Source organism: Rugosimonospora africana, from assembly GCF_016862975.1.
Taxonomy (GTDB): domain Bacteria; phylum Actinomycetota; class Actinomycetes; order Mycobacteriales; family Micromonosporaceae; genus Rugosimonospora; species Rugosimonospora africana.
Window position 1 is genome coordinate 1 of the sequence record NZ_BONZ01000033.1, and the last position, 57,671, is coordinate 57,671.

Below are 57,671 nucleotides of genomic sequence, written 5' to 3' on the forward strand. Positions count from 1 at the left end.
CGGCGGTTGGACTGGTCAAGTTCGACCTGCTCGGGCTGGGCATGCTGTCGGCACTGCACTACGCGTTCGACATGATCGACTCCGAGCTGGACCTGTCCACGATGCCGCTGGACGACTCCGAGGTGTACCAGATGCTGTGCCGCGCGGACTCGGTCGGCGTGTTCCAGGTCGAGTCCCGGGCGCAGATGGCCACCTTGCCCCGGCTGAAGCCGACGACGTTCTACGACCTCGTCGTGGAGGTCGCGCTGATCCGGCCCGGACCGATCCAGGGCAACTCGGTCCACCCGTACATCCGTCGGGCCAACGGCCGGGAGGCGGTCACCTACCCGCACGACCTGATGCGCCCGGCGCTGGAGAAGACCCTGGGCGTCCCGCTGTTCCAGGAGCAGCTGATGCAGCTGGCCATCGACGTCGCCGGGTTCAGCCCGTCCGAGGCCGACCAACTGCGCCGGGCGATGGGGTCCAAGCGGTCCACGGAGCGGATGGCCCGGCTGCGTGACCGCCTGTACGACGGGATGGCGCAACGGGGCATCACCGGGGCGCTCGCCGACGACCTCTACCACAAGCTGGCCGCGTTCGCCTCGTACGGGTTCCCGGAGTCGCACGCGATGAGCTTCGCGTACCTGGTGTACGCGTCCGCCTGGCTCAAGCGGTACCACCCGGCCGCGTTCTGCGCAGCCCTGCTCAACGCCCAGCCGATGGGCTTCTACTCGACCCAGTCGCTGGTCGACGACGCCCGCCGGCACGGGGTCACCGTCCTGCGTCCGGACATCAACGCAAGCGGCGCCGACGCCGTGCTCGAGACCACCCCGGCCACGAGGAGCAGCGCCGAACCCGGCGAGCCGCCGGGCGCCTGGGGCCGGGGCGGCCCGGTCGTGCGGCTGGGCCTGTCCAGCGTGCGTACCCTCGGCGACGACGTGGCCCAGCGCGTCGAGGACGAGCGGCGCGACCACGGCCCGTACCGCGACATGGCCGACCTCGCCCGGCGGGCCCGGCTGTCCACCGCGCACCTGGAGGCGCTGGCCACCGCGGACGCGTTCGCCTGCTTCGGCCTGTCCCGCCGCGAGGCGCTGTGGGCGGCCGGCGCCGCCGCGCAGGAGCGCGAGGGGCGGCTGCCCGGCACGGTCACCGGCGTGCACGCGCCCACGCTGCCCGGGATGGACGCCATCGACGAACTCGTCGCCGACGTGTGGGCGACCGGCCTGTCGCCGGACACGCACCCGGTCGCGTTCGCCCGCGCGCACCTCGACCGGGTCGGTGCCGTCGCGGTCACCGCGCTACCCGACGTGCCGGACCGCACCCGGGTCCTGGTCGGCGGCCTGGTCACCCACAAGCAACGGCCGGGTACGGCGTCCGGCGTCACGTTCCTCAACCTGGAGGACGAGACCGGCATGGTGAACGTGGTCTGCTCGCAGGGCCTGTACCAGCGCAGCAGGAAGGTGGTGCGGACCAGTTCGGCGCTGCTGGTGCGCGGGATGCTGGAAAAGGGCGACGGCGTGGTCAACCTCGTCGCGGACAAGTTCACGCCGCTGCGGCTGCCGGTACGGCCGCCGTCGCGCGACTGGCAGTGACCGTACGGCGGACGCACAGGCTTGTGCTCACGATCGCGCCGGGTAACATCATCGACACAATTCGACTAGCTCGACCAAACCCAAACACCGTCCCCGGAGGTTGTGGTGGTCCACGAGCAGGTCTGTGCGATGCCGGCGCGATCTCGCCGTCCCCGCCTTCTTCTCATCCTCGGCGCAGTCCTCGCCCTCGTGCTCGGGATGAGCACCGGCGTCCGCACCGCGTCCGCCGCCCCGGCCGCCCAGCACGGCCACGCGCACACCGTCACGTACGACGGGTACTCGTTCCTCGTCGACGGCCGGCGCACCTACCTGTGGTCCGGCGAGTTCCACTACTTCCGGCTGCCCAGCCAGGGCCTGTGGCTCGACGTGCTGCAGAAGATGAAGGCGGCCGGCTTCAACGCGGTGTCGCTGTACTTCGACTGGGGGTACCACTCCCCGGCGCCCGGCGTGTACGACTTCACCGGCGTGCGCGACGTCGACAAGCTGCTCGACCAGGCCGACGCGCTGGGCATCTACGTCATCGCGCGGCCCGGCCCGTACATCAACGCCGAGGTCGACGGCGGCGGCTTCCCCGGCTGGCTGTCCACCAAGGCCGGCAACACCCGCAGCGACAACCCCGACTACCTGAGGTACTCCGACGAGTGGCAGACGCAGATCGACCGGATCCTCGCGCGCCACCAACTGACCGACGGCCGCGGCACGGTCATCGAGTACCAGGTGGAGAACGAGTACTACAACGGCGACGCGGCCGGCCGGTCGTACCTGAAACACCTGGAGGACAAGGCAAAGGCCGACGGCATCACCGTCCCGCTGGTGGGCAACAACAACGGCACGTTCAACTCCGGCGACGCCGCCCTCGACGTGGACGCCGCCGACTCGTACCCGCAGGGCTTCAACTGCTCCAATCCGACCAGGTGGAGCGGCGTACCCGACATCAGCTACGACCACGTCGCCGGCAAGCCGCTGGCGACCGCCGAGTTCCAGGGCGGCGCGTTCGACCCGTGGGGCGGCCCCGGCTACGACAAGTGCGCGCAGCTGATCAACGACCAGTTCGCCGACGTGTTCTACAAGCAGAACATCGCGGTCGGCGCGACGTCGCAGAGCTTCTACATGACCTACGGCGGCACCAACTGGGGCTGGCTCGGCGAGCCGGAGAACTACACCTCCTACGACTACGGCGCGGCCATCCGGGAGACCCGGCAGCTGGACCCGAAGTACGACGAGGACAAGCTCATCGGGTACTTCACCCACGCCGTCGCGCCGCTGACCAAGACCGACGCGATCCCGGCCGCCGGCACCGACAACGCCAGGATCGTCGACACCGCGCGGCGCAACCCGGACACCGGTACCCAGTTCCACGTGCTGCGGCACACCGACTCCACGTCGACCGCCGCGGACACCACGCACGTCACCATCGACTTCGGCGCCAAGCCCGGCTACACCTACGACGACACCGACCCGGCGCTGTCCTACACGGGCACCTGGTCGCATGTCGCCAACCAGAACTACACCGGCGGCGACTACGACAAGACCGAGTCGTTCTCGGCCGTGGCCGGCGACAGCGTCTCCGTCCCGTTCACCGGTACCGGCGTCACCTGGGTCACCTCCACCGACCCGAGTCACGGGTACGCCGACGTGTACCTCGACGGGGTCAAGGTGAAGACCGTCGACCTGTACGCCTCCGGCAAGCAGTTCCAGTACGTCGGGTACCGGGCCACCGGGCTGGCCGCCGGGCCGCACATGCTGTCGGTCGTCGTGGACGGCACCAGGGACGCCGCGGCCACCGGCGCCTACGTCCCGATCGACGCGATCGACGTCGCCACCGGGTCGGGGCCGACCGCGCCGGTCTACACCGTGCCGCAGCAGCCGGGTACCGCCATCTCGCTGAACGGCCGCGAGTCGAAGATCATCGTGGCCGGGTACGACCTGGGCGGCAACCAGCTGCGGTACAGCACCTCGGAGATCATGACCGATGCGACGATCAAGGGCAGCGAGGTCGCGGTGCTCTACGGCGACCACGGCACCGACGGGGAGACCGTGCTGCGGTACCCGACCCGGCCGGCGGTCACCGCCACCGGCGGCACCGTCGCGAGCACCTGGGACCCGGCGACCGGCGACCTGCGGCTGAACTACAGCCACACCGGCCTGACCCGGGTACAGATCGACGGCGGCTCCCGCCCGCTGCTGTTGCTGCTGGCCGACACCGACACCGCGAAGACGTTCTGGCGGCAGGACACCGCCCAAGGCCCCGTCCTCGTCCGGGGCACCCACCTGCTGCGCGGCGCCACGGCGCACGGCTCGACGCTCGCGCTCACCGGCGATGTCGGCACGGACGGGTCGGTCGAGGTGTTCAGCGCCGCGAAGACCATCACCTGGAACGGCCGGCCGGTGACGACCGCGGCGAGCGCGACCGGCAGCCGAACCGGGACCCTGCCCGTGGCTGCGCCGGTCACCCTGCCGGCACTGACCGGCTGGCGGCACACAGAGGACTCGCCCGAGGCCCAGCCCGGCTTCGACGACTCCACCTGGCAGGTCGCTGACAAGACCACCACGAACAGCGCGACCACGCCGGGTACGCTGCCGGTGCTGTTCGCCGACGACTACGGCTTCCACACCGGCAGCACCTGGTACCGGGGCCGGTTCGCGGCCACCGGTGCGGAGACCGGCATCACGCTGTCGGCCGCCAGCGGCGGGCGGGCCGCCGCCTCGTCGGTCTGGCTCAACGGCACCTTCCTCGGCAGCTCCACGTCGGACGGCCCGCACACCTACCCGTTCCCGCCGGGCACGGTGAAGGACAGCGGCGACAACGTGCTGTCCGTCCTGACCGTGAACATGGGCCACGAAGAGGACTACAACGCGTCCAACGGCAACAAGGCCGCCCGCGGGCTGACCGGAGCCTCGCTGGCCGGCGCGCCGCTGAACACGGTCACCTGGCGGCTGCAGGGCGTGCGGGACGGTGAGGACCCCCTCGACCCGGTGCGCGGCCCGCTGAACGTGGGCGGCCTGCACGGCGAGCGGGCCGGCTGGTACCTGCCCGGGTACCCGACCGCCGGCTGGGCGCCGGTGACGCTGCCGGCCAGCGATCCGACCCCCGGCGTGTCCTGGTACTCCACCGACGTGACCCTGAAACTGCCGAAGGGCCAGGACACGTCGCTGGGCCTGACCGTCACCGACGACCCGTCCCGCCGGTACCGGGCGGAGATCTTCGTCAACGGCTGGGATCTGGGCAACTACGTCAACTACCTCGGACCGCAGCACAGCTTCCCGATTCCGAACGGGGTGCTGAACCCGGACGGCCGCGACACCGTCACCATCGCGGTGTGGAACCTCGACGCGTCCACCGGCGGCCTGGGTACCGTGGCGCTGACGGACTACGGCAGCTACGCGTCCTCGCTGTCGGTCGGGCAGAACCCGGCACCGGGGTACGACCGGGCGCGGTACGCGACGCCGCCCGCCCCGCAGTCGGGCGTCACCTTGCGGGTACCCGGCTCGGTCAGCGCCGGGCAGCGGTTCACCGCGACGGCGGCGGTCGCCGTACCGGCCGGTGCGCCGGCGGCCCGGCAGGTCACCGCCACCCTGGACGTACCCGACGGGTGGACGCTCAGCTCGCGCTCCACGCCCCGGTCGGTCGACGAGATCCCGGGCGGCCGGTCGGCGACGTTCACCTGGACGGTCACCGCCCCGGCCGGCACGGTACCCGCGGCCAACGCGCTGACCGCCACCGCCCGGCTCACCCAACGGGGGCACACCGCGAAGCCACGCGACGAACGGATCGTCGGCGCGGTCCCGGCCCCGCCGCCGGCCGGCCGGGATCCGGTGAGCGACCTGCCGTTCCTGTCCGCGACCAACGGCTGGGGTCCGGTGGAGCGCGACACCAGCGTGGGCGAGAACTCCCCCGGCGACGGCAGGCCGCTGACCATCGGCACCACCGTGTACCCGAAGGGCCTGGGCACCAACTCCCCCAGCGACGTCCAGGTCTACCTCGCCGGCACGTGCACCGAGTTCACCGCGACCGTGGGCGTGGACCACGAGACCGGTGGGGCCGGCACGGTCACGTTCAGCGTGGTCCTCGACGGCCGGGTACTGGTCACCACACCGGTACTGCGCGGGTCGTCGGCGGCCGTGGCCCTGGACGTCCCGGTGGCCGGCGGGCAGGTGCTCGACCTGGTCGTCGGCGACGGGGGTGACGGCAACGGCAACGACCACGGCGACTGGGCCGACCCGGTGCTGACCTGCGGATAGCGGGCCGCCTCCCGGTTCCTCCGGCCGGCTTGCGCGCGGCGCGCGGAAGGCCGGCCGGAGGAAGCGCTCAGCGGTAGTCCGCGACGTCGGCGTCGGGCTTGTCGCCGAAGTACGCGTCGGCGAAGAAGCGGCCGCACTCCGGCCGCGAGCCGTCCCGGTCGGTGAAGCCGTAGTGCCGGGCCAACTGGCCGGACGACAGCGCCTTGCCGGACCACCGGGACACGTCCGGGTCGCAGGCCAGCGCGACCACCGCCCGGCCGATGTACGACGGCGTCTCCGAGATGGCGAACCACTTGTCCTGCGCGATGCCGTCCCGCCAGTTCTGCTCGGTCACGCCGAAGTGCTCCAGCATCTCCTCCGAGCGCAGGAACCCGGGCGTCAGCGACACCGAGGTGATGCCGTGCGGCGAGACCTCGTCGTGCAGCATCTTGCCCAGCCGGGTGATGGCCACCTTGACCAGGTCGAAGAACATGGTGCCGCGGTAGCGGTCGTTGAACATGTCGTCGCCGTCGGTGATCTCGCAGACCAGGCCCGAGCCACGCCGCACCAGCAGGGGCAGCACCGTGTGCAGCGTGATGAGGTGCGTCTCCAGCCCGTTGCGCACCGCACGCAGCCCGCGATCGAGGTCGTGCTCCCAGATCGGCTTCCACTCGATCCACTGGTCGCCGCCCCAGGTGTCGTCGACCAGGGTGTCGAGCCGGCCGCCCTGCTCCGCCTCGATCCGGTCGACCAGCGCGCGGACATCCGCCGGTACCGTGTGGTCGCAGCGAACCGCAATGCCCTCGCCACCGGCGGCCGTGACCAGTTCCGCGGTGTCCTCGATGGTCTCCGGCCGGCTCAACTCGCTGCGCCCGGCGCGGGTGCTGCGCCCGGTGACATACACCGTCGCCCCGGCCGCGCCCAACTCCACCGCCATGCCCCGACCGGCTCCCCGGGTCGCGCCGGTGACCAGCGCGACGTGCCCGCGCAGGGCGTCCGGCCCCGGCGCGACCGGTGGTGTGTCTGCCATTTCCTGTTCTCCCCCTCAGTCGTCGGTGGGCCGGCGCCGCCAGCCCGCCAGGATCGCGTCGAGATCGGCGGCCAGCCGGTGGCGCAGGCTGCCGCGCGGATCGGTGGACCAGTGGATGGCCGCGCCGTCGGCGACCGCGGTGAGGATGCGGGCCGCCACCGGAACCGGTGGTGCCCCGGGCAGCGCCCCGGCGTCCACCGCCCGGCGCAGCAGCGCGCGGGTGCCCGCCCGTACCGCGTCGTAGAACTCCGCCATCCCGGCCCGCAGCCGCTCGTCGGACAGGTCGGCCGCGAGCTGTGCCAGGTTGTTGGCCGCGGACCCGGGATCGTCGAGCGGCCGGTAGCGCTCGACGAGCGCGTCCCGGACCGCCGCGACCGGGTCGGCGACGGGTGCCCCGGCCGGCGCCGCCCGGGCGTCCGCGGTCGCGGCACGCAGCATGGCCAGCAGCAGGCCGTGCTTGGACCCGAAGCGGTGCACCAGCGTGCCGGCGCTGACCTGCGCCTCGGCGGCGACGTCGGCGAGCGTGAAGCCGGGGCCGAGCCGGCCGATCGCCGTGCCGGCCGCCGCCACCAACCGCTCGTCGCTGACCTTCCTCGGGCGTGCCACACGATTATTGAATAGCCATGCAATAACCGCTGTCAAGCCGGCACCGTCGGCACGGTCGGCGCACCCCGCGGCTTCCCGCCAAGCGCCGGGCTGCCCACCCCGCCGTGCGCGGCTAAGCTGCGTTCCCGCTGGGACGTGAGGAGACGTGGTGACGAAGGCATCGGGGTGCTTGTTCGGGCTGGCGTACGGCGACGCGCTGGGGAAGCCGACGGAGTTTCTGCGGTACGCGGACATCGAGCAGCGGTACGGGCGTGGCGGGCCGCGCGAGTTGACGGGCGATCCCGCCCTGGTCACTGATGACACTCAGATGACGCTGGCGGTCGCCGCCGCGCTGCGCGACGTGCCCGAGCCGGAGCCCGGCGCGCTCGCCGAGGCGCTGCGCCAGCGTTTCCTGGAGTGGGCGGCCAGCCCGGACAACAACCGCGCGCCCGGCAACACCTGCCTGCGGGCCTGCGCCGAGCTGTCCCGGGACGTGCCGTGGCAGCGGGCGTCGGTGACCGGGTCGAAGGGCTGCGGCGCGAACATGCGGGTCGCGCCGGTGGGGTTGGTCGCCGGGTACGACCTGGACACCTTCGCCGGCGTGGCCCAGTTGCAGGCGGGGCTGACCCACGGGCACCCGACCGCGCTGGCGGCCAGCGAACTGACCGGGTACGCGGTGCGGGTACTGCGCGAGGGAGCCGCGCTGAGCGACGTTCCCGGGTTGCTCCGGGCCCGCTGCCACGAGCAGCGGACGGTCTACCGGCACGAGTGGCTGGGGTCGCTGTGGCAGTTGCCGGGGATCGACTCCGAGTCCGGGTTCATCGCCCGGGGCTGGGACGAGTGCCTGGCCGCGCTGGACCGGCTGGACGCCGCCCTGGCCACGCCGGACGACGGCGGGGACCCGTGCCAGGGCACCGGCGAGGGCTGGATCGCCGAGGAGGCGCTGGCGACCGGCCTGTGGTGTGCCGTGCGGTACGCGTCGGACCCGGTCGGCGGCGTGGCCAGGGGCGCGGCCACCTCCGGCGACTCGGACTCCATCGCGTGCCTGGCCGGCGCGTTCCTCGGCGCCGCGCACGGGATGGCCGCATGGCCCGCCGAGTGGGCGTCGCGGATCGAGTACGCCGACCGGCTGGCCGCGTTCGGGACGCTGTGGGACTGACCGGCGCTGTCGGACCGGCCGGTGTCGCGGGGCCGGCCGGTGTTACGCGGTTGACCGGTGCTGCGGGGCCGGCCGGTGCTGCGGGGCCGGCCGGTCAGGAGCGGTCCAGCCGGGGGAAGGCGACCTCGCGCAGCAGGATGCCGATGGCGGCCGCGACCGGGATGGCGATCAGCGCGCCGACGAACCCGAGCACCGCGCCGCCGATGAGCACGGCGAGGACGGTCGTGGTGGCCGGCACCTGCACGGTACGACCGATGATCCTCGGCACGATCAGGTAGTCCTCGACCAGCCGGTACACCACGTAGAAGGCGAGCGTGGCCACCGTCACCGGTACCGAGACGGTCAGCGCCACGAGACTCACCACGATCCCGCCGACGGTGGAGCCGACGACCGGTACGAGGTCGAGGATGGCCACCGCGAGCGCCAGCAGGATCGGGTACGGCACGTGGAAGATGACCAGCCAGACGAACGTGCCCGCGCCGGCGATCAGCGATGTCAGCAGGTTGCCGAGGACGAACCCGCCGACCCTGGTGAACATCTCGTCGCCGAGCAGGATGGCGCGCGGACGCCGGCTGGCCGGGATCAGCCGGTACATCAGCCGCCGGATCCGCGGCAGGTCGGCGAGCAGGTACACGGTGAGCACCAGCACGGTGAACGTGGACGCGGTGGTGGACAGGACGACCTTGCCCGCGCCCAGCAGCCCGCCGAACACGTCGCCCGCGTTGAGCGACGAGACCGCCTTGTTGAGCCGGTCCTGCAGATGGAACCGGGCATCCAGCCGGCCCAGGGTGGTGCTGTGGTCGCGCAGCTGGGCCGCGTACCCGGGCAGCTCGTGGGCGAACTGGCTGGCCTGCGAGACCAGTGGCGGGATGGCCGCGGCGAGGAACCCGCCGACCAGGCCGATGGTGACCAGGGCCACCACGAGCACCGCGGCCCACCGGGGCAGCCGGGCACGCATCAGCCACTGCACCGCCGGATCGAGGCCGATCGCCAGGAACAGGGACAGCCCGATCAGTACGAGTACCGAGCTGGCGTCGATCAGGATCCGGCCGAACACGTACGCGACGCCGACCCCGACCGCTCCGAGCAACCCGACGGTGAACGGTGAGCGCCGGTTGATCGGCCGGCCCGGGGCGCCGAGGACCGGCTGCTGCTCGGTCAGCTCTTCGGCCTCGTGGATCGCGGCCCGCACCGCTTCCCGGGCCGGCTCGGCGACCGGTGGTTCCCCCGGCTCCGGCTCGCGTCCCGGCCCGTCCGGCGCCGGCCGGACGTCATCGCCCCGGTCGGCCTCCTCGCCCCGGTCGGCCTCCTCGCCCGGGCCCGTCTTGGCCGCGAGAGTCCCCTCATCGCCCGGCCCGGCCGCAGGACCCGCCTCATCACCCGGACCCGTCTCGACGCCCGCACCCGCCCCCGCGGCCCGGGCCGCCTCGGCGCGGCGGTGCGCGCCCTTGCGCCGGCCCGGGACCGACCGGTCCTGCTGGCTCGGCACCGGCTGATCCGGCAGCTGCAGCTCATCCGGCAGCGGTGACTCATCCGGCGCCTGTGGCTGCCCGCGTTCCATACCCCACCCACCCCACTCGCCATCGGCAGGCACCACCGTGCCCCCTGGTGTGAGCTACCAAACCATGACCCGGCCACGCTGAAGCACCCGACTCGCCCCGAGCTATCGTCCAATCATTGGACGTCTGTGGTGGATGGTCGTCCGGGGAGGAGCCGGGAGATGCCCGTCATCAGCCGTGATTCGCTGGTCGACCAGGCCATCGACTGGATCCGCGGCGAGATCGCCAGCGGCCGCTGGGCGGTGGGCTCCCGGCTGCCGGCCGAACCTGTGCTGGCCGTCACTCTGGGTGTCAGCCGCAACACGGTTCGGGAGGCGGTCCGGTCGCTCGCCCACACCGGGCTGCTGCAGGTGCGGCAGGGCGACGGTACCTTCGTCAAAGCCCCGACCGAGGTCGAGGCCGTGCTCCGGCAGCACCTGAAGACCGCCGAGCTGATCCACGTCTTCGAGGCCCGCCGCCCCCTGGAGGCCGAGCTGGCCCGACTGGCCGCGCGCCGGCGCACCCCCGACGACCTGACACAGTTGGCCGAGGCGCTGGCGCGTCGCGACACCGCCGAGCGGGAACACGACCGGGAGGCGTTCGTCCCCGCCGACGTCGCGTTCCACCAGGCCATCGCCGTCGCCGCGCACAACCCCGTGCTGGAGACGCTCTACCGCGGCTTCGCCGGCAGCCTCGGCGCGAGCATCGAGGGCGTCCTGGACGACGAGCACCTGTTCCACCGGCCGTCGGTGTGGCACCACCGGCTGTACGACACGATCGCGGCCGGCGACGAGAAGGGCGCGGCCCGCGCCGCGACCGCACACCTCACCGAGACGCTGCGAACGCTGTCCGGAAACCGGGACCCGGAGGTACCCGAGGCATGACGACCCGCTTCACCCAGCCGACCCCGGCCGCGGGCCGAAGCCGGCTCGCCCACACCGGCTGGCTCGTCGCCGGCATCCTGCTGCTCGCCTTCAACCTGCGACCGGCGGTCACCAGCCTGCCCCCGCTGTTCCCGGAGCTGTCGTCGCACCAGCACCTGTCCTCGGCCGAGGTGTCGCTGCTGGCCACGATCCCGGTGCTGTCGTTCGGGGTGTTCTCCGCCGTGGCCGCGCCGCTGGCCCGGCGCTTCGGCGAGGAGCGCGTACTGGCCGGCGCCCTGGTGCTGCTGGCCTGCGGGCTGGCCGGGCGCGCCGCGCTGCCCGGCGCCCTGTTGTTTCCCGCGACGGTCGCCGGCGCCGCCGCCATCGCGGTGATGAACGTGCTGCTGTCCGGGCTCATCAAGCGGCGCCTGCCCCGGCACGCGGGGCTGCTCATGGGCCTGTACCTGCTGTCGCTGTACGTCGGCGCGACGCTCGGCTCGGCGACCAGCGTTCCGCTGTACCGGGCGGCGGGCGGCTCGTGGTTCGTCGTCCTGGGCCTGTGGTGCCTGCCCGCGCTGATCGCCCTGGTGTTCTGGCTGCCACAGACGCGCCGCGGTCCGGCCGCCCGCCCGGCGCCCGGCGGGGGCACCACCCGCCCGTCCCGATCCGCCCTCGCGTGGCAGGTGGCGGCGTTCATGGGCCTGCAGAGCCTGACTTACTACTCGACACTGTCCTGGCTGCCCACCCTGTTCCGGGACCGGGGCAGCAGCGCCGCCCAGGCCGGCCTGCTGGTGTCCATGCTCAGCATCACCGGGCTGGTCACCGCGATGCTGGCCCCGGTCCTCGCCCACCGGCGTGCCGACCACCGGGTCCTCGTGGCGCCCGCGGTCGGCGTGTGCGCCGTCGGCATCCTGGGCGCGTGGCTGGCCCCGCTCGGCACGGCGGTGATCTGGACCGGACTGCTCGGCCTCGGCCAGGGTGCGGCGCTGGGCCTGGCGCTGTACTTCACGATCGCGCGGGCGGCCACGCCGCCGACGGCGGTGCGCCTGTCCGCGCTGGCCCAGTGCGCCGGATACCTGTTCGCCGCCACCGGCCCGGTCACCGTCGGGCTGCTGCACGACGCGACCGGTGGCTGGTCCGTACCGTTCGGGCTGCTGCTCGTGGTCACCGCCGCCGAACTGGTGGTGGGGCTGCTCGCCGCGCGCGACCGGATACTGCCCGAGGCGCCGGCCGAACCGCCGGCCGCGGTCCTCGCCGGTGCGCCGGCTCAGGCCGGAACCTAAGGCATCTCCATCGTCTCGGCCCGGGCGATCTCCGCGAATGCCGCGTCCAGGTACCCGTCGAGCCGCCGCCGGGCCGCCGCCAGCAGGTCGGCGATGAGCAGCGGTGCGTGCCCCGCGTACCCGGCGGCGGTCGGTACCCGGCTCGGTACGAGCTGGTCCGCGGGCTGATTTCCGGCGCCGCCGTACACGTGGCCGCCGGTCGGGTCTCCCACCCAGTCGTCGGCCGCGGCGGCCGGTGGCCCGGTGACGTCCTCGTACGTGACGCCGGGCTCGTGGATGCCCAGCGCGCTGGCCAGTACAGCGACGAGCGTGGTGACGTCGAGGCGGTCGGCGGGCAGCCACGCTGCCGCGGCCCGGTAGCAGCGGCCCAACACGAGCTGGATGTCGTCGCTGTCCAGGCCGTCCGGGTGCTGCTCCTCCAGCAGGGTGCGGACGAGGGCGGCGAGCACCTGCCCGGAGTACTCCGGCAGGGACGCGGCCAGCTCTTCCGTGGCGGCGTCGTAGGCGTCCCGGTCCCGGTCGCCGGCCGCCGTGACGGCCTCGCCGATCGCCAGCCCGATGCCCCGCGCCGGCCCGGGCAACTGCTTCCACGACGTACCCGATCGCGCCATCCTTGACCCCCCGCCGCTGCCCTGGTGCGATCCGCGAGACCGCTACGCCCGCGATCGCGAGAGCGCTACGCCGACACTACCGGCGCGCGCCGGGCGGCCGGTTCGGGGCTCGCGGACATGCCCTACGCGGGATCGGACCGTCCAGCCCGCTCCAGGTCGCGCTGATACCACGTGCCTGGCTTACCGCCGATGTGGGCCGGGTCGGCCGGCCCGATCGGGACGAACCCGGCTTTCGTCAGCACCCTCTGCGACGCGGCATTCTGGTGGGTGGTGGCCGCCCGCAGCGTGTGCAGCCCGTACTGGGCCGCCGCCAGCCGGCACAGCTCCCGGACCGTCGCGGTCGCCACGCCACGGCCGGCAACCCGCTGCGCGACCCGGTAGCCGAGTTCCGCGGTGTGGTCTTCGATGTCGACCAGATTGAACCTGCCGAGCACCGATCCGTCCTCGGCGACGAGCACGTGGAAGGCGCAGATGCCGGCTTCCTGCTCAGCCAGCAAGGCGTTGTACCGATCGGTGAACTGGTCGAAGTAGTCGTCGCCACGGTCGGAGATCGAGGCGGCGAAGTAGGCGCGGTTGGCCAGTTCGAAGGCCAGGACCGCCGGGGCGTGATCGGCGGTCAGCCGCTTCAGCTCGAGCATTGCCCGACCCTACCCAGGAGGTACGCCGCAGCCACCTGGTTTTCACCGGCGGCAGGCGGCCCCAAGTCCCCGACACCTCGTGCGAGCGTTCAGTCGAAGTCGTAGACCGTGACCGCGATCCCGCGGGCGCACAACGCCTCGCTGATCAGCGGCTCGATCCGCTCCCACTTGCCGCCGGCGAGGCCACAGCCGATGCGTGGCAGGTGAACGGACGCGCGCAGCCGCAGCGCGTGCTCGCCGAGCGCGGACAGGCATTGCCGGACGGCCTCGTACCGGATCGGCGGGCCGGCGCTGCCGCGTTTCATGCCATGCTGACCGATCATGTTGGCGACCCAGATGTCGGGCCTGACCTGCACCAGCCGGACCGCACCGAGGCCGAACTCGTTTCCGGCACGACCCCGGTGCCACTCGCGGTAGTCGCGCTCGGGCTCCGGCCACCGACGCGAGACGGCCAGGACGAAACCCTTGCCCCACCCGCCGAGGTCGTTGCAGATGTGACCGATGATCTTCGGTCCGCTCGCCTGCGGGCTGCTCGCGTCGCCGGTCAGGTATCGCAGTGGCGTCACTCGTGCAGGGTGCCAGCCGTCACCGGTACCGGCAACTCCGATTCGCTCGGTCCCGACCCGGCCGGTCCCGACTCGCGCGGACCCGACCCGGCCGATCGCGGCGCAGTCTGGACGGGCGTGCCCGACGCGCCGGTCGCCTGCCCGCGCTCGAAGTCGAGCAGGTATCGCTTGCGCTCGATGCCGCCGCCGTAGCCGGTCAGGTCGCCCGTCGAGCCGACGACGCGGTGGCACGGCACGATAATGCTCACCGGGTTGCGGCCGTTGGCGAGGCCGACGGCGCGGGATGCGGTGGGCCGCCCGATCCGCTCGGCCAGCTCGCCGTACGAGACCGTCTCGCCGTACGGGATGTCCCGCAGGGCCGCCCAGACGATGCGCTGGAACGCCGTGCCGCCCAGCGCCAGCGGTACGTCGAACGTGGTGCGCCCGCCGTCGAAGTACTCCGTCAACTGCTCGGTGACACCGGCGAACGGCCCGGGGTCGCGCTCGCCGAACGTCGAAAACGGCGGCTGGTGGCGATGCTGCTCCATGTAGATGCCGGCGAGCGCGCCGTCCGCCGCGACCAGCGTGAGCGACCCGACCGGGCTGTCGATCACGGTGTGTACCCGATGCTGCACGAGTGGTCCTCTCATCGCGCGGATAACTTGTCCTACGCCACCCAGCATTGCCGCCGGTCGTGAGGCTCGCTGGCGGGAAACGGACACGGTGTTCGAGCGATCACCACAGTCACCGACCGCGATCACGTACTCCGGCTGGGCCGGCCCTCAACCGCGGCGCAGCACCGCCCAGAGTCCCCAGCCGGCGTCCGACGTGACCGCCGACCACGACGCGCCGCCGTCGGCCCGCTCCAGTACCGAGCGCACCAGCTCGACCGGTACGTGATGCGGCGCCTCCGTGCCCAGCGCGTTGGACCACACCACCACCCCACCGGGCGCCAGCACCCGCACCACCTCGCCGGCGAACAGCGGCACGTCCGCGAGCACCACGGCGTCGGCCCAGCCGGCCGGCAGCGGCAGCCGGGACGCGTCGGCGATCATCCGCCACGGCGCCGGGGAACGGCGCAGCATCTCCCAGGTGAGATCCAGGCACACCACCTCGGACCACACCTCGGTCAGCATCGGGGTGAGCAGGCCGGTGCCGCAGCCGACCTCGACGCACCGGCCGCCGCGCGGCACGTCACCGCGGGCCAGCGCGTCGGCCAGGGGCAGCGGCCGGTATCCGCCACGCTCGTCGTTCCAGTGCGGCGCCAGTTCCCGGTAACGCCGCACGGCCGCGTGCGCGGCCTCGGGTGACCACGTGGACGGATCCCGCGCCAGGGTGCGCGACGTGCGCTGGACCTCGTGCGCCTCGGGGCGAACCGGCTTGCCCGGTGACGCCGGCACCACTCTCGGGAGTGTCTGGATCACGTAATGATCCTGCCACGGTCCGGCTGCACCCGCCTCGCGCGCACGGCTGCGGGTCGTCGCCGTGTCAGGATCGCGCCCATGGTGGAGACTTCCCCGGGCTCGGGGGACGCGGGCCCAGGCAACGCGGAGCCGGGCGACGCGGGCCCAGGCGACGCGGCGGTGAGAAGTGCGTCCGTGACGGACGCGGCGGTCGCGGACACGGCTACCGCAGGCGGCGCGCCCGGGACACCGCGGCGCCGGGGGTGGCCGCGGCGCGCCGGCTTCGCGCTCGCCGCCGTCGTGGCCTGCCTGGCCGTGCTGCTGGCCGCCGGCTGGGTGGCACTGGTGGTGGAGGATTCGGGTACGCCGAGTGCCGCCGCCCGCGGCACCGGTCAGGACGCGGAGTGGCTCGGGCATGCCTGGGTGGACGGACGGAAGTCACAGTCCGATGTGGACAGACTGGCGGCATCCCTGCGCGGTACCGGCATCCACGACCTGTTCGTCCACACCGGACCGTTCCGCGACGACGGCACCCTGGATCCCGGGCTGCGCCCCGAGGCACGCTGGTTGATCGGCGCGCTGCACGCGGCGCTGCCCGGCGTGCGGGTACAGGCATGGCTGGGCGCCCACCCGGTACCGGGACAGCTGGATCTGCGCTCACCCACCACCCGCGCGAACATCCTCACCGCCACCGGGCAGGTGCTCGACGACGGGTACGACGGTGTCCACTACGACTTCGAGCCGGTCGACAACGGCGATCCCGACCTGGTCGGTCTCCTCGGCGCCGCGCACCGGCTCACCCGAGCGCGCCACGCGATCCTGTCGCTGTCGGCGAGCCTGCTGGCCCCGCTGCCCGGCCTCGGCAGCGTCGTCGCGGCGATGCCGGGCCGGAAGGGCGTGTGGTCGCCCGGGTACCTGCGCCGGCTCGCCGGCAACGTCGACCAGGTCGCGGTCATGGCGTACGACACCGGGCTGTGGACCGCGTCCCTGTACGGCGGCTACGTGCGGCGGCTCACCGGACTCGCGCTGGACGCGGTACCGGCCGGTGTCGCGCTGTTCATCGGGGTACCCGCGTATCACGACGACAGCCTGCGCCACCACCGCGCCGCCGAGACGATGCCCGCCGCACTACGCGGCGTCCGGCTGGCGCTCGGGGCGCACCCGTCCCGGCGGAACTTCGGGGTGGCGGTGTACGTCGACTTCACCGCGACCGCCGCCGACTGGTCCCACTACCGGCACGACTGGATGGGCACGGCCGGCTGAACCCATGGGCACGGCCGGCTGAACCCACGGGCACGGGCACGCTTGACTCGCATTGATGCACATCGAATAATGGGAGCGCTTCCAGATTCCGTTCGCACTGGTGGAGGTGGGTCATGCGTCCCACGGTGTTCCTGCGTGCCGGCATGGCCGGCGTGCTGTGCGCGGCGATGCTGACCGGTATCGGGCAGGCTCCGGCGCAAGCCGCCACGCCGCTGTCCATCCGCGGCGCCGACCTGTCCACGCTCCAGCGCGCCGAGGACCTCGGTGCCCGGTACTCCAACCAGAACGGCACCCAGGGCGACGCGATGCAGATCCTCAAGGCGGCCGGGATGAACTACGTCCGGCTGCGGATCTGGGTGAACCCGGCCAGCGGGTACAACAACCAGGCGAAGGTCGTCGCGTTCGCCAGGCAGGTCAAGGCGGCCGGGCTCAAGTTGCTGGTCGACTTCCACTACTCCGACACCTGGGCCGACCCGGGCCACCAGGCGACTCCGGCAGCGTGGCGCAACGACAACCTCAGCCAGCTCGAGACCGCGGTCTACAACTACACGTACTCGGTGTGTGACGCGCTGCGGGCGGCCGGCGCCACCGCGGACATGGTGCAGGTCGGCAACGAAATCAACTCCGGCATGCTGTGGCCGGTCGGCCAGCTCACCGGCGGCACCGGTGGGTGGAGCAACCTGGCCGGGCTGCTCGTCTCCGGGTACAACGCGGTCAAGGCGGTGTCCGCGTCCACTCAGGTGATGCTGCACATCGCGAACGGGGGCATGGACTCGCAGGCGCGCTGGTGGTTCGACGAGGCTGTCGCGTACCACGTGCCGTTCGACGTGATCGGGCTGTCGTACTACTCGTACTGGAGCGGTACGTTCTCCGGGCTGCAGACCACGCTGGCCGACCTGGCCAGCCGGTACGGCAAGCCCATCGTGATCGCCGAGACGGCGTACCCGTTCACCCTCGGCAACGCCGACTCGCAGGGCAACAACATCTCGAGTTCCTCACAGCTGACGTCCGGGTACCCGGCCACGGAGGCGGGGCAGCGGACCAATTTCCTCGCGGTCATCAACGCCATCAAGGCGGTGCCCAACGGGCGCGGCCTCGGCTACTTCTACTGGGAACCGACCTGGACGGCGGTCGCCGGCAACGGCTGGGACCCGACCAACCCGAACTCGGGCGACGGCTGGGACAATCAGGCGCTGTTCAACTGGAGCGGCCAGGCGCTGTCCGGCATCACGGACTTCGCCAACTGACAACGGGAGAGGGATCCCATCGGTGATCGCAGTGCCGGAGCGGTTCGCGGAGTGGCGCATCCGCGCCGACGGCGAGTCTGGCCGGCAGTGGGTACGGTCGCTGCCGATGATCGTGGATCGGCTCCTCGATCGGTGGGGCCTGACCATCGACGGTACCGAGCCGCTGTACGGGGCCCTGAGTCTCGTGGTCCTCGTCCGTCGTGGCGAGCAGCGGCTGGCGCTGAAGGTGACCTGGCCGGAGGCCAGCACCAGGGACGAGGCGATCGCGCTGCGCGCATGGCACGGCCGCGGCATGGTGGGTCTCCTGGATGCCGAGCCGGACGCGGGTGCTCTGCTGCTGGAGCGCCTGGACCACACCCGGTCCTTGCACGCGCTGCCGCTCTGGGACGCGGCGGAGGTCGCCGGCTCCCTCATCCGCACCCTCGCCGTGCCGGCGCCTGCCGGGCTGCGCACCCTGCACGAGGTCGCGGCCGGGATCCGCGAGAGTCTGCCCCGGCGCCAGCGAGCACTCGGCGACCCCGTGCCGGCGGGCTGGGCGGAAGCGGCCTGCCGATACGCACAGGAGTTGGCCGGCGCAGGCCAGCACGTGCTGATCCACGCCGACCTGCACTACGGCAACGTACTGGCCGCGACGCGGGTACCGTGGCTGGCCGTCGATGCCCGTGCGCTCCACGGCGCCCCGGAGTACTCCGTACCCGAACTGATGTGGAACCGCGCCGACGAACTGAGCACCGACGCCGACGTACGCCGCCTTCTCCGGGTCGTCGCCGAGGCCGGGAGCCTCGATGTCGAGGTCGCGTACGGCTGGGTCGTCGCCCGCTGCGTCGACTACTGGCTCTGGAGCCTTGAGCATGGGCTCACCATCGAACCCGTTCGCTGCGAGCGGGTTCTGAGCGCACTCGCCCCGGTGCGGGGCCCGGTCGCGGGAGACGTCACGGACCGAAGTCGTCCGGGTCTGTCATCACCTCGATGAGTGCCGGCCCGTCCGCCGACCGCGCCGAGCGCAGCTCGTCACGCAGGTCCGCGAGCCCGGTGACCCGTACGCCGGGGACGCCGAAGCCGGTGCTCACCTCGGCGATGCGCGGCCCGGCGAGGTCCGTACCCGGGTACTCGTGGGTCTGGACCGCCCGGCCGCCGAACCGGCGCAGGGCCGCTCCGACCGCCGCGTACCGCTGGTTGTTGAGCACCACGAAGGTGACCGGGATCCGGTAGTACGCGGCGGTCCACAGCGCCGGGACGCCGAACTGGAACACCCCGTCGCCGAGAATCGCCGCCACGTGCCGGCCCGGCTGGCCCAGCTGGACGCCGAGCGCGGCGCCCATTCCCCAGCCGAGCGACCCCGACGAGCTCACGAAGAACGACTCGCCGGTGGGCTTGTCGGCGTACCGCTGAAGCAGCCCGCCGGCCGTGGTGACGTCCCCGACCAGGGTGCTGCCGGACAGCGCCTCGGTGACGGCCAGCACCGCGTCGACCGGGCGCAGGTAACGCGCGTCCGGATCGGCGGGCGGCACCTCCGCGGCGGGTACCGGCGGTGGCGCGGGCCGGTCGGCGTCGACGCCCAGCAGCTCGGCGAGCGCCTCGAGGACCAGCCTCGGGTCGCCGACCAGCCCGGCGTCGACGCCGTAGATCCGCCCGATCTGCTGGGCGTCCGGGTGGCTGTGCACCACGGTGGCGCCGGGCGGGAGGGACGGCCGCTTCGCCGGTTCGAACTCGTGGAACACCCGCCCACCGACGAAGAACAGCACGTCGGCCTGCTGGACCAGGGGGTGGTTCACGTCGTAGTCGCCGCGGTAGTTCGGGTGGCCGGTCGGGAACCCGGGCCGTTCGAAGCTGCGCCGTTCCTCCATGAACACCGGCGCGCCGAGCCGCTGCGCGAGTGCGACCATCGCCGGTACGGCGCCGGCACGGCCGACCTCGCTGCCGGCGATGAGCACCGGCGCCTGTGCCTGGCGGAGCAGTCGCGCCGCCGAGTCGAGCGCGGCCCGCGACGGCGCGACCCGGGTGTCGACCCGGTGTGCGGAGACATTCGGCTGGGGTGCGTCGGCGGGCCGGTCCAGCAGGTCCTGGCTCAGCCCCACCCAGACCGGGCCGGCCGGTTCGGCGACGGCCAGGGTGAAGGCACGGTTGACGTCCTCGACCACGGTGTCGGAGGTCAGGCTCTGCCAGTCGTCCTTGACGAACTGTCCGACCAGGTCACGGGTCCGGCGGGCGGTGGTGAAGCCGCTGCGCGCCTGGATGGTGGCCGGCTTCAGCCCATTGAGGACGACCACCGGGGAGTACGCGAGCTGCGCGGCGTACAGGTTGGCCAGGCCGTTGCTGAGGCCGACGTTCGCGTGCAGGTACGCCAGGCTGGGCGCACCCGTCGCCCGGGCGAGGCCGTCGGCCATGGAGACGGTGACGCCCTCGTGCGTGGTCAGTACGAGGTCGAGGTCGTCGCGGTCCACCATCGCGTCCAGTACCGCCGCCTCGGTGCTGCCCGGGCAGGTGAACAGCCGGTTCACGCCCCAGTCGGCGACGAGGTCGAGCAGCGCGCCGGCCACTGTCCGGTCCGGCCGCGTCATGACGCGGTCACCAGTTCGAGGAGGTGCTGGCGCAGCGCGGTGAACCGTTCGTCGGACCGGGTGACGGCCTGGCTGCGCGGCTTGGCGAGGTCGACCGCCACGATCTCCTTGACCTGGCTCGGCGCCGGGGACAGCACGATCACCCGGTCGGCGAGGTACACCGCCTCGTCGATGTCGTGGGTGACCAGCACGATCGTGACGCCGTACTCGTCGCGTACCCGGAGAATCAGGTCCTCCAGGTCGAAGCGGGTCTGCGCGTCGACGGAAGCGAACGGCTCGTCCATGAACAGCAGGTCCGGCTGGTACGCCAGCGCCCGGGCGATCGCCACCCGCTGCTGCATGCCGCCGGACAGCTGCCACGGGTACCGCTTGCCGACGTCGCCGAGCCCGACCGCCGTGAGTACCTCGCGGACCCGCCGCTCCCGGGCCTGCCGGTCCACCTTGCGCACCTTCAGCGGTACCGCGATGTTGCGGCTGATGCTCAGCCACGGGAACAGCGACCTGCTGTAGTCCTGGAAGACCACGCCGACCTGCTCCGGTACCCGCTGCATCGCGGCGCCCTCGAACAGGGCCGTACCGGAGGTCAGCGGCAGCAACCCGCTCAGGCAGCGCAGCAGGGTCGTCTTGCCGGCGCCGCTCGGGCCCACGATGCAGACGAACTCCCCCGCCTCCACCTCGAACGAGACGTCGGCGATAGCCTCCCGCTCGTCCGCGCGCCCGGCGTTGTAGACCTTGCGCAGCGACTCGACGGACAGCACCGGACCCGACCCGCGGGCCGTCGGTTCCCGGTCCGTCGCGACGCCGCCTCTGGATGTCGTCATCGCGCTCACCTCTTCCCTTCCACGGCGCGGGCGCCGATGTACCAGCCCAGCACCAGCCTTTCCACGGCGACGAAGACGAGCGTCAGCAGGCTGCCCACCACGGCGAGCACGATGATGCCGGTCCACATGTCAGTGATCGCGAACCGCTGCTGGGCGTCCAGGATGAAGAACCCGATGCCGGACGTCGACGCGACGAGTTCACTGACCACCATCATGATGATCGAGATCTGGAGACTGTTCCGCAAGCCCGCCATGATCTGTGGGAGCGCGGCGGGCAGGACGACGGAACGCACCGTACGCAGCGGCGACATGTGCAGTACCCGGGCGGTGTCCAGCTGGAGCGGGTCCACGCCGCGCATGCCGTCGACAGTGTTGAGCAGGGTGGGCCATACCGACGCGAGCACGATGATGGCGATCTTCATGCCGTTGCCGATGCCGAGGACGGCGATGATGGCGGGCAGGATCGCGGCGGACGGGATGACGTAGACGAAGTACAGCAGCGGGGTGATCGCGTCCCGGACGTGCCGGAAATACCAGAGCAGCGCGCCGCCGACGACCCCGATCGCCCCGGCCATCGCATACCCGATGGCGAAGTGTTCGAGGCTCGGCACCAGATCCTTCTTGCTGTCACCGGTGATCCAGAGGTCGACCAGGCGGTGCAGGATCTCCGACAGCGGCGGGAAGTACGGCGAACTGCTGGACGCCGACGCCAGCCACCACGCGACGATCAGCGCGGCGAAGAACCACAGCCGCCAGACCGACGCCAGCGCGCGCAGTGCGGCCGGCGCACGCCTCCGTCCGTTGCCGGCGGGGCCCCGCTGACCATTGCCGGCGGGCGCGCCGGGCCGGCCGGCGGACCCGGATCCGGCCGGTGCCACGTCCGGGACCGTCACCGCGGGCGCCGTCGCCGGAGCTGAGGCGGGCAGCGTGGTGCCGCCGGCGTCGCGGGGGCTGTTGGTGGTCGACATACCCGCTCCCTCAGGACGCCCGTGCCGAGCTTCGGTTGCGCTGGCTCTCGTGCCAGTGCAGCAGCCGGCGTTCGGCTGCCATGAACGCGCCGGTGACCACGACGCCGAGCAGCCCGGTCACCAGGATGAGGGCGTACATGTCCGGCAGTTCGGAGGGCCCGGCGTTCTCCGCGGTCAGGACGCCCAGCCCGAGCCCGGCGGCGCCACCGATGAGTTCGGCGATGACCGCGAGGATCAGCCCGGTCGCCGCGGCCACCCTCAGCCCGGTGGCCAGGAACGGCGCCGCGCTGGGCAGCGTGACGACGCCGAACCGGCGCAGGCCGCGCACCTGGAGCACCTGGGCGGTGTCGCGCACCACCGGGTCGACCGCCCGCACGCCGTAGATGACCTGGATGGTCAGGGGCCAGAAGATGCCGAACGAGACCAGGAACAGCTTCATCTGCATGGTGGCTCCGAAGATGATGATCGCCAGGGGCAGGATGGCGATCGCCGGTACCGTCTTCAGAACCTCGATGACCGGGATGACGCTGCGGTACGCGAACCGGCTGTAACCCAGCAGCGAACCGACGACGATGGCCAGCCCGCCGCCGATGAGCATGCCCAGCGCCCAGCCCTGGAGGGTCTGCCCGACGGCCGCCCACAGTTCCCGCGTGCCGAGCTGGTGCCCGAGTGCGCTGACGGTGCTGGTCATCGTCGGGAACGAGTCCTTCGACAGCACCCCGGTGGCGCTCAGCACCTGCCAGAGCGCGAGGGCCAGGACGAAGACGCCGACCCGGGCGGCGATCCGCAGGCTACCGCTGACCATCGCCACCTCCGGTCGCGTCGGCCGGGCCGGCGCCGGCCGAGCCCGCGCCGGGCGCACCTGCCGGATGGGGTACGCCCGCGGGACCGGGTGCACCCGCGGGGCCGGAGAAGTTCTCCGGGCCGGGCAGGCCGGACACGTCGATCCAGTCCGCGATCACCTGCGACTCGGTACACGCGTTCAGCGCCGCCACGCCGTGGTTGCGGCCCATCCCGCTGCGTTTGAAGCCACCGAACGGCATCGACACGTCGGACGCGCCGATCCGGTGCACGTTGACGAACACGCTGCCTGCCTCGAGCCGGCGCGCCACCCGGCGCGCGTGCTCCCGGTCGTCGGTCCACACCGAGGCGGCCAGGCCGTACTCCGTCGCGTTGGCCATCGCCACCGCCCGGTCGTCGTCGTCGAACGGCAGCACCGGCACGACCGGGCCGAACTGCTCGGTCGCGACCAGTTCCGCGTCCGGCGCCAGGCCGGTCACCACCATCGGCGGCAGGAAGTACCCGCGGTCCCAGTCCCGCTCGGACAGCTTGTGCCCGAGTTCGTGGACCGTGGCCCCGGCGGCCCGGGCGCCGTCGACCAGGCTGACCACCCGGTCGTACTGCGCGCGGTTGTTGAGCGGGCCCATCGTCGCGCAGGGGTCGAGCCCGTCCCCGACGACCAGTTCGTCGACGGCCGCGGTGAAGCGCTCGACGAACTGGTCGTACCGCGACGAGTGCACGTAGATCCGCTTGACGTTGAAGCAGACCTGGCCGCTGAGCGTGTAGACGCCGGATACCAGCTCGCGGACCATCCGGTCGGTGACCGTGGCGTCCTCTAGCACGATCGCCGGGTCGTTGCCGCCCAGTTCGAGGCTGACGTTCTTCAGGTTGCCGGCGGCGTCGCGCAGCACCCGCTGCCCGGTGGCGATGCTGCCGGTGAAGAACACCTTGCGTACCCGGTCGTGCCGGGCGATCGCGGCGCCCGGCTCACCGGTGCCCGGGACCACGTTCAACACCCCCGGCGGCAGGTGCCCGGCCAGGACGCGCAGCACCTCGGTCAGCGCCAGCGGGGCCAGCTCGGACGGCTTGACCACCGCCGTGTTGCCGGCCATCAGAGTCGGCGCCAGCCCCAGGAACCCGAGGTACACCGGGCTGTTCCAGGGGACGATGACACCGGTGACGCCGACCGGGCGCCGGCCGGTCCAGACCGTGCCGCGCTCGTCGGACCGGAACACCCCGTCGGTCAGCTCGTCGGCCAGACCGCAGTAGTACCGCAGGATGTGCCCGGCGCCGCCGACGTCCAGCCGCGACTCCCACAGCACCTTGCCCTGCTCGCGCGTCATCAGTTCGGCCAGGCGCTCGCGGTGCGGGTCCAGCGCGTCCGCCCCGGCCTGCAGCAGCTCGGCCCGCTCGTGCGGGTCGAGCGCGGCCCAGCCGGACGCGGCCGCGTCGGCGGCGGCGACCGCCCGGTCCACGTGTTCGGCCGTACCGAGCGCGACCTCGCCGACGATTTCGTCGGTGCGCGCCGGGTTGTGCACGCCGGTCACGTCCGCCGGGACAACCTCGCCAGCGACGCGCACCTCGGCCAGGTCGGTCCGCGCCGCATTCACGGTGTCGGTCACCGCAACTCCTCAGCATTTCCGGTGGTTGAACGGTTCACACCGCCGCGGGCCACCCGGTGGCGCCCCACGGCGGCGGACGTCAGTTCGATGACGGCGGGGTCCAGATCAGGGAGTTCGGGTCGACCGTCGACTTGATGGCCCCCTGCTGCTTCATCAGGTCCTGGGTCTGCGAGATGGACTGCACGTTCAGCTCGGGTATGTAATTGCTCGCGATCTCCTGCGCCTGGGCGTCCGCCGCGGACAGCTTCAGGTACTTGACCAGTGTCGCCTTCTCCTCGGTGAGGTGCGTCTTGGCGTACACGGTCGTCTCGTTGATGGCGTCCTGGAACTGCTGGGCGGTCTTGGCGTTGCCGCTCAGGTACTTCGCGGTCGCGCCGAAGCAGTACACGGTCCCGTTCGGGAACAGCTGCGAATTCGGGTACGCCAGCGGCTTGGCACCGGCCTTCAACGCGATCTGCAGGAACGGCGACGTGACGACCGCGGCCTGGATCCGGCCGTCCGCCAACGCCTGCGGCATCTGGGGGAACGGGATGGCGACGAACTTCTCGTTCTTGGCGCCGGCATCCTCGGCGATCTTCTTGGCCTCCAGCAGGTTGATCGAGGAGAGCTGCACGACGCCGATGGTCTTCCCGCTCAGCTGGGCGGGATTGGTGACGCCGCTCTTGGCGGACGCGACGAAGGCGGCGCTGTCGCTGTTCGGGTCGACCTGGCCGTCGACCACCGACACACACTTCAGCTTCTGCCCGCCGAGGTTGGTGTTGATGAGTACCGGCGTGGTGACGAACCCGAACTGGTACTGCCCGCTGACCATCGACGCGACGATCGGTGTCGGCGAGGCCGCCTCGAACAGCTTCACCTTCAAGCCGTGCTTGGCGAAGATGCCCTTCTCGGTGGCCAGGAAGAGCACGGCGGCGTCGTCGAACGCGACGTATCCCACGTTGACGTCGGTGAGACCGCCAGAAGAGCCGCTGCCCGAACCGCTTCCGCCGCCACCGCACCCCGCGGCAAGCGCGGCGACCGTGGCTAACGCGACGCTGACCCCGACGACCTTGCGCACTGTTGACCTCCGATGGCGTACCGGCGAGCGCGGCCCCACGGGCTTCCCGGGATTTCGGATGTGACGGCGGACGCTGCGTGCAGCCCCTGTCGGACGCCCGGGCTCGCGCCGCTGAGCCGGTGAAACTGCGCTGTGGAAACCTTGTCGAAACCCTAGGACCGCCACCGGCGCATGTCCATCTTGCGGAACTCTTTTGTCGCCAGGTTCCTCTATGCGGACAACTGCGCGGCGGTGTCGCGGAGAATCCGCAGGCCCGGCGGCTGGCGGCTGGCGGTCCTTGATCCGGCCTCGCCGTCTTCGATCGGGTCTCACGCCTTCGATCCGGCCGGGCATCCGGGCGGGCCGCGGTCAGCGCGCTGGCGGTCTGACGGTTCCCGGCTGGCGGCCGGCGGACCTCGGGGTCAGCGCACGGCGATGTGCAGGTCCCCGAGACCGCTGATGCTGGCGTGCAGGACGTCACCTGGCGTGATCGGACCGACGCCGGGCGGGGCGCCGGTGAAGAGGACGTCGCCGGGTACCAGCGTCATGACCGACGACGCGTACGCGACGATCGCCGGTACCGGGGTCAGCATCGCCCCGGTGTTGACCTTCTGTCGCAGGCTGTCACCGCAGCGCAGCTCGATGTCGAAGTCGGCCGGGTCGCCCGCCTCGTCGGCGGTGGTCAGCCACGGGCCCAGCGGGCTGAACGTGTCATAGCTCTTGCGCCGCGACCGGTCGCCGTCGCTGCGTACCGTGATGTCCAGCCCGATCGTGTATCCCAGCACGTGATCCAGCGCCGCGGAGGCGGGGATGTCCCGTCCGCCGGTGCCGATGACCACGACCAGCTCCGACTCGTGGTGCACCTCGTGTCCGGCGGCGAGCACGGCCGGCGGCAGCACGATGTCGTCGGCCGGCCCGACGATCGCCGACGGTGCCTTCAGGAACGCGTCGAACTCCATCATCCACGGCTCGACCCGGCCCAGCGTGCGTTCCTGGACGCCGTGCATCTCCGCGACATGCTCGGCGTAGTTGCTCGCCGCGGCGATTATCTTCGACGGCCCGAGCACCGGGCCGCGCAGCCGCACCGACGACAACGGCCGCGGTGTCGCGGACGCGGCCGCCGACGCGAGCCGGTCCCGGACGCCGGCGAAGTCCCGGCACAGCCGCCGCCACCAACCGGCGGTGAGCGGATCCGGGTCGTGGGGCCAGGGCAGTGCGTCGGTGACGTCGGCGACGGTCTCGCCGGTGACGGTGTCGCCGGTGATGACGCCGAGCCGGTACTCGTCGAAGATGGCCAGCCTCATGGATGTTCCTTCCTCCGCGGCCGGCGCCCGGCCCGCCGCTGCCCTGATGGGTATGTCGTGTCGCGACCGGTCACCGTTTCGTCCCCGGTGGGCCAGCGGCTCAGTCGCCGTGCGGGAACGTGCCGCGTACCTGTTGCGGTGCCGGCAGCCGCTGCTCCCGGTACAGCCCGAGTGCCCGCAGGACCGGCGCGTCGCCGAGGGTGAACAGGTCCGCGCCGATCGCGCTGGCGTGCTCGACCGCCGACCAGGACGGTACGACGAACATGTCGCCGTCCGACCACTCCATGCGTACCCCGTCCACCACGCTGGCCCCGCTGCCGCGGAACACCACGACGACGGTGTTGCCGGTGCGGCGCACGGGCGCGGTCGCGCCCCCGGCCGCCAGCCGGTGCATCGCGCAACTCAGCGTGGGCAGCACGCTGGCTCCGGTCTGGGGGTTGACGAACTCCAGGCTGACCATGGCCTCGTCGCGCCGGGACGCGAGCCGGGTGAGCTCGGCGTCGGTGTCCGCCCACCGGTACACCAGCAGCGGAGACGGCCGCGGGTCGAGCGGCTGCGCGTCGCCCTCCGCGTACCGGGTGCGGTCCGGCCCGTACGCGTGCTCGGACCGGTTGTGCGGCTCGCTGTCCGGCTGCCGGAAGTCGGGGTACGGCTCGAAGAAGACCGCGTCGAGCGCCTCCACCATGGGCAGGTCCAGGCCGTCGAACCAGAACATCGGACCGTCGCCGGTACTGGTGTGGTCGTGCCAGTTCCACGACGGGGTGAGCACCAGATCGCCCGGGTACATGTCGCAGGCGTCCCCGTCGACAGTGGTCGACACGCCGGTACCGGACAGCACGAACCGGATCGCGCCCGGCGAGTGCCGGTGCGCCGGTGCGGTCTCCCCCGGCCCGAGGCACTGGATGGCACCCCACAGCGTGCCGGCCGCGTACGGGGAGCCGGGCATGCCCGGGTTGCCGAGGCTGAGCACCCGCCGCTCACCGCCCCGATCGACGGGTACCAGCCGCAGCGCGCGCCGGGCCAGTGGCAGCATCACCGACGCCGGCCACAGCCACGGGACGGCCCGGGGTGCGGGCGTCGCGGTCAGCAGCTCCCGGGTGATGCGCCACAACGGATGCAGGTGCGCGGCGGCCAGGTCGGCATAGAACGCGTCAAGTTCGGTTTCCTGCGCCACATCATGCGGCCGGTCGGAGCCGGTCAACTCGTTCGTGTCCACGACATCACCTCTGTCAGCTCAGCCGGTGTCAGATCAGCCGGCGACGTTGCCGCGTGAACCGGCCGCAGCCGCCGCCAGGCGGCCTGCGACCTCCGCTGGGGGCAGGCCGACACCGAAGCGCTGCACGCTCTCCAGCAGCGACGCGCGCCGGCACCAGGCCCGGGCCTGCTCGGGATCGCCCGCGATCGCGCGCAGCCGCGCGTGGTGCTCCGCGCGGCGGGTCTCGTCCCGCTCGCTGAGCCGCTCCGTGTTCCGCTTGGTGTCCGCCTGCACGTACTCCACCGCCACCCGGCGACGCAGCGCGGCGAACGCGTCCAGTTCGGCCTCCGGCGCGGCGCCGTCGAACCAGATCCGCCCGAACCTCCGGGCCAGGTCGATGGCGTCGTGGATGCCGCTGTTGAGACCGACGCCGCCCAGCGGGCTGTTGATGTGTGCGGCGTCGCCGATGAGCATGCCGCGGCCGACCCGGAACGCACCGGCCACCCGCTGGTTCACGTTGTAGAGCTGAGAATCGATGATCGGGTACCCGCCCGGGAGCGGCGCGATCCCCTGCAGGTGCCGCTGGAGGTCGGCCGGGTCGGTCGCCTCCTCGCGGTCGCGCCCGGCCGGCACCGGGTAGACCGCGCGCCACGACTCCGGAGTGTGCAACAGGAACAGCCACTCGTCCGGGTCGGCGATGTAGTTGACGTCAGCGATGTCCGGCAGCAGCTCGCGCATGTCCACCGAGGTGCTCACGATCAGGAACCGCTCCGGATACGTGAAGCCCTCGAAGCCGGTACCCAGGAGGTTGCGCGCGGTGCTGCTGGCTCCGTCCGCGCCGACCAGGTACGAGCCGGCCAGGCGCCGCTCGCCGTCACCGGTGCGCACGGTGACCTCGACCCGGTCGTCGCGCTGGACGAGTCCGGTGAGCCGGCAGCCGAATTCGAGGCGGATCGCCTCCACCGTGGCGGAGCGCTCGACCAGCATGCGTACCAGGTGCTGCTGGTTGAGCTGGAGCCGGTACGGGTACGGCGTCTCGCCGGCCAGTACGCCGAAGTCGAACTCGGCGACGACCCCGGCGCGCCGGTCCCGGTACTGGTACCGAGGGACGGCCAGGCCCTCGGCCAGCATCTGGTCGACGACCCCGATGTCGCGCAGCAACTCCAGCGTCGGCGGGTGAAAGGTCGAGGCGCGCCAGTCGGTCTTCGCCACCGGTTCGGCCTCGACCAGCACGACCGGGATCCCGCGCTGGCCGAGCGCGGTCGCGAAGGTCATGCCGACCGGACCGCCGCCGACGACGATCACCGGGAGGGCGCTGGGCGCGGGGGCGGAGACTGGACCGGACATCGGCGTCACGGGCTCGCCGGTCGCAGGGCGGCGTGCGAGAAGCCGGCGATCCGCTTGTAGTTCTCCGAGATCCGGCGCAGCTCGTCCTGAGTCACCACCTGGTCCAGGCTCTCGAAGGGCCGGTCGCCGGTGCGCTCGTACACCTCGCGGAGGATCGCGTCCGGCGGGTTGGCTCGGTTGGTCAGCACCACGTTCGTGGTCGCGGGCCGCCGCACGTCGTCGTACGCCCGCAGCGCCGCGACCGGATCGCCGGGCTGCGCGGCCAGGCAGTCGGCGACCGCGCGGGCGTCGAGGATCGCCTGGCCGGCCCCGTTGGAGCCGCGCGGAACCATCGGGTGCGCCGCGTCGCCCAGCAGGGTCAGCCGGCCGTGACTCCAGCGCGGCAGCGGATCCTGGTCGACCATCGGGTACTCCAGCACGGTCGCCGTCGAGGACAGCAGCGCCGGTACGTCGCACCAGTCGAAGTGCCAGTCGGCATAGTACGGAAGGAAGTCGGCCAGCTCGCCGTGCTGGATCCAGTCCCGCCCGGTCCGCTGCGGGGTCTCCACCTCGGCGACCCAGTTGACCAGTTGGCTGCCCCGCCCGTCCACGTCGTCGCGGATGGGGTAGATGACCATCTTGCCGTGGGCCAGCCAGCCGGCACGGACCATGCTTGCCCCGGTGAGGATGCGCGGCCACACCGAGACGCCGCGCCACATCATGACGCCGGAGTACCGGGGCGGCCCCTCGTTGGGGTAGAGCTGTGCCCGGGCGACCGAGCGGATGCCGTCGGCGGCCACCACGACGTCGGCCGCGACCGTGACGGTGCTGCCGTCCGGGCGCCGCGCGGTGGCCGTCGCCCGGCGGTCGTCCTGGTCCACCCGCACGACCCGGTGACCGGTGAGCACGGCGTCCTCGCCGAGCCGGTCGACGACCGCGTCAAGCAGGATCTGGTGCAGGTCGGCGCGGTGGATCGAGTACTGCGGGTCGGCGTAGCCCGCGTCGAGGCCGGCCGGCTCGCGGTAGGCGAGCTGGCCGAACCGGTTGAAGAACACGGATTCCCGGGTCAGCACCGCGACGCGGGACAGCGCCGGCGCCAGGCCGAGTTCGCCGAGTTGCTGCGAGGCGTGCGGCAGGATGTTGATGCCGACACCCACCGGCGCGAACCGCTCGACCGTCTCCAGCACCTGAGCGCGCAACCCCACCCGGTGCAGTTGCAGCGCGGTGGTCAGCCCGCCGATGCCGGCGCCGAGGATGAGAACGCTTGGCGATCCGGTCCGCTGCGGCGTCATGTCTCCTCCGCCTTCCGGTGGGTTCCATCGGCGTCGTTGCGGGTAAGGATGGCTGCCTCCTCGACGGTCTGCCCGTACCGGCCGGCTCGCTGTGCCCTGACTCCCCGTACTTTCCCGCAACAGGAAGAAGTCGTAAAGTCGTTGACCATGGTTTCCGGTGAGCGGAAGTCCGCCTACGCACTCAGCTCCGCTGACAACGCCCTCCAACTCGTGCTGCTGCTTCAGGAACGGCAGGAGATCCGGCTCTCCGAGGTCGCCGCCGAACTGGGCGTCGCCAACTCCACCGCGCACCGGCTGCTGGCGACGCTCGCCCGGCGTGGTTTCGTGGTACAGGAACGGTCCCGCGCGTACCGGCGCGGACCCGCACTCGAACCGCGCGCCCGCCCGGCCGCCGAGTTCGATCTGGTCAAGGTCGCCCACCCGTACCTCGCCCGGCTGAGCGCCGAGGTCGAGGAGACCTGCCATCTCGTGGTCCTGGAAGGCAACGGCACCCGGTTCCTCGACTGCGTCGAGGGCCACCAGGTGCTGCGCGTCGGTTCGCGCACCGGCATGCTGCTGCCGGCGCACACGAACTCCGGCGGCAAGGCGCTGCTCGCCCAGTTGACCGAGGCGGAGCTGACCGCCCTGTACCCGCGGGGCCTGCCGCAGAGCCGCAACCGCGCGGTGAGCGACCTGGCGTCGTTACGGCGGGAACTCGCGGCGACCCGCCGGCGCGGCTACGGCATCAACCGCGACGAGAGTGCGCGCGGCGTCAGCGCGGTCGGCCGGCACATCCGGGACAGCACCGGCAAGGCGACCGCGGCGATGGTGGTCGCGGCGGCCACCGCGCGCTGTACGCGGGGCCTGCTGACCAAGCTCGCCCGCCACCTGTGCGACACGGTGACCGACCTGGAGACCCAGCTCTGAGCCTGTGCGTCCGTGAGCGGTTCGTCAGTCGTGCGCGCCGATCCTGACGGGCAGCCGCTGGTCGCCGGGTGTGCGGACGAAGGCCGCCGAGGCGCTTGCCCGGTAGCTGCGGTGCGGCGTCGGTGCGGTCACGTCGGCCGCGCGCCACTCGTCGAGCCCGAGCGCGCCGGGTTTGGGGTCGATGACCTGCCTCGCGGCCGCGGCCGGATCTGGTTCGCCGCCGGCGATCAGGACACACCGCCGAAGTCGACCTCGGTGGTCGCCACCGTGCCGGCCGTGCGCCCCGGCGCCGCGTGGTTGCCCCAGTACAGGTTCGTGTGCGCGATGACCGCCTCCGGCGGCGGGGCGCCCCAGGGCGACAGATCCTCCGTCGTGTGGGCGTCGCTGACCAGCGTCGCGTCGTAGCCCCGCACGATCGCGCCGTGCAGCGTCGCGCGGATGCACGCGTCGGTCTGCGCGCCCGCGACGACCAGCCGGCCGACTCCGAGGCCGGACAGCACCCGCTCCAGCGTGGTGTCCTCGAACGCGTCCCCGTAGGTCTTCTCGACGAGGGGCTCGGCGTCGTCGCGGATCAGCTCGGGAACGTAGCGCCAGGCGTCGGTGCCCTTCACGAGGTTGTCGCTGGAGTGCTGGACCCAGACGACGGGCGCCCCGCCCCGCCGGGCCTTGTCGACGAGGGTGGCGATGTTCGCGACGACAGCGTCGCGGTCGTGCGCGCTGGCGACGACGCCGTTCTGCACGTCGATGACCAGCAACGCGGCGTTCGGTCGGTTTTCCAGTGTCGTCATGTTCTTCCCCTGCTCATGCTGGTCACAGTCAGCCCTAACGGTAGACCCGGGCACCGACAATTCCGTAGGCCCGGAGCCGGGCCACAGCGGTCGGGGTGGTGCGGCGGTCGGTCAGCGACCGCGCTCGAACCGGATCTCCGGCTCGTCCACCTCCGGCGCCACGAACGCCAGCAGCCGACCGCCCTCCTCCGTCAACGCGGCCCCGTCCGCGCGGCTCAGGCGATCGAACGGCCGGATCGACAAGGCCGCCGTGCCCGGCCTGCCGACTGGTCCGGGTCGTGGCGCGGCGCCAGACGCGCCGAGCCGCACTGGTCGGTCGACTGGTCCGGGTCGTGGCGCGGCGCCAGACGCGCCGAGCCGGACTGGTCGGTCGATGCTCCAGCTGCCCCGTGCGACGCCGTCGATCAGGAACGTCGCCGTGTCGGCCGGGCTGACGATGCGCCGGCGATGCTCCTCGGCGATGACCCGGGTGCGGTCGGCGTGGGAGAGCAGCAGGTTGTCCCACTGCGGGAGGAACCGCACCGGAGCCGGCGTGTCCGGATCGGGCCTGGGCGCGTCGGGCAGGTCGAACAGCTCCCGCCCGGACGCGTCGCGGAAGCCGCGCAGGCGTCCGCGCATCGGCTCCACCACCTCGCCGAGCCGGGTCAGCCCGGACCACGCCTGCACGTCCATCACGCTGGCCGGGCCGAACGCGGCCAGGTAGCGGCACACCAGCTCATCGGGGCCGGCGCCGGCCAGCGGCTGGCCCAGCCACTGTTCGGCGAGAGCGAACGGTCCCCGGACGCTGCCCTTCCACGTGCCGGCCGGCGGTAGCTGGACCATCGGCAGCAGGTATTGCACGGAGTTCACCAGGGCGGCGGGGTCGTGGCCGAGCCATCGCGCGCCGAGCAGGGCACGCAGCTCGGACCGGTCGCGCGGCCGCTCCCGCAGCAGGTCGCGCGCCGCGGCGACGAGGTCGTCCGGGTCGATGCCCTCGGTGTGGCGGCCCATGAAAGTCTTCTGCGACCGTCGCAGCACCGGCTCCAGCAAGGGCCGCAGCCGCCGGTAGTCGTCCGCGTCGAGCAGGTGCAGCGTGGCCCGCATGGCGGTGGCGCGAACGATCCGCCGGTCCTCGACCGGCGCGGTGAGATCGGCCAGCTCGAACCCCTCCAGCCGGCTCCACAGCCCGATGTAGGGCGCGGCGGGCACCTGCCCCTGCAACCCGACCAGGTGCCGCACCGCGTCGGGCACGGAGCACCGGGCGCGACGCAGCAGCAGCTGCCGGTCGAGCGTGGCGCGTCCCAGCGCGCGCGGCCCGAGCAGCGGCAGCCGAGCCCGATCGGTGGACCCGGCCGCCCCTGCGGCGGGCCCGGCCGCTCCGGCAGTGGGCCCGACCGCCCCGGCGCTCATCGCGCCGCGACCGTGAAGACGTGGCCGCTGGGGATCTGGAAGTAGAAGTCGTGACCCGGGTGGCGGATCTCCGGCAGCCCCGCGTTCAGGATCGTGGCCCGCAGCCCCTCGGGATGGGGGGTGGTGATCTGCATCCACGCGCCGTGGAACGGATCGGGCCACTCGGGCAGGTCGGGCACGAACTCGATGCTGACCGCGCCACCGCCGGGGAGCCGGAAGCCGAGCACCGGTTCGTCGATCTCGAGCAGCCGGATGACCCGGGGCCGGCCGCAGCCCAACACGGTGCCGAAGACCCGGACGAGGGCGTCGCGGTGGCGGGGGTAGGCGAACAGGTGGACCTGGTTGCCGACGGCGGTCTGCTCCAGGGCGCTCGCTGGCTGGTTGTCGGTCACCGGCCGAGGGTACGGCGCGGGTACGACACCTCCAGTCTGGCTCGGCGATCCGGACCAGTCGTCAGTACGGGTTGCCGTGGCCGGGCAGCCGGCAGGTGATCACGGAGGCGACCCGGGCGGCCGGGGACGGCCGAGGGCGCAGCGGCGGCGAGTCGGCACCCGTACCGGCGGCCATCCCCGAGACCAGCTCCGTGAACGCGTCCAGCGCGTCGCCGCGGGCACGCCAGCCCAGTTCGGCCTCGGCCCGGCGGGTGGACATCAGCGGGGCGTTCGCGAGCAGGCGGACCCACCCGGGTTCGGTGGGTTGCAGCCGGGCGTGCCAGGTCAGCGCCGCGCCCAGCCGCAGCGCTGCCACCGGTACCGGCACCGGCCGGGTGTGGAACCGGTCAGCCACCGCCTGCGCGTCCAGCACCGGCCCGGCGCCCGCCACGTTGAACGCGCCACGGACGTCCGACAGGGCCGCCCGCACGTACGCCTCGGCCGCGTCGTCGGCGCGTACCGCCTGCAACCGCAGTCGCGGCCCGGCCGGCAGCACCGGGATCCGGCCGAAGCGCAGCAGGCTCAGCGGCGCCAGCGGACCGATGAAGAACCGGGCGATCTGCGACGCGGCCTCCGGCTGGAACACCAGGGCCGAACGGATCCTGACCACGCGCAGGTCACGGTGGTTGGACTCCACGTCGGTGAGCAGGTCCTCGACGTCGGCCTTGTCCCGGCTGTAGGTCGAGCCCCGCACGCCGGTGGCCGGCCAGTCCTCCTCGACGAAGCGGTCCTTGGGCGCGGGCGCGTACGCGCCGACCGATGACGCGACAACCAGCGACGGTACGCTCGCCCGGACCGCCGCCCGCGCGACGTTGGCGGTACCGACCAGGTTGGTGCGCCGGATCCTGGCCCGATCGTGGCTCGGCTGGATCTGCCAGGCCAGGTGGATGACGACGGTGGCGCCGGCGAATGCGTTGGTCAGCTCCTCCACCGCGCCGTCGTCGCCGACGTCGATCCGGTGCCAGGAGACGCCTTCGTACGGGGCCGCGGGTCCGGGCGCCCGGCGGGCGACGCCGGTCACCTCGTCGACGCCGGGTGCTCCGGCCAGACGCCGCAGCACCGCGGTACCCACGTTGCCGGTCGCGCCGACCACCACCACCCGCATCTGGCCCCCATCCCCCGATCCGCGCGGGCCAAACGGCGGGTCACCCGGCCGGACGGCCGGGCTCAGGGGTCATGTCGAGCCTCCGCCACAGACCGGCTCCGGCTGTGCTCAGGTGGGTGCGCTGGCCGCGTACAGCAACTCGCGCACGGCCGGTTCGGACTCCCGGTCGGCGCGCCAGACCAGCCGCAGCCGCAGGGTCGGGGCGTCGAGATCCAGCTCGATGAGGCTGCCGGCCGCGAGTTCGTCGGCGACCGCGAATCGCGGCAGCAGCGAGACGCCCAGGCCGCGTTGCGCCCAGGCCCGCATCACCGGAACGCCGCCGGCCCGGACCCGCTCGACGTCCGGACCGAACAGCCGCTCGCCGGCCAGCCAGAACGAGCATGCCGGCAGGTTGACCAGCAGCCGCTCGCCGCGCAGGTCGTCCGGGACCAGCCCCGGAGTGCCGCTGCGCGGGTGGTCCGGTGCCGCCACGACAACCAGCGGTACCGGCTCCAGATCGACGAAGTCCAGCGGCGCGCCGGGGGTACCGAAGCCCAGCCCGCCCAGGTTCTCGCCGAGGTCCAGCAGCAGGGCGGCGTCCAGGTCTCCGGCGGCGACGGCGGTCAGCAACTGGTCGCGGGCGCTGTCCGAGCGCACCTCGACGGTGAGGTTCGGCCGGCGCCGGCCGAACCGGGCCAGCAGCTCGGGGACGTGCGTGGCCGCGATGGTCTCCAGGGCGCCCAGGCGCAGTACCGGCTGTGCCTCGACGGTCTCCCGCCGGGCCTGCTCCGCCGCCTCGAGCAGGCGCCGCGCCCAGCCGGCCAGCCGGGTCCCGGCCGGGGTGAGCCGCATGCCCTGCGGGCCGCGGTCGAACAGCGCCACCCCGAGCGACTCCTCGAGGCGGCGGATCTGGTCCGACACCGAGGACGGCGCCAGGCCGAGCTGGACGGCGGCGTCGGTGACCGTCCGCTGGGCCACCACCGCCTCGAACGTGCGCAGCTGCCGCAATTCCATGATCTTTTCCTCCGACCGGGCAACCCCGCCACGCGTTCGGATATTCCGAACGCGGCCGGCGGCGGTGCCGGTGGAGCCGGACGGGCGGCCGCCGCAGCCTGGAACGCGCCACCCTCACCCCTCCCGAGAGACTCCGATGACCACTGCCGATCCCGTCACCCTCTCCCCCGTCCCGGACTCACGCGGCCGGCCGCGTACCGGGCTCGCCCTGCTGGGCGTGTCGCTGGGCTACTTCATGGTCCTGCTCGACATGACCGTTTTATCCGTTGCCGAGCCCGACCTGGCCCGGTCGCTGGGCAGCTCGCTGTCCGGCCTTCAGTGGGCGGTGACCGGGTACACCGCCGTGTTCGGCGCGCTTCTGCTGTCGGCCGGCGCGGTGGCCGACCGGTACGGCGCGCACCGGGTGTTCCGCTTGGGCATCGGCGCGTTCGGCCTCGGCTCGCTGCTGTGCGCGCTGGCGCCGGACATCGCCACCCTGGTCGTGCTGCGCGGGCTGCTCGGTGTCGCGGCGGCGGCCAGCGTTCCCGCCTCGCTGGCGCTGATCGCGGCGCTCTACCCGGAGCCGGCCGCGCGTGCCCGGGCGGTGGCCACCTGGGCGGCGGTCAGCGGGGCGGCGCTCGCGGCCGGCCCGATCGCCGGCGGGGTGCTCGTCGACGTCGCCGGATGGCGCGCGATCTTCCTGATCAACGTGCCGCTGGCCGGCGTCACGCTGGCTCTGACCGCGACCCGCGCGGTGCGCGGCGCCCGCGGCCAGCGGACGATCGACTGGGCCGCGCAGCTGGCCGCGTGTGCGGCGCTGGGGCTGTTGACCGACGCGCTCATCGCGGTGGGCTCCGGATCCGTCGCGCACGCGGCGGTCTCCGCCGCCGCGACCGTCGCCGCCGGTGTGCTCTTCGCGGCGTTGCAGCGCCGCGCCCGCAAGCGGGGCAGGGCGCCGGTCATCCCGGCCGCTGTGGTGCGGTCGCCGGGGATGCGCCCGGCCCTGCTGGCGGCCGCGGCGGTCAACTTCGCGATGTCCGGGATCCTGTTCGTACTGCCGCTGCTGTTCCAGCGGGTACTGCGGCTGTCGCCGGTCGAGGTCGGGCTCGCCTTCCTGCCGATGACGCTCCCGTTCGCGGTCAACCCACCGCTGACCGGCCGGCTCGTCGCCCGGATCGGCCCGTGGCGTCCGATGCTGGCGGGCCTCGGGCTGCTGGCCGTGGGTGGCCTCGCACTCGCGGCGGCGGTGCTGGCCGGCGACGGGTACCCGGCGATGGTCGCCGGCCTGGTGTGCACCGGTTGCGGCGTCTCGCTGGCTCTTCCGGCGCTGGCCACGGCGGTGGTCGCCACCGCGCCGGCCGGCAGCGCGGGAGCGGCCGGCGGGCTGCTCAACGCGGTCCGGCAGGTGGGCGCGACGCTCGGGGTGGCCGTGCTGGGAGCGGTCGCCGGGACGGGCGCGGCCGGTACCGCCGCCGCTCTGGCGCTGGCCGCGGCCGGGTGCGTCGCGGCCGCGTGCGTCGCGGCGGTTCTGGGTCTCGGCCGCCGGGCGGGACGGAGCGCCCGCTGAGTGGGGCGGCCACCGAGCGCGGAGCGGGCGTCGACCGCGGAGCGGGAGCCAAGCGGGGCGGCCACCGAAGCGCGGAACGGGCGTCGAGCGGGGTGGGCGGTGCGTGCGGTTATCGTTGTCCGGCATGGATCTGCGGTACGCGGTCGGGCTGCCCGTCGTCGGCGAGTTCGGTGATGTCCACACGCTGGTCGAGCTGGCGGTCGCCGCGCAGCGGCACGGCTGGGACGGCGTCTATCTGTGGGATCACGTGCTCTACCACGAGTCCGGATGGCCGGTCGCCAGTCCGGTCGTGGCCGCCTCGGCGATCGCCGCCGCGACCGACCGGCTGCGCGTCATCATGGCCGTGAACCTGCCGCGCCGCCAGATCCTCGACGTCGCGCGGGACACCGCCACCATCGACGCGCTGTCCGGCCGGCGGCTCACCGTGCTGGCCGTGCTCGGCTCGATGGAGCGCGAGTACACCGACGGCGGGCTGGACGCCGACCCGCGCACCCGTGGCCGCGCTCTCGACGAACGCCTGACCCGGCTGCGCGACCTGTGGGCCGAGTGGGACGTGCCCCGCGTCCCGGTCTGGTGCGGCGGCCGGTGGCCACGCCGTGCCGGACTGCGGCGGGCGGCGCGGTGCGACGGCGCGATGCCCACGTTCGAGGGCCTGTGGCCGCCCGGCACGGTGCCGGTCGACCGGTTCGCGGCGGCCGCCTCGTTCGTGCGCGATCTGGCCCCGGGTCCACTCGACATCGCGGTCGAGGGCAGCACCGCCGGGCCGGCGGAGGCCGCGCTGGTCGCGCCGTACGCCGCGGCGGGACTGACCTGGTGGGTCGAGGCGCTCGGCTGGTGGCGGGGCGACCTGCGCGCGGCGGCGGCCCGGATCGCCGCCGGCCCGCCGGCAGCGGGGCGAGATCCAGGCCCTCGACACGGGTGAGATCCAGGCCCGGGCGCGGTGGGGCATCCACCCCCAGGCGACCCCGGCCAGGCGACGTCGACAAATGGAAATCCATGGGTGGACCTGTTGACTCCACGCATCGAAACTGGTCACGATACGACAGACTCGAACGGTGCGTCCGGCGGAAAGGGTTTTCCCCATGGGCTTCGTCCGGAAAGCGGGAGCCGCCGTCAGCGCGGCCGCGCTGGTTGTCGTCGGGCTCGTCGCCGGGCCGGCCCCGGCGCATCCGCCCGCCGGTGCGCACCCGCACACCGTCACCTGGGACCAGTACTCGCTGATGGTCGACGGCCGGCGCACCCCGGTGTGGTCCGGCGAGTTCCACCCGTTCCGGCTGCCCAGCCCGAGCCTGTGGAACGACGTCCTGGAGAAGATGAAGGCCGAGGGCTACACCGCCGTCTCGCTGTACTTCGACTGGGGCTACCACTCCCCCGCGCCCGGCGCCTACGACTTCACCGGCGTGCGCGACATGGACCGGGTGCTCGACGACGCCGCCCGGATCGGGCTGTATGTCATCGCCCGGCCAGGCCCATACATCAACGGCGAGGTGGACGCCGGCGGGTTCCCCGGCTGGCTGACCACGCAGGCCGGCAGGGCGCGCACGAACGCCCCGGACTACCTCGCGGCCACCGACGAGTGGCAGAGCCAGATCGACGCCGTCGTGGCCCGGCACCAGCTCACCAACGGCACCGGGACCGTTCTGGCGTACCAGATCGAGAACGAACTCGCGTCGACCAGCAGCGCCGAGCGCGACTACCTCGACCACCTGGACGCCAAGGCGAAAGCCGACGGCATCACCGTGCCCATCTTCACCAACGACAAGGGCCGCAACGGGTACTGGGTGCCGGCCGGCTCCACCGTGCCGGGCACCGTACCGGGGCCGGTCGACCTGTACTCCTTCGACGGCTACCCGGGCGGCACCTGCCACACCGACGGCACGGTCGGCGGCCCGTCCGCCGCGCCGGACTGGGGCATCTGGGGACCCGGTGGCGCGAAGGGCGGCGCGAGCGCGTCGGACACCAGCCCCGGGTTCACCGCGGAGTTCGGCGGCGGCTGGTTCGACTACTGGGGCAGCGTCGGCACGTACCCGTGCACGGCGGTGCGCCAGGGTCCGGGATACGAGCGGGTGTTCTACGAGACGAACATCGCCAACCGGCTCACCATGCAGAACTTCTACATGACCTTCGGTGGCACGTCGTGGGGCTGGCTGCCGGCGCCGGTCGTCTACACCTCGTACGACTACGGCGCGGCGATCGACGAGGCGCGGCAACTGCGGCCGAAGGCCACCGCGATGAGGCCGATCGGGTACTTCCTGCAGAGCGTCACGCCGATCCTGCGGGTGGACGCCGGCACGCCGGTCACCCCGTCCAACCCGAAGATCAAGGTGTACCACGACGTGAACGCGCAGACCGGCACCCAGTTCTTCATCGCCAGCCACAACCCATCCAGCGCCACGACCGACGACGCCTTCACGTTCCCGATCAGCACCCCGGACGGCGACTACACGCTGTCCTCCCGGCTGAACGGGCAGGACGCGAAGACCCTCGTCGCCGACTACGACCTCGGCGACGCCGCGCACCTGGTGTACTCCACCTCGGAGATCGAGACCCTGTTCCCGCGCGACGGCGGGGAGCTGGCGCTGCTGTACGGGCGCGACGGCGAACCCGGGCAGACCGTCCTGCGGTACCGCGACGCCCCCACGGTACGGGTGCTCGCCGGCACCGTGGACAGCGCGTACGACGCCGCCACCGGCGACCTGACGCTGAACTACACGCACACCGGACTGGCCCAGGTGAGCGTCACCGGCGGCGGCCGGCCGCCACTGCTGCTGTTGCTGGCCGACCAGAGCACCGCGGACACCCTGTGGCGCCAGGACACCGCGGCCGGCACGGTGCTGGAGCGCGGACCGGAACTGGTCCGGGCGGCGCAGGCGCACGGCGGCACGCTCGCGCTGACCGGCGACACGTCCACCGCGCAGCCGCTGGAGATCTGGGCGCCGGCCGGGGTGCACGCGGTGACCTGGAACGGTGCTCGCACACCGGTGCGCCGCTCCGCCTCCGGTACGCTGATCGCGCGCGACGACCTGCCCGGCCCGGCACCGGTGAAGCTGCCCGACCTGTCGAAGGCCACCTGGCACTACGCCGCCGAATCCCCCGAGGCGCAGCCCGGCTTCGACGACTCCGCCTGGGCGGTGGCCGACAAGACGACGACCAACAGCACCACCAAGCCACCGGCCGGCGCGCCCGTGCTGACCGCCGACGACTACGGCTTCCACCACGGCGACGTCTGGTACCGGGGCAGCTACACCGTGACCGGCACCGGTCCGGCCACGGTCAGCCTGCGCTACGGAGGCGGCGGCGCCGGGCTGCTCCAGGCGTGGCTCGACGGCACCTACCTCGGCCAGAACGAGCTCCCCAACGCGGTCGCGTCGCCGCCGACCACCGGGACCGCGACGTTCGACGTACCGGCCGGCCTGGCCACCCCCGGCACGCACGAGCTGTCGGTGATGGTGCGCGACGACGGGCACAACGAGGACGGCGGCGTGAACGACGCCCAGAAGGAGGGCCGGGGCCTGATCTCGGCGGGCTTCGCCGACCCGGCCGGCGCACCGCTGGCGCTCGCGCCGATCTGGAAGGTGCAGGGCAACCAGGGCGGCGAGCAGATCACCGACACGGTCCGCGGCGCGGTCAACAACGGCGGGCTCTACGGCGAGCGGGCCGGCTGGTACCTGCCCGGCTACCCGGACGCCGGCTGGTCCACCCGTACCGTGCCGGACACCGCGTCGGCCGCCGGCACGGCGTGGTACCGCACCGCGTTCTCCGTGAACGTACCGGCCGCCGACGACGCGTCGCTGGGGCTGACGATCGGCGACCCGGCCGTACCGCAGTCGCCGACCGCGCACTACCGGGCGCTGATCTTCGTCAACGGCTGGAACCTGGGCCAGTACGTGTCCGACGCCGGTCCGCAGCACACGTTCGTCATCCCGAACGGCGTGCTGAACCCGCACGGCGCCAACACCGTCGCGCTGGCCGTCACCGCCGACGGCGCACCGGCCTCGGCCCTGGAGTCGGTCGCGCTGACCAATCTCGGCACGGTACGCGGCGGGGTTCCGGTGGCGATGGACTTCTCGCCCGGGTACGCGCCACCGTCGCCGCGTCTGCCCGACCGGGTGCGGGCGGTGGCCGGTACGCCGGTCACCGAGACGGCGACGGTCACGGTACCGGCGGACGCCCGGGGCGCGGCCCTGACCGCCACCCTCGACTGGGGCGACGGCAGCGTGTCGGCGGGCGTACCGGTGACCGGCGGCACGGTCACCGCCACGCACACCTACGCGCGTCCAGGTACGCACCGGGTGACCGTCCGGCTCGACGACGCGTACGGCTCCGGCCGGCTCGCCTCGGCCACCGGTACCGTGCGGGTCTCGCCGCACCGGTAGCCTCGCGATCATGGACTGCGTCTCCTGCGCCGGCAACGACCGGTTCGACACGCTGCCGCCCCGGGAACGGGTGGCGGCGGACGCCGAATGGCGGGTGGCACACGCGCTGGACTCGGCGCTGCCCGGCTGGCTGGTGCTGCTGCCGCGCCGGCACGTCGAGTCGATCGCCGAGCTGACCGACGCCGAGGCGGCGAGCCTGGGCGTCTGGCAGGTACGGCTGTCCCGGGCGCTGCGCGAGGTGACCGGCTGCCCGAAGACGTACGTGGTGCAGTTCGCCGAGAGCGAACGGTTCCACCACGTGCACTTTCACGTGGTGCCTCGGGCCGCCGACCCGCCCGGTGACCGGCGCGGGGTGGGCGTGTTCGGGTACCTCGGCGCGCCGGCGGAGCAGCAGGTGTCCGAACGGCGCCGGGACGAGCTGGCCGGGGCGCTGGCGGCCCACCTGCGGGCCGGCGAGTAGGCCTACGGCCCCGGCCCCGGCCGGGTTAACTCCGGCGCGGAGTCCTGGCGGTGCCGGATGGGGTCAGGCCCCGGCCGGCGCTCCACAATGGACGGTGAGTGCCTCGCGGACCGCGTCGTCGAGGGCCGGCCCGCGGGTCACGTCGGTGGCCCAGGCCACGTACCCGTCCGGGCGCACCAGCGTGGTGGGCGCTTCCGCCGCGGGCGTCGCCGCGTACACCCGGCGCGCCCAACCCGCCGCCGCCTGGCCCGCGCCCGGCGGGCCGAGCAGCACGAACGTGCCGCCGCGCAACGCCTGGTACAGCCGGTCGACCGGCCGCCCGTCGCCGGCGAGCAGGACGTCCGCGGCACGGGTGCCGGTCAGCGGGTGCGACCCGTGCGGGGCGGGATAGGCGACACCGATGCTGGACAGCGCGCCGGCCGCCTTGCGGGCGATCGGGCCGATGCGCATCGCGGTGCCTCCGATGGAGTTGCGCGCGGCCCGCTCGATCCGCGACTGGATCATGGCGAGCCTGATCAGCGCACCGCTGCTGCGCAGCACCGCCCGTCCCACCCGGTGGCGCTCGGCGTGGTAGCTGTCCAGCAGCCCGGCCGGTGCCCAGCCCCGCACCGCGGCGGCGAGCTTCCAGCCGAGGTTGGCCGCGTCCTGGATGCCGGTGTTCATGCCCTGGCCGCCGGCCGGCGAGTGGACGTGCGCCGCGTCGCCGGCGAGGAACACCCGGCCGACCCGGTAGTTGGGCACCTGCCGCTCGTCGCTGTGGAACCGGGACATCCACCGCGGGTCGTGCATGCCGAAGTCGACGCCCAGCGCGCGCTTCGTGACGTCCCGGACCTCCTCGAACGACAGCGGCGCGTGATCCGGCTGCGGGTTGCGCCGGTCCCAGGCGAAGATCCGGTACCACCCGTCGCCGAACGGCGCGACGAACGCGAAGCAGTCGCCGACCGCGTTGACCGACAGCACATCCGCCGGCGGCTCGGCCAGCCGCACGTCGGCCAGCATGATGGAGGTGATGATCGGGGCTCCCGGGAACGGCAGGCCGAGCGCCTGGCGCACCCGGGAGTTCGCCCCGTCGGTCCCGACCGCATACGACGCCCGGACCGTCTGACCCGACGCGGTCCGCAGCTCGACGCCGGTCGCGTCCTGGCTGAGGCCGGTCACCTGGACCTCGCGCAGCAGCGTCGCGCCGAGCCCCTCCGCCCGCCGCCGCAGCAGCGTCTCGACGTGGTACTGCGGCGTGATCAGCAGGTACGGGAAGCGGCTGGGTACGATGCCCAGGTCGACGTCGACCCGGTCGAACAGGCGCAGCCGGCGGATCGGCGCACCCGTGGTGATCAGTTCGTCGGCGAGTCCCCGCGCGTCGAGCAGTTCGAGCGTGCGGGCGTGCACGCCGAAGGCGCGGGTGAGGTTGGACTCCTCCCCGCGACGCTCCAGCACGGTGGTGCGCACTCCGGCAGCGGCCAGGTCGCCGGCGAGTGTCAGGCCGGCCGGGCCGGCGCCGACGATCGCCACCTCTGTCTCCGCGGGAACCAGATCAGTGTCCATAGGTCGGGGTCTCCTACGCCTGTGGGCCAACGCTCGTTGACGAGGCTATGGCAGCGCCGCCGGTCCGTCAACGTACGTTGGCCTACAGTCGTTGGCCTACTCGCTCGGCGGCGCCGCATCCGTCGTCGTGTCCACCGCCGGCCGCACCACCGGCCGCGCCACCGACTCCGGCGCGACCTCGGACAGCCGCCGGGCGAGGTAGCGGCGCTCGCTGTCGGTCGGCGCGAGCACCAGCGCCTCCCGGTATGCCGCTGCCGCCTGGTCGGTGCGGCCCAACCGGCGCAGCAGGTCCGCGCGGGTGGCGGGCAGCAGGTGGTACCCGGACAGCGCGCCGGCCGCCCCCAGCGCGTCGACCAGGGCGAGCCCGGCCTCGGCACCGTCGGCCATGGCCACCGCCACCGCCCGGTTGAGTTCCACCACCGGCGAAGGGGCGAGCCGCGCCAACTCCCCGTACAGCCCGGCGATCTGCGCCCAGTCGGTCTGGGCGGGATCGGCTGCGTTGGCGTGGCACGCGGCGATGGCCGCCTGCACCTGGTACGGGCCGGGTGTGCCCCGCACGAGTACCGCGTCGAGGATCCGCAACCCCTCGTCGATCTCGTCCCGGTCCCACGCCGTGCGGTCCTGGTGCTCCAGAGTCACCACGTCGCCCGCCGCGTCGATCCGGGCCGCGCGCCGGGAGTCGTTGAGCAGCATCAGCGCCAGCAGCCCGTGCGCCTCCGGCTCGGCCGGCATGGTCTCGACCAGGACCCGGGCCAGCCGGATCGCTTCGGCGGACAGCGACTGCCGGGTCAGGTCCGGCCCGGCGCTGGCCGAGTAGCCCTCGTTGAACAGCAGGTACAGCACGCCGAGCACGGCCTCGGTGCGCTCCGGCAGCAGGCGGGCCGGCGGCACCCGGTACGGGATGCCGGCGTTCCGGATCTTGCGCTTCGCCCGGACCAGTCGCTGCGCCATGGCCGGTTCCGGGATCAGGAACGCCCGGGCGATCTCGGCGGTGGTCAACCCGGCGAGGGTACGCAGGGTCAGCGCGACCCGTGCCTCCAGTGGCAGCGCCGGGTGGCAGCAGGTGAACATCAGGCGCAGCCGGTCGTCGGGTACCGGGTCGTCGTCGGGTACCGGTGCCTCCTCCGGCGGCTCCGGGGGCGGCTGCGCCCCCGGTACCGTCACCGCCAGCGCACGCAACCGGGCGGCCTCGACCGCGCCGCGCCGCAGCCGATCCAGCGCCCGGTTACGCGCGGTGGTACTCAGCCACGCCCCGGGACGGAGCGGCACACCGTCCCGGGGCCAGCGAACCAGCGCCTGCGCGAAGGCGTCCTGCGCGCACTCCTCCGCGAGGTCCCAGTCGCCGGTCAGCCGGATCAGGGTGGCCACCACCCGGCCCCACTCCGAGCGGAACGCCTCGGTCACCGCGGCCCGGACCGCACACTCACCGGCGCCGGCCCGCCCGGCCGAGGCGTCCTCGACCGGGGCAGGCTCGGCCGCAGCGGCATCCTCGGCCTCGTCGTTGATCGGGGCAGGCTCGGCGGCGACCTCGACCGGGGCGTCTCCGGCCCCGGCGTCTCGGACCGCGGCGTCCTCGACCGCGGCGTCGGCGTCCCCGCTCACTCGTCCGTCCAGATCGGGCGCAACTCGATGGCCCCGAACGTGGCCACCGGATGCTTCGAGGCCACCTCGATCGCCTCGGCCAGGTCGGCGCACTCGATCACGTCGTACCCCGCGACCAGCTCTTTGGTCTCCGCGAACGGCCCGTCGGCGACCAGGCGCCCGCTCTCGCGTACCGTCGTGGCGTCGCTCGTCGGCCGCAACTGGCTGCCTTCCAGGCGCACTCCGCGGGAGTGCATCTCGTCCAGCCAGGACTCGATCGGGTTCGCGTCCGGGCTCGGCGACAGCGACGGGTCGTTGCAGACCAGCATCAGGTACTTCACCGCTCAGCCCTCCCAGAACGGTCGGATCTCGACCGGGTACCGGGCGGCGGCGGGATGCCCGCCGGCCACCTCGATCGCCTCGTCGAGGTCGGCACACTCGATGATCTCGTACCCCCCGATCTGCTCCTTGGTCTCCGCGAACGGCCCGTCGGCGACCAGCGTCTCGCCGCCGCGCACCCGGACCGTCACGGCCTCGGACGGCGGCCGCAGGCGCACCCCCCGATGCGGTATCCCGCGCTCGCTCAAGCCGCGCTCCCACTCGATGAACTCGGGCATGGCCACGATCTCGGCCGGGCCCGGCGACGGCGCACCGTCATCACATATCCACAGCATGTAGCGCATCTGTCGGTTCCTGTCCCTTTCTCCGGCGGTTCGTCGTGCGGCCCGCGGGCCGCTTCATCTTCACGACGCGGCGGTACGCCGAAATCGACCGCCCCACCCCCGGAAATCTTCGACCGTTCACCGATCCTCCACCGACCCCCGCCGCCGTTTCACCTCGCGGCCACCGTGCCGGGCGCCACGCTGGCACAATGACCCGGGTCCTCGTCGTCGACTCCGAACCGCAGATCCTCCGCCTGCTGCGTATCAACCTGACCGCCCGGCGGTACGAGGTGCTGACCGCCCGCACCGGCCGGGCCGCGCTGCGCGCCACCGCCGACCACCACCCCGACCTGGTCGTGCTGGACCTCGGCCTGCCCGACATCGACGGTGTGCAGGTCATCCACCAACTGCGCGCCTGGACCACGGTACCCATCCTGGTGGTGTCCTGGCGCACCGGCAGCCACGACAAGGTCGACGCGCTGGACGCCGGGGCCGACGACTACGTCACGAAGCCGTTCAGCGTCGACGAACTGCTCGCCCGCGTCCGCTCGGTCGGTCGCCGGCAGACCGGCGACGGGCACCCGACGTCGGTGCGCATCGGCCGCTTCGACGTCGACCTGGAACGGCGCCGGGTGGACGCCACCGACGGCGCGGCCGGCGACGTGCACCTCACACCGACCGAGTGGCGGCTGCTCGAGGCGCTGGTCACCAGGCCGGGGAAGCTGATGCGGCAGCGCCAGTTGCTGGAGCAGATCTGGGGCCCGATGTGCCGGGGCGAGACGCAGTACCTGCGCCAGTACATGGCCCAGCTGCGCCGCAAGTTCGAGGCGGAGCCGGCCCGTCCGAGGCACCTGCTCACCGAGCCCGGCATGGGGTACCGTTTCCAGCCCTGACGGCCGTTGCCCAGCTTGCCCAACGCTTGGTCAGGGGACGGGCGTGGCCGCGGGCGGTTCGCCGCCGGCGACCGCCAGGCGGTAGCCGACCGACGGGTCGTTCTCGAGAAACAGCCCCTGCTCGTCGTGGAGCTTGCGCCGGATGCGGTACGCGTACACCTTCAGGTAGCGCAGTTCCCGGGCGTAGGCCGAACCCCAGACGTTCTCCAGGATCATGCGCCGGGTGCAGATCTTCCCGGCGTGCCGGGCGAGGTACGCCAGGAACTCGAACTCCTTCGGCGTCAGGTCGACCGGGCGGCCGTCGAAGGTCGCCTGGTAGTGCACGAGATCCAGCCACAGCCGTCCGGCGCGCAGCTCGGTGGTCTGGTCGTCGACCGTGCCGGCGGTGTGGTGGCGCAGCGCGACCCGTACCCGCGCGTCCAGTTCTCGCATGCCGAACGGCTTGGTCATGTAGTCGTCGGCGCCGCCGTCGAGCGCCTCCACCTTGCGGTCCTCGGAACCGTCGGCGGACAGCACGACGACCGGCACGTCGCTCCAGGTGCGGATGCGGCGGCACACCTCCAGGCCGTCGAGGTCGGGCAGGCCGAGATCCAGGACGATCACGTCCGGTGGGTGCAGCGCGACCTCGTCGAGGGCGTCTCTGCCGGCGCCGGCGGTGCGGGCCTCGTGCCCGAGCGCGTGCAGGCCGACGCGGCACGCGTTGAGCAGGTCGGTGTCGTCGTCAACGATGAGGATGCGGGGCACCCTGGGCCTCCTCGGTCGGTGTCTGTTCCCGGGCCGGCGCGGTCCTCTGCCGCGGCGGCTGTGCTCTGGGCGGCTGCGCCTTGGTCCGCGGCTGTGTCTCGGGCGCCTGTGCCCCGGGTCGCGGCTGTGTCCCGGGCGGCTGTGTTCCGGGTCGCGGCTGTGTCCCGGGCGGCTGTGTTCCGGGTCGCGGCTGTGTTCCGGGTCGCGGCTGTGTTCCGGGCGGGGTCGCGGGGTTCTCGTCGGGCAGGGCCTCCGCGACGGCCAGGGTGAAACAGAACCGGGCGCCGCCTCCCGGTGCGTCCTCGACCCAGATGCGCTGCCCGTGCGCCTCGATGAATGCCTTGGCGATGGTCAGGCCGAGCCCGGTTCCGGCGTCGCCCCGGCGGCGGTGGAACAGTCCGAAGATCTCACCCCGCCGGTCGGGGGAGACTCCGGGACCGTGGTCGGTGACCGAGACCGTCACCGTACCGGCGCCGGTCGACCGGCCGCCGATGGTGACCGGGGTGTCCCGGGGGGCGTACCGGCCGGCGTTCTCCAGCAGGTTGGTGAGCACCCGGGCGGTGAGGACCAGGTCGACGTCCACCGGCGGCAGCCCGGCCGGGATGTCGACCACCGGCGCGCGTACCCGGGAGGCCGGCGGCAGATCCCGCAGCACCCCGGCCACCAACTCCCCCACCGTGGTCACCGTGGACCGGGGTCGCAGCACGCCGGCCTGAACCCGGCTCATGTCCAGCAGATTCGTCACCAGCGCGGCCAGCCGGTCGGCCTGGGCGTCGATGAGCCCGGCGAGTTCGGTACGCGCCCCGGGCCCGATGTCGAGTTCCGGGTCGGCGAGTACCGAGGAGGATGCCTTGATAGACGCGAGCGGCGCCCGCAGGTCGTGGGACACCGCGGCGACCAGCATCCGGGCCAGCCGCTCGACCTCCTCAGTGACCTCCGCACGCAGTGCGTGCTCGCGCAACTGAGCCCGCTCGATGGCAAGCGCCACCTGGTTGGCGAACAGCAGCAGCGGCTCCCGCTCCTGCTCGGCCAGCCGCTTGCCGGACACCACCAGCAGGCCGACCGGGCGTCCGGCCGCGATGAGCGCGAGCACGAACGAGTCCCGGTGCCGGGACAGCGGCGTGTCCAGGCTGGTCAGCTCTCCGGGGACGGGTACCAGCCGGGTGCGGTCCTCGACGGTCAGCGGCGCGCCGGCGGTGGCCACGATGTCCAGCCGGTCGCCCCTGGGCAGCAGCAGGGCGACCTGGCGCGCGTCGAACACGTCGCGCAGCGTGTCGACGATGGTCGACAGCAACTCGTCGAACGGCCGGTCCTCGACCAGATGGCCGGACAACTCGAACAGCTCGCGGATCTGGATCCCCCGCTGCCGGGCCTTGGCCCGCGCGACGTTGAGCCCGGAGACCACCTTGGCGACCGGGAGCATCACGGCGGCGTACACGCCCAGTGCCGTCCAGTTCTCCGCCGCGCCGACGTTCAGGGTCAGGTACGGCGGGATGAACAGCAGATCGTACACGAGGAAGCCGCCGGCCACGCCCACCACCCCGGCGAAGAAGCCGCCGAGGACGACCCCGAGCACGACCGGTACGACGAGAACCAGCGCACAGGTCGCGATCGTCAGGTGGTCGCGCAGCGGCAGCATCCCGGCCGCGAGCGCGGCGGTGCTGCCCAGCGCCGCGAGCGAGCCGGCCACGTTGTGCCGCACCGTCGTGTCCGTGTCCGGCCGTCCCTTCCTGTTCCGCTGTCCCTTCGCGTCGGGCCGTCCCCTCGCGTCGGGCCGTCCCCTCGTGTCGGGCCGTCCCTCGTGTCCCGCACAGACGGGACCGCCGGCGTGGCGGCTGAGCCGCTGCCGCGCCGGCGGAGAACCGCTTTTCGCTATCGTCCGTCGTTTCCGGCCACCGGTGTGGCGACCGTGTGCGGGCTCACGCCGGCAACCATGACATCCCTACGCCTGCTTGACGACTTCCTGACGGCGCCGCGATTTCCTGGGGCGCCACGGTCTCCTGGGGCCGGTCTTCTGGGGCCTCACGCGCTTCTGGGGCCCCAGGATCTCCCGAGCGGGCCGCCAGGGCGGCCCACTCGGGTGCTCACGTCAGCGCGGCAAGCGCCACGTTGAGCTCCAGGACATTAACGTGCGAAGCGCCGAGGAACCCGTACTGCGGCCCGGAGACGTGGTCCGCCACCAACTGCCGTACCCGATCCTCCGGAAGGTTGCGGGACTTGGCCACGGAGGCCACCTGGGCGTACGCGTCGTCCGGAGAGATGTCCGGATCGACCCCGCTGCCCGAGGCGGTCACCAGGCCGGAGGTTGGCGTGATGCCCTCCTTCTTCAACGCGTCAATCTGCTTCTTGACCTTGTCGGAGAGCTCCTGGGACCGGGGGCCCAGGTTCGAGCCGCCGGTGGCGGTCGGGTCGTCGCCGTCACGGCGGCCCTGGAACCACTGCGGACCCGACCAGGTCTGCCCGATCCGCGTCGAACCGTTGGCCGTCAGCGAGCCGTTCGCCTTGTCGTGGAACAGCAGTTGCCCGATGCCTGTCGTGGCCAGCGGGTACGCCAGTCCGAGGAGTACGAAGAAGGCGAGCGAGACGACGACTGCCCGCCGGAGGCTGACCCACATCAGAACGCCCCTATCGCGGTGAGAATGAGGTCGATGAGCTTGATGAAGATGAACGGCGCGATGAGACCACCGAGCCCGTAGATGAGCACGTTCCGGCGCAGGATCGCCGACGCGCTCGACGGCCGGAAGCGCACGCCGCGCAGGGCCAGGGGAATCAGCGCGATGATGACCAGGGCGTTGAAGATGACCGCGGACAACACCGCACTCTGCGGGCTGTGCAGGCCCATGATGTTCAGCTTGTGCAGCTGCGGGTAGGTCGACACGAACAGCGCCGGGATGATGGCGAAGTACTTCGCCACGTCATTGGCGATGGAGAACGTGGTCAACGCACCGCGGGTGATGAGCAGCTGCTTGCCGATCTCCACGACGTCGATGAGCTTGGTGGGGTTGGAGTCCAGGTCCACCATGTTGCCGGCCTCTTTCGCGGCCGTCGTACCCATGTTCATCGCCACGCCCACGTCCGCCTGTGCCAGCGCCGGCGCGTCGTTGGTGCCGTCACCGGTCATCGCGACGAGCTTGCCGCCCTCCTGCTCCTTCTTGATGAGCTGGAGCTTGGCCTCCGGGGTGGCCTCGGCGAGGTAGTCGTCGACGCCGGCCTCCTGGGCGATCGCTGCCGCGGTGAGCGGGTTGTCGCCGGTGATCATCACGGTACGGATGCCGATCGAGCGCAGCTGTTCGAACCGTTCCGTGATGCCCTGCTTGACGACGTCCTTGAGTTCGACGACGCCGAGTACACGTGCGCCGTCGGAGACCACCAGCGGCGTGGAACCCGCCCGCGCGACCCGCTCGACGATCTGGTCCAGTTCGCCGGGTGCGCTGCCACCCTGTTCGGTGACCCAGCGCTTCACCGCGTCGGCCGCGCCCTTGCGGATCTGCCGCCCGTCGGCGTCCAGCCCGGACATCCGGGTCGTCGCGCTGAACGGCACGAAGACGTGCCCGGGCCCCAGCTCGCGCTCCCGCAACCCGTACTCCTGCTTGGCCAGCACCACGATGGACCGCCCCTCGGGTGTCTCGTCCGCCAGCGACGCCAGCTGGGCGGCGTCGGCCAGGTCCTGCTCGCTGCTGCCGCCGACCGGATAGAACGTCGAGGCCATCCGGTTGCCCATGGTGATGGTCCCGGTCTTGTCGAGCAGCAGCGTCTGGACGTCGCCGGCGGCCTCGACCGCCCGGCCGCTCATGGCCAGCACGTTGCGTTGCACGAGCCGGTCCATGCCGGCGATGCCGATCGCCGACAGCAGCGCGCCGATGGTGGTGGGGATCAGGCACACGATGAGGGCGACGAGCACGATGACCGACACGCTCGCCCCGGCGAAGATGCCGAACGGCTGGAGCACCACCACGACCGGGACGAAGATGATGGTCAGCGCGGCGAGCAGGATGGTGAGCGCGACCTCGTTCGGCGTCTTCTGCCGCTTCGCACCCTCGACGAGGTTGATCATCCGGTCGAGGAACGTCTGGCCGGGCTCGGCGCTGATGCGCACGAGGATGCGGTCGGACAACACCTTCGTGCCGCCGGTGACCGCGGACCGGTCGCTGCCGGCCTCGCGGATCACCGGGGCCGACTCGCCCGTGATGGCGGACTCGTCGATCGACGCGACACCTTCGGTGATCTCCCCGTCGGAGGGGATGACATCTCCGGCCTCGCACACCACCAGGTCGCCGACGGCAAGGTCCGCCGCCGGTACCCGGTGCTCGGCGCCGCCGGCGTCCAACCGGCGCGCGTCGGTGTGTTCACGCGTCTTGCGCAGGGTGTCGGCCTGTGCCTTGCCGCGCCCCTCAGCCATCGCCTCGGCGAAGTTGGCGAACAGCACGGTGAGCAGCAGCCAGACGAAGACCGCCCAGGCGAACGCGCTGGAGTGCGCGACCGACTCGATGAGCGTCACCACCGTGCCGATGAGTACGACGAACATCACCGGATTTTTCAGCTGCACCCGGGGGTCCAGCTTGCGGAACGCGTCGATCGTCGCCTGGCGCAGGATCGCACCGTCGAACAGGCTCCGCTTGTTCAACACGCCATGCGGTCCCTGCCCGCCACCGGTGTGCTGCGCCTGTGGCTGGGATCGGTTCATTTCGAGGATCTCGTTGTCGGGCATCAGAAAACCCCTCCGCGACCGAGCCGGCTGGCGACCCGAGCACGCAAGTCATTGATAGTCGTGTATATGTTGAGCATCAGAAGAGTCTCCCGCCACTGAACTGTTCGACGATCGGGCCTAGCGAGACGGCCGGGAAGAACGTCAGCGCGCCGACGATGAGCACGATCCCGAGCAGCAGGACCGCGAACATCGGCTTGTCCGTGCGGAAGGTGCCCAGTGATGCCGGTACGACCTGCTTGGCGGCCAGACTGCCGGCCAGCGCCAGGACCGGGATGATCATCCCGAAGCGGCCCAGGAGCAGACCGATGGTGCCGGTGATGTTGTAGAAGGGCGTGTTGGCGCTCAGGCCACCGAACCCGGAACCGTTGTTGTTCGTCTGCGAGGTGTACGCGTAGAGGATCTCGGAGAAGCCGTGCGGTCCGGCGTTGAGCGGCCCGACCCGGCCCGCGTGTACCGACACCGCGATCGCGGTCAGCACCAGCACGGTGATCGGCATGACCAGTACGCCCAGGGCGGCCAGCTTCACCTCCCTGGCCTGTATCTTCTTGCCGAGATACTCCGGTGTTCGACCGACCATCAACCCGCCGATGAACACGGTGATGACGGCGAACAGCAGGATCCCGTACAGGCCGGTGCCGACCCCTCCGGGGCTCACCTCACCGAGCATCATCCCGGTGAGCATCGCGCCCCCGCCGATGGCCGTGTAAGAGTCGGCCGCCGAGTCGACGCTTCCGGTCGAGGTCTGGGTGGAGGTGATGTTATAGAGCGCCGAACTGGGCGCGCCGAATCTGGTCTCCTTGCCCTCCATGTTCCCGGTCGGTTGCTCGGTCACGCCCGCGGCCGCCACGGCCGGGTTGCCCTGGTGCTCGGCCACCGTGGCCATCGTCAGCCAGCCGCCGAACAGCACCGTCATCACGGCCAGGATCGCCACACCCTGGCGGACGCTGAACACCATCTTGCCGAAGGTGTAGGTCAACGCGACCGGAATGCACAGGATCAGAATGATGGACAGGAAGTTCGTCAGACCCGAGGGGTTCTCGAACGGGCCCGCGCCGTTGGCGTTGAAGAACCCACCGCCGTTCGTACCGAGCTGCTTGATCACCTCTTGCGAGGCGATCGGGCCCCGCGGCAGGGTCTGGTCCACACCGGTGAGCGCGTTGTGCACGTGCGCCGGGCCGGACAGCGTCTCCAGCGCACCCTGGCCGATGAACACGATGGCGGCGACGAACGCGATGGGCAGCAGGACGTACAGGTTGCTGCGCACGAAGTCGACCCAGAAGTTGCCGATCGTCTTCGATCCCCTGCGGGCGAAGCCGCGAATGAGCGCGACCGCGACCGCGATGCCGACGGCGGCGCTCAGGAAGTTCTGGAGCGCCAGCACGCCCATCTGGGAGAGATAACTCATCGTCGTCTCACCCGAGTACGCCTGCCAGTTCGTGTTGGTCACGAACGACACCACCGTGTTCCACGCGGTGTCTTCCCGGACAGCGCCGAAGTGCTGCGGGTTGAACGGCAGGTGACCCTGCAACCGGAAGATGCCGTAGCCGAACAGCAACGCGACGCCGGTGAACATGGTCACCGACACCGCGTACCGCTGCCAGCTCTGCTCGGATTCCGGATCAACCTTGAGCAACCGGTACAGCGGTCGCTCCACAAAGGACAGCCAGGTGGACCGGCCGTTGAACACGGTCACCATGTACGCCCCGAGGAATCGCCAGCAGATGGCCAGCACGACCACGAACGCGACGATCGTCCACGCGAAGCTCATGAGAATTTCTCCGCCTTGAATAGCGCGACGCCCAGATAGACGAACACGGCGAGCGACAGGATCAGCAGGAGTCCGTCGGTGACACTCACACCCGCTCCAGTCCCCGGATCAGGCCGAGCATCGCGACGACGAACGCGACGACCCCGACGACAACCAGAAAATCAGCCATATCGGCAGCGTGACGGGTCGGCCGGTGGCGGCGCGGTGAACGGGGCGCGGGCGCCGGTGGAGGATCGGTGAATGGCGCGGGTTCTGCCGCCGGAGGCGGATGATCACGTCTCGGGCGGCTGTGGCAGGCTCACGTCATGACCGCCCTCATGACCACCGCGTCGTCCGCGGGTACCTGGCAGCTCGGCGACCGTACGGTCAACCGGCTCGGCTTCGGCGCGATGCGCCTGACCAGTAACGCGGACGGAACCCCGAGCGACCGCGACCGCGCCATCACCGTGCTGCGCCGCGCGGTCGACCTCGGCGTCAACCACATCGACACCGCGGCCTTCTACTTCTCCCCGCTGCGCTCTGCGAACGAGCTGATCAACCGGGCGTTGTACCCGTACCCGGACGACCTGGTGATCACCACCAAGGTGGGGCCGGGACGGGATCCGTCGGGCAATTTTCTACCCGCCGCCCGGCCGGAGCAGTTGCGCGGACAGGTCGAAGAGAACCTCCGCCAGCTCGGCCGCGACCACCTCGACGTGGTCAACCTGCGGATCGGCGCCGGGCTGGAGCGGGGCAGCGGTTCGCTAGCCGACCGCTTCGGCGCGCTCGCCGAGTTGCGCGACGCCGGGCTGATCCGCCACCTCGGCATCTCGAACGTGAGTCTTGAGCACCTGGCCGAGGCGCAGACCATCGCGCCGGTGGTCTGCGTACAGAACCAGTACGGCCTGGGCACCCGCCGGGAGGACGACGAACTCGTGCGCGTCTGCGGCGAGCAGGGGGTGGCCTTCGTACCGTTCTTCGCCATCGCCGGCACCGGTGAGAGCCCGGCGGTGCTCGCCGTCGCCCAGGCACACGATGCGACCCCGGCGCAGGTGAGGCTGGCCTGGACGCTGCACCGCGGGCCGCACGTGCTGGCCATCCCGGGTACCGGCGATCCCGAGCACCTGGTCGAGAACGTGGCCGCGGGTGCGCTGCGGCTGTCACCGGACGAGCTGGCTCTCCTCGACTCGAGGGGTGCCGAAGGCTAGGCCGGCACCGCCGGTACCGCGCGCGACGGCGGTGGGCTCAGCGGTACTCGATGAGGCGCGGTCTGACCCCGACGGCCAGCAGCGCGAGTATCACCGCACACCCGATCCACAGCGCGACCGTGCGACCGGCGAGTTCGCGCTGGCCGTCGGCGATAGCCCGGTCGAAGGCGCGTTGGTTGACGGCGATGAGCGCGGCCAGCGACTGGTCGTACTGGTCGAACGCGTAGTTCGATCCGCCCGGCGCGTAGCTGGTACACAGCGCGATGGCGTCGCCGCGCCGGCCGCTGGTGGCGAGGTCGCGGATGCGGCGGTCGTCGAGCTGATAGGTCTGGAGGCGCCGCAGGGTGGTCTGCGCCGCGGCGCGTTCGCCGGTGAACGTGATGTTGCGGAACTCGGTGCCGAACAGTCCGTTCCACCCGACGTCGTCGTGGTCGCGCTGGTAGGCCGCGAGCGCGGCGGCGAAGTCCCGGTCCCAGGTCACGAGCGTCGCGTCCGGGAGGTCCGCGAGCTGTTGCGTCTTGGTGAGAAACGCTTGCTGGTACTGGGCGGCCAACGCGGGATCGACGAGGTACCGGCTCTCGTCCGCGTTCGCGTCGTAGCTGACCGCCCGCGCCCGGCTCAGTGCCAGGATGGAGTCGAATGCGTTCTTCTTCGCCACCGTCAGGTGCCCCGCCTCGCTCGACAGCAACCCGACGCTCAATGCGACTCCGGCGACGGCGAGCACCGTCGCCCCGGCCAGGACCGGGTTCAGCAGCCGGCGGAATCGGCGCGCGAGGTACAGCTGAAGGACGAGAAGCACGACGACCAAAGCCGTCCCGATGACCGCGACGAGAACGCGCTCGACCCCGATCCTGCCGCGCTGCGCCTCGTAGCTGGCCTCCAGCGTCTGCCCGTGACGGTCGGTCAGTTGACGGGCGGCCGGCAGCAGTTGAGCCCTGAGCAGGTCGGTGGCCTGCCGGTACTGTGCCAGGGTGGCGGCCGATGGTTGGCCGGCGGGGTGGGGTGTCTGCTGGTCGAGCAGGATCGTCCGCGCGGCAAGCGCCTCGTAGCTGCCGAGGCGGTCGAGCACCTCATCGATCGTCTGCCGGCTGCCCGGATCGGTGGCGGCCGAGGCCGCCTGCCGGATGTCGTGGTCGACCTGCTGGCGTCGCTGCTCGTAGATGCGCAGTGCCTCGGCGCGGCTGACGCCGAGGTTCTGCTGGTCGCCGACCAACAACACGTTGGCCACCTGGGCGTCCATGTCATTGAGCGCGAAATACAGGTCAGAGGTGGCCACCACTTCCGGGCCGGCGCGGTGGCCGATCGTGACGAGTCCATTGTTCTCGTGGCGGATCTCGACGGTGAGCAGGACGGACAGTGCGACCGTGGTCAGGGCCACGGTCGCGGCCAGCTGCCAGATCCGGGTGGGAGGATGTCCCCGGTGGCGCGGGGTAGCGCGACGGAGTGTCCCCCGACGTGATGCGCCCGGTCCCGGACCGTCGCCGGATTCCGCGGTCGCCCCGCGTGACGCCGATACGCCGGGCTCGGGCAGCGTGCCGGGCCCGGGCAGCGTGCCCGGCCCGGACAGCGTGCCCGGCCCGGACAGCCGCGGCGCGGTGACGGAGTCGGAAGAGTCGATGCTCACCGGGACGATCGTGACGGCGGCGGACAGGTGCGCCAAGAGGCGTTGACGGAAAAACTACGCGCGCACAACAGCGGTTTGACGCCTCATGGTTTTCGATGCGCCGTAC

Annotated in this window: 49 protein-coding genes; 15 read left to right on the top strand and 34 right to left on the bottom strand. The window is 72.3% G+C overall.

The annotated features are described in order from the left end of the window. Both Raf01_RS17425 and Raf01_RS17430 read left to right on the top strand, forming a co-directional pair. Nucleotides 1-1,571, top strand: a 1,571-nt coding sequence (locus Raf01_RS17425; protein WP_239133685.1) for a helix-hairpin-helix domain-containing protein, incomplete at its 5' end; no start/stop codon positions are given. A 129-nt stretch (nt 1,572-1,700) separates the two neighbouring features. After that, nucleotides 1,701-5,813 (top strand): beta-galactosidase, encoded by a 4,113-nt coding sequence (locus Raf01_RS17430; RefSeq protein WP_203918962.1) that lies wholly within the window; start codon nt 1,701-1,703, stop codon nt 5,811-5,813. A gap of 67 nt (nt 5,814-5,880) precedes the next feature. Here the strand turns inward: Raf01_RS17430 and Raf01_RS17435 are convergent, their stop codons facing one another. Both Raf01_RS17435 and Raf01_RS17440 read right to left on the bottom strand, forming a co-directional pair. Then, the gene (locus Raf01_RS17435; RefSeq protein WP_203918963.1) at nt 5,881-6,822 is read right to left on the bottom strand and encodes an SDR family oxidoreductase; all 942 of its coding nucleotides are present in this window, start codon (nt 6,820-6,822) and stop codon (nt 5,881-5,883) included. A gap of 15 nt (nt 6,823-6,837) precedes the next feature. Continuing rightward, complete coding sequence (locus tag Raf01_RS17440; RefSeq protein WP_203918964.1) at nt 6,838-7,428, bottom strand: TetR/AcrR family transcriptional regulator; 591 nt, start codon at nt 7,426-7,428, stop codon at nt 6,838-6,840. A 145-nt stretch (nt 7,429-7,573) separates the two neighbouring features. On the opposite strand from Raf01_RS17440, the gene Raf01_RS17445 reads away from it, so the two are divergent. Beyond that, nucleotides 7,574-8,566, top strand: coding sequence for an ADP-ribosylglycohydrolase family protein (locus Raf01_RS17445; RefSeq protein WP_203918965.1), 993 nt, complete (start codon nt 7,574-7,576; stop codon nt 8,564-8,566). A gap of 94 nt (nt 8,567-8,660) precedes the next feature. On the opposite strand, the gene Raf01_RS17450 is transcribed toward Raf01_RS17445, so the two are convergent. Next, nucleotides 8,661-10,127, bottom strand: a complete 1,467-nt coding sequence (locus Raf01_RS17450; protein ID WP_203918966.1) for an AI-2E family transporter — start codon at nt 10,125-10,127, stop codon at nt 8,661-8,663. Between the two features lie 159 nt (nt 10,128-10,286). On the opposite strand from Raf01_RS17450, the gene Raf01_RS17455 reads away from it, so the two are divergent. Together Raf01_RS17455 and Raf01_RS17460 are read left to right on the top strand one after the other, a co-directional pair. Then, nucleotides 10,287-10,988, top strand: coding sequence for a FadR/GntR family transcriptional regulator (locus tag Raf01_RS17455; RefSeq protein WP_203918967.1), 702 nt, complete (start codon nt 10,287-10,289; stop codon nt 10,986-10,988). After that, the gene (locus tag Raf01_RS17460; protein WP_203918968.1) at nt 10,985-12,250 is read left to right on the top strand and encodes a CynX/NimT family MFS transporter; all 1,266 of its coding nucleotides are present in this window, start codon (nt 10,985-10,987) and stop codon (nt 12,248-12,250) included. The genes Raf01_RS17455 and Raf01_RS17460 overlap by 4 nt, the downstream gene beginning before the upstream one ends. Here Raf01_RS17460 and Raf01_RS17465 read toward each other — a convergent pair. The 5 genes from Raf01_RS17465 to Raf01_RS17485 form a co-directional block, all read right to left on the bottom strand. Beyond that, nucleotides 12,247-12,861 carry a hypothetical protein gene (locus tag Raf01_RS17465; protein ID WP_203918969.1) on the bottom strand — a complete coding sequence of 205 codons (615 nt, stop codon included), beginning with the start codon at nt 12,859-12,861 and terminating at the stop codon, nt 12,247-12,249. The two genes, Raf01_RS17460 and Raf01_RS17465, sit on opposite strands and share 4 nt — an antisense overlap. Nucleotides 12,862-12,983: 122 nt before the next feature. Beyond that, nucleotides 12,984-13,499 carry a GNAT family N-acetyltransferase gene (locus Raf01_RS17470; protein WP_203918970.1) on the bottom strand — a complete coding sequence of 172 codons (516 nt, stop codon included), beginning with the start codon at nt 13,497-13,499 and terminating at the stop codon, nt 12,984-12,986. 89 nt (nt 13,500-13,588) lie between these two features. Beyond that, nucleotides 13,589-14,065, bottom strand: a complete 477-nt coding sequence (locus Raf01_RS17475; RefSeq protein ID WP_203918971.1) for a macro domain-containing protein — start codon at nt 14,063-14,065, stop codon at nt 13,589-13,591. Then, complete coding sequence (locus tag Raf01_RS50570) at nt 14,062-14,694, bottom strand: methylated-DNA--[protein]-cysteine S-methyltransferase (RefSeq protein ID WP_275412997.1); 633 nt, start codon at nt 14,692-14,694, stop codon at nt 14,062-14,064. The genes Raf01_RS17475 and Raf01_RS50570 overlap by 4 nt, the downstream gene beginning before the upstream one ends. A gap of 132 nt (nt 14,695-14,826) precedes the next feature. After that, nucleotides 14,827-15,468, bottom strand: a complete 642-nt coding sequence (locus Raf01_RS17485) for a class I SAM-dependent methyltransferase (RefSeq protein WP_203918972.1) — start codon at nt 15,466-15,468, stop codon at nt 14,827-14,829. A gap of 174 nt (nt 15,469-15,642) precedes the next feature. Here Raf01_RS17485 and Raf01_RS17490 point away from each other — a divergent pair, with 174 nt between their 5' ends. The 3 genes from Raf01_RS17490 to Raf01_RS17500 all read left to right on the top strand — a co-directional run bounded on the left by Raf01_RS17490 (nt 15,643) and on the right by Raf01_RS17500 (nt 18,930). After that, entirely contained in the window at nt 15,643-16,710 is a 1,068-nt protein-coding gene (locus Raf01_RS17490; RefSeq protein ID WP_203918973.1) for a glycoside hydrolase family 18 protein, read from the top strand. Between the two features lie 113 nt (nt 16,711-16,823). After that, on the top strand, nt 16,824-17,957 hold the full coding sequence (locus Raf01_RS17495; protein WP_203918974.1) for a glycoside hydrolase family 53 protein: 1,134 nt from the start codon (nt 16,824-16,826) through the stop codon (nt 17,955-17,957). A 22-nt stretch (nt 17,958-17,979) separates the two neighbouring features. Continuing rightward, a complete protein-coding gene (locus tag Raf01_RS17500; RefSeq protein WP_203918975.1) occupies nt 17,980-18,930 on the top strand; it encodes an aminoglycoside phosphotransferase family protein in 951 nt (316 codons plus the stop codon). Here Raf01_RS17500 and Raf01_RS17505 read toward each other — a convergent pair. From Raf01_RS17505 to Raf01_RS17550, 10 genes are all read right to left on the bottom strand, one after another. Continuing rightward, nucleotides 18,890-20,518 (bottom strand): thiamine pyrophosphate-binding protein, encoded by a 1,629-nt coding sequence (locus Raf01_RS17505; RefSeq protein ID WP_203918976.1) that lies wholly within the window; start codon nt 20,516-20,518, stop codon nt 18,890-18,892. The genes Raf01_RS17500 and Raf01_RS17505 overlap by 41 nt on opposite strands. Further along, nucleotides 20,515-21,339, bottom strand: a complete 825-nt coding sequence (locus Raf01_RS17510; protein ID WP_203918977.1) for an ABC transporter ATP-binding protein — start codon at nt 21,337-21,339, stop codon at nt 20,515-20,517. The genes Raf01_RS17505 and Raf01_RS17510 overlap by 4 nt, the downstream gene beginning before the upstream one ends. Before the next feature lie 5 nt (nt 21,340-21,344). Continuing rightward, nucleotides 21,345-22,307 (bottom strand): ABC transporter permease, encoded by a 963-nt coding sequence (locus Raf01_RS17515; RefSeq protein ID WP_203918978.1) that lies wholly within the window; start codon nt 22,305-22,307, stop codon nt 21,345-21,347. Nucleotides 22,308-22,317: 10 nt separating this feature from the next. Then, on the bottom strand, nt 22,318-23,112 hold the full coding sequence (locus tag Raf01_RS17520) for an ABC transporter permease (RefSeq protein WP_203918979.1): 795 nt from the start codon (nt 23,110-23,112) through the stop codon (nt 22,318-22,320). Beyond that, entirely contained in the window at nt 23,099-24,709 is a 1,611-nt protein-coding gene (locus tag Raf01_RS17525; RefSeq protein WP_203918980.1) for an aldehyde dehydrogenase family protein, read from the bottom strand. Before Raf01_RS17525 ends, Raf01_RS17520 begins: the two co-directional genes overlap by 14 nt. 79 nt (nt 24,710-24,788) lie before the next feature. Continuing rightward, the gene (locus Raf01_RS17530) at nt 24,789-25,766 is read right to left on the bottom strand and encodes an ABC transporter substrate-binding protein (protein WP_203918981.1); all 978 of its coding nucleotides are present in this window, start codon (nt 25,764-25,766) and stop codon (nt 24,789-24,791) included. A 401-nt stretch (nt 25,767-26,167) separates the two neighbouring features. Further along, nucleotides 26,168-27,049, bottom strand: a complete 882-nt coding sequence (locus Raf01_RS17535; protein WP_203918982.1) for a fumarylacetoacetate hydrolase family protein — start codon at nt 27,047-27,049, stop codon at nt 26,168-26,170. A 100-nt stretch (nt 27,050-27,149) separates the two neighbouring features. Beyond that, a complete protein-coding gene (locus tag Raf01_RS17540; protein WP_239133686.1) occupies nt 27,150-28,265 on the bottom strand; it encodes a cupin domain-containing protein in 1,116 nt (371 codons plus the stop codon). 33 nt (nt 28,266-28,298) lie between these two features. After that, nucleotides 28,299-29,591, bottom strand: coding sequence for an FAD-dependent oxidoreductase (locus tag Raf01_RS17545; protein ID WP_203918983.1), 1,293 nt, complete (start codon nt 29,589-29,591; stop codon nt 28,299-28,301). A 5-nt stretch (nt 29,592-29,596) separates the two neighbouring features. Next, entirely contained in the window at nt 29,597-30,862 is a 1,266-nt protein-coding gene (locus tag Raf01_RS17550) for a flavin-dependent oxidoreductase (RefSeq protein ID WP_203918984.1), read from the bottom strand. A 147-nt stretch (nt 30,863-31,009) separates the two neighbouring features. Here Raf01_RS17550 and Raf01_RS17555 point away from each other — a divergent pair, with 147 nt between their 5' ends. Continuing rightward, nucleotides 31,010-31,768, top strand: coding sequence for an IclR family transcriptional regulator (locus Raf01_RS17555; protein WP_203918985.1), 759 nt, complete (start codon nt 31,010-31,012; stop codon nt 31,766-31,768). Nucleotides 31,769-31,995: 227 nt separating this feature from the next. Here Raf01_RS17555 and Raf01_RS17560 read toward each other — a convergent pair whose 3' ends face one another. The 5 genes from Raf01_RS17560 to Raf01_RS17580 form a co-directional block, all read right to left on the bottom strand. After that, nucleotides 31,996-32,556, bottom strand: a complete 561-nt coding sequence (locus Raf01_RS17560; protein ID WP_203918986.1) for an isochorismatase family protein — start codon at nt 32,554-32,556, stop codon at nt 31,996-31,998. A 111-nt stretch (nt 32,557-32,667) separates the two neighbouring features. After that, the gene (locus Raf01_RS17565; RefSeq protein WP_203918987.1) at nt 32,668-33,945 is read right to left on the bottom strand and encodes a winged helix DNA-binding domain-containing protein; all 1,278 of its coding nucleotides are present in this window, start codon (nt 33,943-33,945) and stop codon (nt 32,668-32,670) included. After that, entirely contained in the window at nt 33,942-34,337 is a 396-nt protein-coding gene (locus Raf01_RS17570) for a hypothetical protein (RefSeq protein WP_203918988.1), read from the bottom strand. Before Raf01_RS17570 ends, Raf01_RS17565 begins: the two co-directional genes overlap by 4 nt. 61 nt (nt 34,338-34,398) lie before the next feature. Next, nucleotides 34,399-35,481: an NAD-dependent epimerase/dehydratase family protein gene (locus Raf01_RS17575; protein ID WP_203918989.1), complete on the bottom strand. Its 1,083-nt coding sequence runs from the start codon at nt 35,479-35,481 to the stop codon at nt 34,399-34,401. Between the two features lie 108 nt (nt 35,482-35,589). Continuing rightward, nucleotides 35,590-36,474 (bottom strand): LysR family transcriptional regulator, encoded by an 885-nt coding sequence (locus Raf01_RS17580; protein ID WP_203918990.1) that lies wholly within the window; start codon nt 36,472-36,474, stop codon nt 35,590-35,592. A 136-nt stretch (nt 36,475-36,610) separates the two neighbouring features. Here Raf01_RS17580 and Raf01_RS17585 point away from each other — a divergent pair, with 136 nt between their 5' ends. From Raf01_RS17585 to Raf01_RS17600, 4 genes are all read left to right on the top strand, one after another. Continuing rightward, nucleotides 36,611-38,020 (top strand): MFS transporter, encoded by a 1,410-nt coding sequence (locus Raf01_RS17585; RefSeq protein WP_203918991.1) that lies wholly within the window; start codon nt 36,611-36,613, stop codon nt 38,018-38,020. A gap of 124 nt (nt 38,021-38,144) precedes the next feature. Then, nucleotides 38,145-38,942 (top strand): LLM class flavin-dependent oxidoreductase, encoded by a 798-nt coding sequence (locus tag Raf01_RS17590; RefSeq protein WP_203918992.1) that lies wholly within the window; start codon nt 38,145-38,147, stop codon nt 38,940-38,942. A 160-nt stretch (nt 38,943-39,102) separates the two neighbouring features. Continuing rightward, on the top strand, nt 39,103-42,396 hold the full coding sequence (locus Raf01_RS17595; RefSeq protein ID WP_203918993.1) for a beta-galactosidase: 3,294 nt from the start codon (nt 39,103-39,105) through the stop codon (nt 42,394-42,396). A gap of 10 nt (nt 42,397-42,406) precedes the next feature. Next, nucleotides 42,407-42,856, top strand: coding sequence for an HIT family protein (locus Raf01_RS17600; protein WP_203918994.1), 450 nt, complete (start codon nt 42,407-42,409; stop codon nt 42,854-42,856). Nucleotides 42,857-42,919: 63 nt separating this feature from the next. Here Raf01_RS17600 and Raf01_RS17605 read toward each other — a convergent pair whose 3' ends face one another. The 4 genes from Raf01_RS17605 to Raf01_RS17620 form a co-directional block, all read right to left on the bottom strand. Beyond that, on the bottom strand, nt 42,920-44,386 hold the full coding sequence (locus Raf01_RS17605; protein ID WP_444544547.1) for an FAD-dependent monooxygenase: 1,467 nt from the start codon (nt 44,384-44,386) through the stop codon (nt 42,920-42,922). Nucleotides 44,387-44,494: 108 nt separating this feature from the next. Next, nucleotides 44,495-45,802 (bottom strand): RNA polymerase sigma factor, encoded by a 1,308-nt coding sequence (locus Raf01_RS17610; protein ID WP_203919010.1) that lies wholly within the window; start codon nt 45,800-45,802, stop codon nt 44,495-44,497. Between the two features lie 194 nt (nt 45,803-45,996). After that, a complete protein-coding gene (locus tag Raf01_RS17615) occupies nt 45,997-46,320 on the bottom strand; it encodes a YciI family protein (protein WP_203918996.1) in 324 nt (107 codons plus the stop codon). 3 nt (nt 46,321-46,323) lie between these two features. After that, nucleotides 46,324-46,662, bottom strand: coding sequence for a YciI family protein (locus Raf01_RS17620; protein ID WP_239133687.1), 339 nt, complete (start codon nt 46,660-46,662; stop codon nt 46,324-46,326). Nucleotides 46,663-46,850: 188 nt separating this feature from the next. On the opposite strand from Raf01_RS17620, the gene Raf01_RS17625 reads away from it, so the two are divergent. Then, nucleotides 46,851-47,534 (top strand): response regulator, encoded by a 684-nt coding sequence (locus Raf01_RS17625; RefSeq protein WP_203918997.1) that lies wholly within the window; start codon nt 46,851-46,853, stop codon nt 47,532-47,534. 30 nt (nt 47,535-47,564) lie between these two features. On the opposite strand, the gene Raf01_RS17630 is transcribed toward Raf01_RS17625, so the two are convergent. The 6 genes from Raf01_RS17630 to Raf01_RS17655 all read right to left on the bottom strand — a co-directional run bounded on the left by Raf01_RS17630 (nt 47,565) and on the right by Raf01_RS17655 (nt 54,843). Continuing rightward, nucleotides 47,565-48,278: a response regulator transcription factor gene (locus Raf01_RS17630; protein ID WP_203918998.1), complete on the bottom strand. Its 714-nt coding sequence runs from the start codon at nt 48,276-48,278 to the stop codon at nt 47,565-47,567. Then, a complete protein-coding gene (locus Raf01_RS17635) occupies nt 48,256-49,980 on the bottom strand; it encodes a sensor histidine kinase (RefSeq protein WP_203918999.1) in 1,725 nt (574 codons plus the stop codon). The genes Raf01_RS17630 and Raf01_RS17635 overlap by 23 nt, the downstream gene beginning before the upstream one ends. A 382-nt stretch (nt 49,981-50,362) precedes the next feature. Then, the gene (locus tag Raf01_RS17640) at nt 50,363-50,893 is read right to left on the bottom strand and encodes a potassium-transporting ATPase subunit C (RefSeq protein ID WP_203919000.1); all 531 of its coding nucleotides are present in this window, start codon (nt 50,891-50,893) and stop codon (nt 50,363-50,365) included. After that, nucleotides 50,893-52,986 carry a potassium-transporting ATPase subunit KdpB gene (gene kdpB / locus Raf01_RS17645; RefSeq protein WP_239133688.1) on the bottom strand — a complete coding sequence of 698 codons (2,094 nt, stop codon included), beginning with the start codon at nt 52,984-52,986 and terminating at the stop codon, nt 50,893-50,895. Before kdpB ends, Raf01_RS17640 begins: the two co-directional genes overlap by 1 nt. A 76-nt stretch (nt 52,987-53,062) precedes the next feature. Then, nucleotides 53,063-54,754, bottom strand: coding sequence for a potassium-transporting ATPase subunit KdpA (gene kdpA / locus Raf01_RS17650; protein WP_203919001.1), 1,692 nt, complete (start codon nt 54,752-54,754; stop codon nt 53,063-53,065). Further along, nucleotides 54,751-54,843, bottom strand: coding sequence for a potassium-transporting ATPase subunit F (locus Raf01_RS17655; RefSeq protein WP_203919002.1), 93 nt, complete (start codon nt 54,841-54,843; stop codon nt 54,751-54,753). The genes kdpA and Raf01_RS17655 overlap by 4 nt, the downstream gene beginning before the upstream one ends. A gap of 216 nt (nt 54,844-55,059) precedes the next feature. Here Raf01_RS17655 and Raf01_RS17660 point away from each other — a divergent pair, with 216 nt between their 5' ends. After that, a complete protein-coding gene (locus tag Raf01_RS17660; RefSeq protein ID WP_239133689.1) occupies nt 55,060-55,941 on the top strand; it encodes an oxidoreductase in 882 nt (293 codons plus the stop codon). A 37-nt stretch (nt 55,942-55,978) separates the two neighbouring features. Here the strand turns inward: Raf01_RS17660 and Raf01_RS17665 are convergent, their stop codons facing one another. Then, entirely contained in the window at nt 55,979-57,565 is a 1,587-nt protein-coding gene (locus Raf01_RS17665; protein ID WP_203919003.1) for a GlnX family signal transduction membrane protein, read from the bottom strand. Nucleotides 57,566-57,671: the final 106 nt, after the last annotated feature.

Bases quoted from the DNA above. Each gene is read 5' to 3' on its own strand.
- Raf01_RS17575 (WP_203918989.1), bottom strand. From the start codon at position 35,481: ATGCGGGTGGTGGTGGTCGGCGCGACCGGCAACGTGGGTACCGCGGTG.
- Raf01_RS17460 (WP_203918968.1), top strand. From the start codon at position 10,985: ATGACGACCCGCTTCACCCAGCCGACCCCGGCCGCGGGCCGAAGCCGG.
- Raf01_RS50570 (WP_275412997.1), bottom strand. From the start codon at position 14,694: ATGAGAGGACCACTCGTGCAGCATCGGGTACACACCGTGATCGACAGC.
- Raf01_RS17535 (WP_203918982.1), bottom strand. From the start codon at position 27,049: ATGAGGCTGGCCATCTTCGACGAGTACCGGCTCGGCGTCATCACCGGC.
- Raf01_RS17565 (WP_203918987.1), bottom strand. From the start codon at position 33,945: ATGAGCGCCGGGGCGGTCGGGCCCACTGCCGGAGCGGCCGGGCCCGCC.
- Raf01_RS17470 (WP_203918970.1), bottom strand. From the start codon at position 13,499: ATGCTCGAGCTGAAGCGGCTGACCGCCGATCACGCCCCGGCGGTCCTG.
- Raf01_RS17545 (WP_203918983.1), bottom strand. From the start codon at position 29,591: ATGTCCGGTCCAGTCTCCGCCCCCGCGCCCAGCGCCCTCCCGGTGATC.
- Raf01_RS17435 (WP_203918963.1), bottom strand. From the start codon at position 6,822: ATGGCAGACACACCACCGGTCGCGCCGGGGCCGGACGCCCTGCGCGGG.
- Raf01_RS17550 (WP_203918984.1), bottom strand. From the start codon at position 30,862: ATGACGCCGCAGCGGACCGGATCGCCAAGCGTTCTCATCCTCGGCGCC.
- Raf01_RS17580 (WP_203918990.1), bottom strand. From the start codon at position 36,474: ATGGAATTGCGGCAGCTGCGCACGTTCGAGGCGGTGGTGGCCCAGCGG.
- Raf01_RS17515 (WP_203918978.1), bottom strand. From the start codon at position 22,307: ATGTCGACCACCAACAGCCCCCGCGACGCCGGCGGCACCACGCTGCCC.
- kdpA (WP_203919001.1), bottom strand. From the start codon at position 54,754: ATGAGCTTCGCGTGGACGATCGTCGCGTTCGTGGTCGTGCTGGCCATC.
- Raf01_RS17430 (WP_203918962.1), top strand. From the start codon at position 1,701: ATGCCGGCGCGATCTCGCCGTCCCCGCCTTCTTCTCATCCTCGGCGCA.
- Raf01_RS17585 (WP_203918991.1), top strand. From the start codon at position 36,611: ATGACCACTGCCGATCCCGTCACCCTCTCCCCCGTCCCGGACTCACGC.
- Raf01_RS17455 (WP_203918967.1), top strand. From the start codon at position 10,287: ATGCCCGTCATCAGCCGTGATTCGCTGGTCGACCAGGCCATCGACTGG.
- Raf01_RS17520 (WP_203918979.1), bottom strand. From the start codon at position 23,112: ATGGTCAGCGGTAGCCTGCGGATCGCCGCCCGGGTCGGCGTCTTCGTC.
- Raf01_RS17465 (WP_203918969.1), bottom strand. From the start codon at position 12,861: ATGGCGCGATCGGGTACGTCGTGGAAGCAGTTGCCCGGGCCGGCGCGG.
- Raf01_RS17625 (WP_203918997.1), top strand. From the start codon at position 46,851: ATGACCCGGGTCCTCGTCGTCGACTCCGAACCGCAGATCCTCCGCCTG.
- Raf01_RS17600 (WP_203918994.1), top strand. From the start codon at position 42,407: ATGGACTGCGTCTCCTGCGCCGGCAACGACCGGTTCGACACGCTGCCG.
- Raf01_RS17450 (WP_203918966.1), bottom strand. From the start codon at position 10,127: ATGGAACGCGGGCAGCCACAGGCGCCGGATGAGTCACCGCTGCCGGAT.
- Raf01_RS17640 (WP_203919000.1), bottom strand. From the start codon at position 50,893: ATGTGGGTCAGCCTCCGGCGGGCAGTCGTCGTCTCGCTCGCCTTCTTC.
- Raf01_RS17505 (WP_203918976.1), bottom strand. From the start codon at position 20,518: ATGACGCGGCCGGACCGGACAGTGGCCGGCGCGCTGCTCGACCTCGTC.
- Raf01_RS17555 (WP_203918985.1), top strand. From the start codon at position 31,010: ATGGTTTCCGGTGAGCGGAAGTCCGCCTACGCACTCAGCTCCGCTGAC.
- Raf01_RS17560 (WP_203918986.1), bottom strand. From the start codon at position 32,556: ATGACGACACTGGAAAACCGACCGAACGCCGCGTTGCTGGTCATCGAC.
- Raf01_RS17590 (WP_203918992.1), top strand. From the start codon at position 38,145: ATGGATCTGCGGTACGCGGTCGGGCTGCCCGTCGTCGGCGAGTTCGGT.
- Raf01_RS17620 (WP_239133687.1), bottom strand. From the start codon at position 46,662: ATGCGCTACATGCTGTGGATATGTGATGACGGTGCGCCGTCGCCGGGC.
- Raf01_RS17660 (WP_239133689.1), top strand. From the start codon at position 55,060: ATGACCGCCCTCATGACCACCGCGTCGTCCGCGGGTACCTGGCAGCTC.
- Raf01_RS17595 (WP_203918993.1), top strand. From the start codon at position 39,103: ATGGGCTTCGTCCGGAAAGCGGGAGCCGCCGTCAGCGCGGCCGCGCTG.
- kdpB (WP_239133688.1), bottom strand. From the start codon at position 52,986: ATGCCCGACAACGAGATCCTCGAAATGAACCGATCCCAGCCACAGGCG.
- Raf01_RS17495 (WP_203918974.1), top strand. From the start codon at position 16,824: ATGCGTCCCACGGTGTTCCTGCGTGCCGGCATGGCCGGCGTGCTGTGC.
- Raf01_RS17510 (WP_203918977.1), bottom strand. From the start codon at position 21,339: ATGACGACATCCAGAGGCGGCGTCGCGACGGACCGGGAACCGACGGCC.